Annotated in this window: 46 protein-coding genes (1 of these 46 only partly in view); 26 read left to right on the top strand and 20 right to left on the bottom strand. The window is 35.7% G+C overall.

All coding sequences use genetic code 11. The annotated features are described in order from the left end of the window. Positions 1-81 precede the first annotated feature (81 nt). The 3 genes from IQ237_RS04425 (at position 82) to IQ237_RS04415 (ending at position 2,726) form a co-directional block, all read left to right on the top strand. The gene (locus IQ237_RS04425) at positions 82-558 is read left to right on the top strand and encodes a hypothetical protein (RefSeq protein ID WP_194052758.1); all 477 of its coding nucleotides are present in this window, start codon (positions 82-84) and stop codon (positions 556-558) included. A gap of 243 nt (positions 559-801) precedes the next feature. Beyond that, on the top strand, positions 802-1,638 hold the full coding sequence (locus IQ237_RS04420) for a hypothetical protein (RefSeq protein ID WP_194052757.1): 837 nt from the start codon (positions 802-804) through the stop codon (positions 1,636-1,638). Positions 1,639-1,793: 155 nt separating this feature from the next. After that, on the top strand, positions 1,794-2,726 hold the full coding sequence (locus IQ237_RS04415) for a hypothetical protein (protein WP_194052756.1): 933 nt from the start codon (positions 1,794-1,796) through the stop codon (positions 2,724-2,726). A gap of 16 nt (positions 2,727-2,742) precedes the next feature. On the opposite strand, the gene IQ237_RS04410 is transcribed toward IQ237_RS04415, so the two are convergent. The 3 genes from IQ237_RS04410 to IQ237_RS04400 all read right to left on the bottom strand — a co-directional run bounded on the left by IQ237_RS04410 (position 2,743) and on the right by IQ237_RS04400 (position 6,994). Continuing rightward, a complete protein-coding gene (locus IQ237_RS04410) occupies positions 2,743-3,987 on the bottom strand; it encodes an acetate kinase (protein ID WP_194052755.1) in 1,245 nt (414 codons plus the stop codon). Between the two features lie 306 nt (positions 3,988-4,293). Next, the gene (locus IQ237_RS04405) at positions 4,294-5,643 is read right to left on the bottom strand and encodes a (Fe-S)-binding protein (protein ID WP_194052753.1); all 1,350 of its coding nucleotides are present in this window, start codon (positions 5,641-5,643) and stop codon (positions 4,294-4,296) included. A 64-nt stretch (positions 5,644-5,707) separates the two neighbouring features. Next, positions 5,708-6,994, bottom strand: a complete 1,287-nt coding sequence (locus IQ237_RS04400) for an FAD-binding oxidoreductase (RefSeq protein WP_194052751.1) — start codon at positions 6,992-6,994, stop codon at positions 5,708-5,710. 479 nt (positions 6,995-7,473) lie between these two features. Here IQ237_RS04400 and IQ237_RS04395 point away from each other — a divergent pair, with 479 nt between their 5' ends. Then, positions 7,474-8,631: an acyltransferase family protein gene (locus IQ237_RS04395; protein WP_194052749.1), complete on the top strand. Its 1,158-nt coding sequence runs from the start codon at positions 7,474-7,476 to the stop codon at positions 8,629-8,631. A gap of 237 nt (positions 8,632-8,868) precedes the next feature. On the opposite strand, the gene IQ237_RS04390 is transcribed toward IQ237_RS04395, so the two are convergent. From IQ237_RS04390 to IQ237_RS04370, 5 genes are all read right to left on the bottom strand, one after another. Beyond that, positions 8,869-9,741: a Uma2 family endonuclease gene (locus IQ237_RS04390; protein WP_194052747.1), complete on the bottom strand. Its 873-nt coding sequence runs from the start codon at positions 9,739-9,741 to the stop codon at positions 8,869-8,871. 102 nt (positions 9,742-9,843) lie between these two features. After that, positions 9,844-10,590, bottom strand: a complete 747-nt coding sequence (locus IQ237_RS04385; RefSeq protein ID WP_228019651.1) for a class I SAM-dependent methyltransferase — start codon at positions 10,588-10,590, stop codon at positions 9,844-9,846. A gap of 90 nt (positions 10,591-10,680) precedes the next feature. Then, the gene (locus IQ237_RS04380; RefSeq protein ID WP_194052745.1) at positions 10,681-11,340 is read right to left on the bottom strand and encodes a DUF2834 domain-containing protein; all 660 of its coding nucleotides are present in this window, start codon (positions 11,338-11,340) and stop codon (positions 10,681-10,683) included. A 21-nt stretch (positions 11,341-11,361) separates the two neighbouring features. Continuing rightward, positions 11,362-12,447 carry a heat-inducible transcriptional repressor HrcA gene (gene hrcA / locus IQ237_RS04375; protein WP_194052743.1) on the bottom strand — a complete coding sequence of 362 codons (1,086 nt, stop codon included), beginning with the start codon at positions 12,445-12,447 and terminating at the stop codon, positions 11,362-11,364. A gap of 364 nt (positions 12,448-12,811) precedes the next feature. Next, positions 12,812-13,159 carry a rhodanese-like domain-containing protein gene (locus IQ237_RS04370; protein ID WP_194052741.1) on the bottom strand — a complete coding sequence of 116 codons (348 nt, stop codon included), beginning with the start codon at positions 13,157-13,159 and terminating at the stop codon, positions 12,812-12,814. A gap of 40 nt (positions 13,160-13,199) precedes the next feature. On the opposite strand from IQ237_RS04370, the gene IQ237_RS04365 reads away from it, so the two are divergent. Continuing rightward, entirely contained in the window at positions 13,200-14,918 is a 1,719-nt protein-coding gene (locus IQ237_RS04365) for a DUF3352 domain-containing protein (RefSeq protein WP_194052732.1), read from the top strand. Between the two features lie 174 nt (positions 14,919-15,092). Here IQ237_RS04365 and IQ237_RS04360 read toward each other — a convergent pair whose 3' ends face one another. Beyond that, positions 15,093-16,589 (bottom strand): site-2 protease family protein, encoded by a 1,497-nt coding sequence (locus tag IQ237_RS04360; protein WP_194052730.1) that lies wholly within the window; start codon positions 16,587-16,589, stop codon positions 15,093-15,095. A 91-nt stretch (positions 16,590-16,680) separates the two neighbouring features. Next, positions 16,681-16,926, bottom strand: coding sequence for a hypothetical protein (locus IQ237_RS04355; protein WP_194052728.1), 246 nt, complete (start codon positions 16,924-16,926; stop codon positions 16,681-16,683). Positions 16,927-17,203: 277 nt separating this feature from the next. Between IQ237_RS04355 and IQ237_RS04350 the strand changes: the two genes are divergently transcribed. Together IQ237_RS04350 and IQ237_RS04345 are read left to right on the top strand one after the other, a co-directional pair. Then, positions 17,204-18,517 carry an efflux RND transporter periplasmic adaptor subunit gene (locus IQ237_RS04350; RefSeq protein WP_194052726.1) on the top strand — a complete coding sequence of 438 codons (1,314 nt, stop codon included), beginning with the start codon at positions 17,204-17,206 and terminating at the stop codon, positions 18,515-18,517. Positions 18,518-18,668: 151 nt separating this feature from the next. Further along, complete coding sequence (locus IQ237_RS04345) at positions 18,669-21,848, top strand: efflux RND transporter permease subunit (protein ID WP_194052838.1); 3,180 nt, start codon at positions 18,669-18,671, stop codon at positions 21,846-21,848. Between the two features lie 131 nt (positions 21,849-21,979). Here the strand turns inward: IQ237_RS04345 and IQ237_RS04340 are convergent, their stop codons facing one another. The 3 genes from IQ237_RS04340 to IQ237_RS04330 form a co-directional block, all read right to left on the bottom strand. Next, a complete protein-coding gene (locus IQ237_RS04340) occupies positions 21,980-23,218 on the bottom strand; it encodes a lipid-A-disaccharide synthase (RefSeq protein ID WP_194052724.1) in 1,239 nt (412 codons plus the stop codon). Positions 23,219-23,337: 119 nt separating this feature from the next. Continuing rightward, positions 23,338-24,030: a uracil-DNA glycosylase family protein gene (locus tag IQ237_RS04335; protein ID WP_194052722.1), complete on the bottom strand. Its 693-nt coding sequence runs from the start codon at positions 24,028-24,030 to the stop codon at positions 23,338-23,340. Positions 24,031-24,157: 127 nt separating this feature from the next. Beyond that, positions 24,158-25,282 (bottom strand): RodZ family helix-turn-helix domain-containing protein, encoded by a 1,125-nt coding sequence (locus tag IQ237_RS04330; protein WP_194052837.1) that lies wholly within the window; start codon positions 25,280-25,282, stop codon positions 24,158-24,160. A gap of 189 nt (positions 25,283-25,471) precedes the next feature. On the opposite strand from IQ237_RS04330, the gene IQ237_RS04325 reads away from it, so the two are divergent. Further along, positions 25,472-25,696 carry a DUF4115 domain-containing protein gene (locus tag IQ237_RS04325; RefSeq protein WP_194052836.1) on the top strand — a complete coding sequence of 75 codons (225 nt, stop codon included), beginning with the start codon at positions 25,472-25,474 and terminating at the stop codon, positions 25,694-25,696. Between the two features lie 73 nt (positions 25,697-25,769). Here IQ237_RS04325 and gatA read toward each other — a convergent pair whose 3' ends face one another. Beyond that, positions 25,770-27,224: an Asp-tRNA(Asn)/Glu-tRNA(Gln) amidotransferase subunit GatA gene (gatA, locus tag IQ237_RS04320; protein WP_194052719.1), complete on the bottom strand. Its 1,455-nt coding sequence runs from the start codon at positions 27,222-27,224 to the stop codon at positions 25,770-25,772. Positions 27,225-27,423: 199 nt separating this feature from the next. On the opposite strand from gatA, the gene IQ237_RS04315 reads away from it, so the two are divergent. From IQ237_RS04315 to IQ237_RS04290, 6 genes are all read left to right on the top strand, one after another. Continuing rightward, positions 27,424-27,840 (top strand): XisH family protein, encoded by a 417-nt coding sequence (locus IQ237_RS04315; RefSeq protein WP_194052718.1) that lies wholly within the window; start codon positions 27,424-27,426, stop codon positions 27,838-27,840. Further along, on the top strand, positions 27,828-28,163 hold the full coding sequence (locus IQ237_RS04310; RefSeq protein WP_194052714.1) for a XisI protein: 336 nt from the start codon (positions 27,828-27,830) through the stop codon (positions 28,161-28,163). Before IQ237_RS04315 ends, IQ237_RS04310 begins: the two co-directional genes overlap by 13 nt. Before the next feature lie 183 nt (positions 28,164-28,346). Next, on the top strand, positions 28,347-29,117 hold the full coding sequence (locus IQ237_RS04305; protein WP_194052712.1) for a DUF1887 family protein: 771 nt from the start codon (positions 28,347-28,349) through the stop codon (positions 29,115-29,117). Positions 29,118-29,304: 187 nt separating this feature from the next. Continuing rightward, positions 29,305-29,589 (top strand): hypothetical protein, encoded by a 285-nt coding sequence (locus IQ237_RS04300; protein WP_194052710.1) that lies wholly within the window; start codon positions 29,305-29,307, stop codon positions 29,587-29,589. After that, positions 29,586-29,852, top strand: a complete 267-nt coding sequence (locus IQ237_RS26850; RefSeq protein ID WP_194052708.1) for a hypothetical protein — start codon at positions 29,586-29,588, stop codon at positions 29,850-29,852. The genes IQ237_RS04300 and IQ237_RS26850 overlap by 4 nt, the downstream gene beginning before the upstream one ends. Positions 29,853-30,129: 277 nt before the next feature. Then, entirely contained in the window at positions 30,130-31,809 is a 1,680-nt protein-coding gene (locus IQ237_RS04290; protein ID WP_194052706.1) for an AIPR family protein, read from the top strand. Here IQ237_RS04290 and IQ237_RS04285 read toward each other — a convergent pair. Then, positions 31,806-32,453, bottom strand: coding sequence for a Uma2 family endonuclease (locus IQ237_RS04285; RefSeq protein WP_194052704.1), 648 nt, complete (start codon positions 32,451-32,453; stop codon positions 31,806-31,808). The genes IQ237_RS04290 and IQ237_RS04285 overlap by 4 nt on opposite strands. A gap of 120 nt (positions 32,454-32,573) precedes the next feature. Here IQ237_RS04285 and IQ237_RS04280 point away from each other — a divergent pair, with 120 nt between their 5' ends. The 5 genes from IQ237_RS04280 (at position 32,574) to IQ237_RS04260 (ending at position 36,347) form a co-directional block, all read left to right on the top strand. Next, entirely contained in the window at positions 32,574-33,929 is a 1,356-nt protein-coding gene (locus IQ237_RS04280) for an OB-fold nucleic acid binding domain-containing protein (RefSeq protein WP_194052702.1), read from the top strand. Between the two features lie 131 nt (positions 33,930-34,060). Continuing rightward, positions 34,061-34,405: a DUF6464 family protein gene (locus tag IQ237_RS04275; RefSeq protein WP_194052700.1), complete on the top strand. Its 345-nt coding sequence runs from the start codon at positions 34,061-34,063 to the stop codon at positions 34,403-34,405. A 74-nt stretch (positions 34,406-34,479) separates the two neighbouring features. Beyond that, on the top strand, positions 34,480-34,917 hold the full coding sequence (locus tag IQ237_RS04270) for an NADAR family protein (protein ID WP_194052698.1): 438 nt from the start codon (positions 34,480-34,482) through the stop codon (positions 34,915-34,917). 308 nt (positions 34,918-35,225) lie between these two features. Then, positions 35,226-35,528, top strand: a complete 303-nt coding sequence (locus IQ237_RS04265) for a DUF6881 domain-containing protein (protein ID WP_194052835.1) — start codon at positions 35,226-35,228, stop codon at positions 35,526-35,528. A gap of 42 nt (positions 35,529-35,570) precedes the next feature. Next, positions 35,571-36,347, top strand: coding sequence for a glucosamine-6-phosphate deaminase (locus tag IQ237_RS04260; protein WP_194052696.1), 777 nt, complete (start codon positions 35,571-35,573; stop codon positions 36,345-36,347). Here IQ237_RS04260 and IQ237_RS04255 read toward each other — a convergent pair. The 5 genes from IQ237_RS04255 to IQ237_RS04235 form a co-directional block, all read right to left on the bottom strand. Beyond that, a complete protein-coding gene (locus IQ237_RS04255) occupies positions 36,336-36,572 on the bottom strand; it encodes a hypothetical protein (RefSeq protein ID WP_194052694.1) in 237 nt (78 codons plus the stop codon). The genes IQ237_RS04260 and IQ237_RS04255 overlap by 12 nt on opposite strands. Positions 36,573-36,972: 400 nt before the next feature. Then, positions 36,973-37,662, bottom strand: a complete 690-nt coding sequence (locus IQ237_RS04250; RefSeq protein ID WP_194052691.1) for a DevA family ABC transporter ATP-binding protein — start codon at positions 37,660-37,662, stop codon at positions 36,973-36,975. A 159-nt stretch (positions 37,663-37,821) separates the two neighbouring features. After that, a complete protein-coding gene (gene devC, locus IQ237_RS04245; protein ID WP_194052689.1) occupies positions 37,822-38,994 on the bottom strand; it encodes an ABC transporter permease DevC in 1,173 nt (390 codons plus the stop codon). A gap of 112 nt (positions 38,995-39,106) precedes the next feature. Continuing rightward, positions 39,107-40,306: an ABC exporter membrane fusion protein gene (locus IQ237_RS04240; protein ID WP_194052687.1), complete on the bottom strand. Its 1,200-nt coding sequence runs from the start codon at positions 40,304-40,306 to the stop codon at positions 39,107-39,109. A 415-nt stretch (positions 40,307-40,721) separates the two neighbouring features. Continuing rightward, complete coding sequence (locus tag IQ237_RS04235; RefSeq protein ID WP_096565517.1) at positions 40,722-41,045, bottom strand: hypothetical protein; 324 nt, start codon at positions 41,043-41,045, stop codon at positions 40,722-40,724. Between the two features lie 984 nt (positions 41,046-42,029). Between IQ237_RS04235 and IQ237_RS04230 the strand changes: the two genes are divergently transcribed. From IQ237_RS04230 to IQ237_RS04200, 7 genes are all read left to right on the top strand, one after another. Further along, positions 42,030-49,007 (top strand): type I polyketide synthase, encoded by a 6,978-nt coding sequence (locus IQ237_RS04230; RefSeq protein WP_194052685.1) that lies wholly within the window; start codon positions 42,030-42,032, stop codon positions 49,005-49,007. 130 nt (positions 49,008-49,137) lie between these two features. Next, positions 49,138-51,933: a type I polyketide synthase gene (locus IQ237_RS04225; RefSeq protein ID WP_194052683.1), complete on the top strand. Its 2,796-nt coding sequence runs from the start codon at positions 49,138-49,140 to the stop codon at positions 51,931-51,933. A 168-nt stretch (positions 51,934-52,101) separates the two neighbouring features. Beyond that, complete coding sequence (locus IQ237_RS04220; protein ID WP_194052833.1) at positions 52,102-53,757, top strand: PfaD family polyunsaturated fatty acid/polyketide biosynthesis protein; 1,656 nt, start codon at positions 52,102-52,104, stop codon at positions 53,755-53,757. Next, positions 53,754-55,088: a condensation domain-containing protein gene (locus IQ237_RS04215; protein WP_309225645.1), complete on the top strand. Its 1,335-nt coding sequence runs from the start codon at positions 53,754-53,756 to the stop codon at positions 55,086-55,088. Before IQ237_RS04220 ends, IQ237_RS04215 begins: the two co-directional genes overlap by 4 nt. 4 nt (positions 55,089-55,092) lie before the next feature. Next, a complete protein-coding gene (locus IQ237_RS04210) occupies positions 55,093-55,398 on the top strand; it encodes a phosphopantetheine-binding protein (protein WP_194052681.1) in 306 nt (101 codons plus the stop codon). 251 nt (positions 55,399-55,649) lie between these two features. Next, complete coding sequence (locus IQ237_RS04205) at positions 55,650-57,545, top strand: hypothetical protein (RefSeq protein WP_194052679.1); 1,896 nt, start codon at positions 55,650-55,652, stop codon at positions 57,543-57,545. 74 nt (positions 57,546-57,619) lie between these two features. Next, on the top strand, positions 57,620-57,671 hold the start of the coding sequence (locus IQ237_RS04200) for an NAD(P)-dependent oxidoreductase (RefSeq protein ID WP_194052676.1). It continues 959 nt past the right edge of the window; only the first 52 of its 1,011 coding nucleotides appear in the window; its start codon is at positions 57,620-57,622; its stop codon lies beyond the right edge, outside the window.

Genomic DNA, 57,671 nt, shown 5'->3' with positions numbered 1-57,671 from the left:
ACTAGAAAAAAAAACCAATATAACCAACAATAAGATTTTGATACAACTTTAACCCTGTACATATACATATACATAGCTATTATGGCTGAAACAAAGTTAGCAGAAGACTTGCAAATTCATGCAGAAGGTTCTGAAAAACCAAATAAATTCCAAAAACAGCTAAATAATCTGGATTTCAAAAAAAATGGTGTGAGTTTCAATGATATAGTTGACATCATGAAAACCGCCATAGCAGATGTAGTCGAATTAGAAATTGAAACTTCTGTTTTTGATGCTTATTCATCATTTAGGGATGAGTCACAAACTGCTAAACCAGAAAATAGATTGTTGACGCGCATCAATTTGATTGATGGTGATATCAAAAATGAAGTAGGTAGTAAATTTATTGGTGATGGTCCCTATGCAGAACTGAGGGAATTTCATTTAAGCCAAGTGAAAGAAAGTCGGGAAATAATTCAAAAAAATATAGAAAGTATCCAAAAGTTATATGAAATTTTGATGGCTATGCTTAAACATAGTCAAAACAATCAAAATTCACAACCATCAAAACGTCCTTAATTAGTTGGTTGATAGTGAAAGGGGCAGATTTAAAAAATATTCTCAGTCCGTTTTAAATCTACCTTTTTATATCTAGGAAATTTAGATTTCAGTTTTTATATAACAATGAAAAATCTATGATTGCAAATCTTCTCACTATATCTAAATCTCAATAAAGTCTCAATCAGGAGAAGCATATTTCTTGTATCGCTTCAAGCATCAAATTCATGCTCATGTAGAAAATTTGTTAATAAGGTTGTTATCATGTTTGCTAAAATTCAAAATCAAAAAGCTTTGGAATCTAAATCTCAAGATAATCAAAATATTACCAATCTTGGCACGGTAGACAAAGCCAAAGATTTACTAAATAAATTTGTTGATTCAGTCAATGTCTTGGTGAAAGACATTACAACTTTAGAAGTAAACACGATAGTTGTGAGTAATATTAGCGGTTCTAAGTTTAATCCTTGGCAAGCATATTACAATATTTATGCTATAAGTGATCCAAATTATTTTACAGATAAACAGATTGTTCTAGATTTGCAAGAACGTTACATAAATATATTTTTACAACTTGAAAGAGAATATATTTACATACTTTTAGAGCAAGAGCTAGAATCTAAAGAATCTGGAAAACCAGATGGTGCAGTCATAGATATATATAATAAACGTCTGCGATATATAGATGAAAACAGATTAAATGCAGATGGAACAAAAGAATCAAATTCAATGTTACCTTCTCCTTTTGGAGATCATGAAAATAATGTAGATAATTATCAGAAAATCTCAAAAATTTTGAGTAATGATAAATTTGTGTTGACTTTGCGTAAAGTTTCGGAACTAAAAGCGGCATTAGATGGTGGTGATATCACAAGTGATCAAGTAGATACGATTTATGCTCAAACGATAATGCAATTAGACGGAGATATTATTACCCGCTATCATAAGAAATTATTTGATTTAAAAGAAAACGATCAAGATATAATTATGAAAATTCATAATGATGGTGTAGTGTCTGGTGAAAAACAATGGCGTGAAACCATCGAATTTCTGATTAATTTTGTCAAAAATCTTGCTGGTTTATCTTCTGGTAAAATTTAGATTTTTTCACTAAAATTAATCAGAAAATGCGTCAATAAAACCAGATGTAAATTCCTTATTTGACGCACTATAAAACTATTTTGGCTACTTTAATGATAAATCAAGATAAATTTAATCAAGATATCAAGATATATTTGCAGGGTACTTAGGGTGTTATGAAATTTAAACAAAAAATCAATAAAGCATATAGTAATTATAGTTTTTCATTTTCTTTGCAAGTTCCTCCAGGCAGTAGTTTTGTGGAATTTAAAGTTGATGAAGGAGAGTATAGTTTTTATTTGAATAATTCAATTATAGAGCAAATTGAAAAAGCGCAAATCCAGGGTTTATCTCTTTATATTCCTTCAGGGTTGGTATTACCTTTATGGTACTATACTTTTCTGACTGAGAATGTAATTAAGCCAAATAAAAACCAGGTGAATTATAAAAATCCCAAAGTTTATTGTCTTGTTTATTTGTTTTTAGCTAAAATCTGGCAATTATTGACTAATAAAAATCCACAAACAAAGATTATTTCTCTATCAGGGTTCACCTTTAATTCTTATTATCAATCAACCGCAGATCAAAAAATTAATATTATTTTGCAAACTACTGTGTTATTTGATGGTGATATTATCCACAAGGTTCGTTATGATTTCCTAGAAAATGCAGATTGTTTAAGAATTGTCTCTGCTCATTATTGGCTAACGGAACAAATAATAAAGCGTCTCAGAAGTAATTTAAATTCTGTATATTGGTTTATATATGCAATTCTTCCTGCAAGTTTGATTATTTGGAAAGTAGCTGCCGTCATAGGATGGCAATTTTTTATATTAATATTAGTCTGGATAATCCTATTTTTGCTATTAGCTATACTGAATCTATTCATTGTCAATGAACTGAAAAAATATATAGGGAGAAAAAAAAATCAAGAGCTTATCAATTGGTTAGTCTGGTTGATCACTAATTTATTTGTTAATGTAAGTAGTTTTTCAGATGTTCCAGTTATATTTTTGGGAAATTTAGTTTTAATAGTGTTGATACCACATTTGCTCAAGTGGTTACTACCAAAACTTGGTAAAATTCTCTTGAAGATAATCCTTAATTAAATTAGATTCAAGATTTTTACTGTTTAATTTGACATAACTGCCAATATTGTTGAGCGATGCCTGCGGCGAGCTTCGCTATCGCCCAATCTTCTTGTGTGTGTATAACTAATACTCGCACATTAGAATCAAGTGTAGCAATATCGACATCAACTGGTTGTTGTTGATTTTTCTCAGAGTCTATTTTCAATCCTAAAAATTGCCAAGCTTCACAAGCTGCTTGTCTGATTAATGGCGATTTTTCACCTGCTCCAGCGGTAAAGACTAACGCATCTAAACCACCTAAACTAGCCAACATTGAACCGATACCAGTTCGTAACCGATGTACGTACATATCCCAAGCTAGTTTAGCACGATAGTTACCTTCTTCAATTGCTGCCAGAACTTGAGGTAAATCACTGGAAACACCCGAAATTCCCCGTAAACCAGAAGCTTTATTTAAAACATAATCTAAACTTTCTGCTGAGTAATCAGACTGACGCAATAGATAAATCAAAATTCCTGGATCAATTGAACCGCAACGACTTCCCATCATCAAACCATCTAAAGGTGTAAATCCCATAGTGGTATCAATACTGCGACCATCTTTAATTGCCGCTAAGGAACAACCGTTACCTAAATGGCAAGTGATTAAACGCAGGTCTGTCAAATCTCGACCAAGAATTTGCGCTGCACGGTTCGCACAGTATTGGTGACTGATACCATGAAAGCCGTAGCGACGGATACCTTTCTCTACCCAATCATAAGGACCGGGATAGATAGCTGCTGCATCCGGTAAAGTGCTATGAAACCCTGTATCAAAAACTGCGACTTGTTTAACATCTCCCAAGCTTTGCTCAATGGCTTCTATGCCTTCCAAAGCTGCTGGATTATGGGCAGGGGCAAGGGTTGAAAGATTAGCGATCGCCTTTTTTACATCTTCTGTAATTACTACACTATTACGGTATTCTTGACCACCATGTACTACACGATGTCCCACCACATCAATTTCTGATAAATTACTCAGTACCTTAGTAGCACCACGAGTAAGAGTATACAGCATATATGCTACGTGCGCTTTGCGGGAGTCACCATAAATAGATTCTTGCAGTGTCTCACCAGTGGCGGTTTTTACCTCAATTTCTGCCACACCACGGTCTTGAGTCCAGTTAACTTTCCCTTCCCAAAGAGGTTTTGGTGCTTCTTGGGGAAGAGTTGCATCTGTAATGTCATACAGACAACTTTTTTGGCTACTAGATCCGGCATTTAAGACTAGAATCTTCATAGGATAATGGGAAACATAACCTGGTCTGATGCTGTTATGATTTTACAATTGCTTTTGAAAATCTGCCACCGAGTAGACTAAATTAATGTTTGAAAATAAGCACATTTGAGAAATTTAGGAGTCAGTAGGGGTAGATGATGAAATAGTGATTTTTGGGGAGCATCTTAAATGTGTAAATTTTATATGATTGAACCGCAAAGGGCGCAAAGATCACAAAGATAAGAGAATTTAAGTGATTTTTTAGGTTTTCGGCGGTTATTTTTCCTATCTAGGAATAAGATCCCCAAGATTCGGGGATCTGAAGTTTTACAATTCTAGTTTTTCTCCGCGAATAGAATAATCTAATAATTCCATCGGGTGCATTAAAGAAATTTTCTTACCTTGCAAATATTTACTAATTTGTAAACTACAACCAGGGTTAGGAGAAGCAATTAAATCAGCACCAGTATTGATTAAATTCTGGGCTTTTTGTTCACCTAATTCTTCAGCAACTTCTGGTTGCAGCATATTATAAATACCTGCACTACCACAACACAAAGCTGCATCTATGGGTTCTTTTAAGGTGACTCCGGGAATTTTTCTTAATAACTGACGGGGTTGGACACTAATTTTTTGACCATGTAATAAATGACAAGCATCTTGATAAACTAAAGTTAAAGGTTTATCTGTTAAAGGTGAAAGTTGAGCAGTTAAACCCACATTTGCTAAAAATTCCTGTGCATCTTTTACTTTTGCTGCAAATGCTTTAGCTTTTTGGGCATATTCTGGATCATCAGCTAAAATGTGACCATATTCTTTTAAAGTATGACCACAACCAGCAGCATTAATAATCACAAAATCGACATTTTTATCAGCAAAACTATCAATCATTTGTCTTGCTAAAGCTTTCGCTTGTTCAGTTTGTCCTTGATGTTCAGGAAGTGCAGCACAACAACCTTGAGATTTAGGAATTACAACTTCACAACCATTTGCAGTTAAAACCCTCACTGTTGCTTCATTTACCGGAGAGAAAAACAAACGTTGCACACATCCCAAAATTACACCAACACGATATCTTTTTTCACCCTTTGCAGGAATGATATCGGGTAAATTATTTTGAAAAGACTTAACAGTAATTTCCGGTAAAATAGACTCCATAGCAGCTAACCGGGGAGAGATTTTTTTCATTAACCCAGTAGCGCGTAATAACTGAGAAAACCCCAACTTTTGATAAACAAATAAAGGGAAAAGTAAAATTCTTAAAACATCAGGATTAGGAAACAGAGAAAAAATCAATTGACGGATTAACTTATCAGAGAAACTGCGGTTATAATTTCTTTCCACCTGATGACGAGTTGCGGAAATCAACTTATCATACTGCACACCAGAAGGACAAGTTGACACACAAGCAAGACAACCCAAACAAGAATCAAAATGTTGAACAGTAGCAGTATTTAAAGCAATTTCTCCCTCATTAATAGCATCCATCAAATAGATTCTACCCCTCGGTGAATCCATTTCTTTTCCTATCACCCGATAACTAGGACAAGTAGAAAGACAAAACCCACAATGAACACAACTATCAATCAACTTAGGATCAGGAGGATGACTAGGATCAAAACCCTGTAAATTCTTAACACTAACAGTCTTATTCACCGAACTTTCCGAAACTTGCATGACTCTTTCTTCCCCTCTTAACTTCGCGTACTTTGCGTACTTTGCGGTTCGTTATTCTTAAACCTTAAATCCCACCAACAAACCGACCAGGACTTAAAATATAATTACCATCAAACTGTTCCTTAATGCGCCGCATCATATCCAAACCATTACCATTATAACCCCAGATATCCAATTTTTCTTTTATTTCAAAAGGTGCAGATAAAACACTTAAAAACCCAGAAGTAGATTGACATAAATCACGCAATTTCAAAACCTGATTTTGATTTTCTAACCGCACCAAACCCAAACCGCTATTGAGATGAATCAACCCGAAATTAATTTGATTAATCACCTCCACCGCAGCAGTTGGTAATAATCCTATTTTGGCAGTAATTTCTGAATTATTACCATAATTATGTATTGTTTCTGGTAATTGTTGCCATAAATTAGCCTCATTTTCGGCTGAATAAATTGCCCCGTTTAAACCCAATTTTTGACCAATTGCCAAAAGTCTGTTAGACTGTTCCTGCACACTTTCGCTAATACTTTGAAACCGGACAATTAAACCAATTCCGCTACCTAAACTTAAATCAGAAACTAATTGACTGGATATTAAATCTGCTTGAGTTGGTGTTAACTCAGAACCTTGAATAATTGTAGCAGCTTGGGATATCGCTTCAGCTTTACCAGTTAATATTACCGTTCCCGATGTTTCTGGTAAAGGATAAACTCGAAAAGTGACTTGACTGATAATTCCCAATGTACCGTAAGCACCGGTAAACAATTTCATCAAGTCGTAACCAGCAACATTTTTTACTACCCTTCCCCCTGCTTTGGCAATTTGTCCATCAGCACGGATAAAAGTTATACCTAATAGTTGGTCACGCACACCACCATAACGTTGACGCAGAGAACCTGTATCAGCAGTAGCAACAATACCGCCAATGGTAGCAGCAGCGGAAAACGCAGGATCAAGGGCTAAATTTTGCTGAGATTGGGCTAAAATTTCTTGAATTTCGCCAAATTTAATTCCTGCTTCTACAGTGACAGTTAGATCACCTACCGCATGTTCTATGAGTCTGTTAATACGTTCTGTACTGATGACAATATCAATATTTTTACTTAAACTGCCCCAATGAAGTTTACTTGTACTACCGCAGGGAAGAACAGACCATTTATTGCTGTTTGCAGCGGACATGACTGCGGCCAGTTGTTCCTGAGTGTGGGGATAAACGATACAACTGGGATGGGTTTTGGGGTTTATCGCTGCTTGGATGCGTTGTTTCTGACTGGATGCGAGATTTTCCCAAGGGAAGACAGCGTTTTCTGTGTTGATAATAGATGCTATGGTAGAGGCGATCGCATTCATTGGTTTGTTTTCCTATCCTCCTTATTAATGTACTGGTTAATTTAACAAAAATCATACACCAGAGGAAAATTGGTAAATTAATCTTTAGGAATTTTTGATTTTGTGCAAATACCCAACTGATCAATTGATAATTGAGAATTGACAATTGATAATTGTTTGATTCGGGAGCATCCCAAATGTGTAAGTTTATTTTTTGCTTGAGGTCAAGACGTGAAATGAACGAACCACGTTCACCGAAGGTGTTCCCGAAGGGTAGGTACGAAGGACACGAAGGGAAGAAGGAAGAAGAGAGTTTTTGGTGTTGCTACGGTTATTTGTTAAAATTGGGATGCTTCCTTTGATTCAAGGTTTAAAACCTGTCATTTTCAGGGTTAAAAATATGGATGAAAGGAAAAATTGGTTATTTGATAAGTTACAAAAAATTGTATTATCCTTAATATCTAAGTGATTGTGATGGGAAATTTTTTGTGTCAACAGTAATGAAAGATTCGTTTCCGCGTCTTGTTTCTCTGGATGTATTTCGGGGAATTGCGATCGCCTCTATGATTTTAGTTAATAATCCTGGTAGTTGGAGCTACATTTATCCACCGTTAGAACACGCAAAATGGCACGGTTGCACACCCACTGATTTAATTTTCTCATTCTTTTTATTTATTGTTGGTGTCGCAATGCCTTTTTCTTTTGCTAAATATACACGAGAAAACACACCAGAAAATCGTCCCACTCGTCAAGTTTATTTGCGAATAATTCGTAGAGGTTTGGTGTTATTTGCATTGGGTTTATTTTTAGCATTGTTTACGTTTTTTCTTGATTTTACTTTAAAAGGAATACCCATTGATTTAAGTAAAATTAGAATTATGGGAGTGTTGCAGCGGATCAGTTTGGCTTATGTAATTGCTGCTTTTTTGGTTTTGCAAATTTCCCAACGTAGTTTATGGATATTTTCAGGAATATCACTTTTAGGTTATTGGGGTGCAATGCAATTAATTCCTGTTCCTGGTTTTGGGGCGGGTAATTTATCTGCTGAAGGAAATTTTGCTGGTTATATTGATCGGATGATTTTAGGAAGTCAACATCTTTATCAAGGTGGATCTTTTGATCCTGAAGGTTTATTTAGCACTATTCCCGCAGTGGTAACGGTTTTAATTGGTTATTTTACTGGTTCATGGTTGCAAAAACAGCAGGTTCAAACTAGGACAAGTGTTAATTTAGTAATTTGGGGTTTGGTGTGTTTAATTATTGGTATACTTTGGGGTTTTGTCTTTCCTATTAATAAATCTTTGTGGACAAGTTCCTATGTTGTTTATACTGCTGGTTGGGCTTTATTAGTCTTAGCTTTATGTTATGAATTGGTGGAAGTTCGGGGTTTTAAAAAATGGGGGTTTCCTTGGGAAGTGATGGGTTTAAATGCCATTTTTCTCTTTGTTATTTCTGGGGTTGTAGGTAGAATTTTAGTTAAAACTTCTGTAGGTATTGGTAAAGATACTATTTCTACAAAAACCTGGATTTATGATAATTTGTTTAGTGCTTGGGCGGGAAATTTGAATGGTTCTTTATTATTTGCGATCGCCAATCTTTTATTATGGTGGTTAGTGCTTTATTTTATGTATCGTCGGCGTTGGTTTCTGAAAATTTAGTTGTTGATAAATTTGGCTATTAAACACTAAGGGACTTCCAGATAAAAAATATTCAATTAATTTTTGTGGGGTAGGCATACTTCGACTTTGCTCAGTACAAGTCTTGCCTGCCCTTCAACCCGGACGGGCTAGAAGCCCATCCCACAAGATTGGATAATTTATTGTTTGGAAGTTCCTAAAAACATAAAAAAACCACATTTATAAAATGTGGTAAACAAACATCATCAATTCTGTGATTTAATCTAATTCAGGTTCAACACCAAGCGCACGTAGTTGGGCAATTAATTTTTCTGTTTTCTGTCGTTCTTGTTCAGCTTTCTGTCGCTCTTGTTCAGCTTTTTGTCGCTCTTGTTCAGCTTTTTGTCGTTCTTGTTCAGCTTTTTGTCGTTCTTGTTCAGCTTTCTGTCGCTCTTGTTCAGCTTTTTGTCGTTCCTGTTCAACTTTTTGTCGTTCTTCTTCCACAGGAGTTAACACCCAATTACCATCTTTATCATACCAACGTAACCAAGGCATATTCACATTTTTATAACTGCCTTGCCAAACTCCCAAACCTAATTCTAAATCAGGAATCCAAAAACGTAAATCTGATAAATTTACTTCAACATAATGAGCGCCCTTTAACTCAAACATTTTAAATTCAGATTGATAACGATCAAAAATTGCGTAATAGGGAACTCTTAAAATTTGCTCGTAAACTTCCCATTTAGTTGGGGGTTTTTCCACATCTCGCAAAGTTTGACCTAAATCTTCTTTTTCTGTTCCTGGGGATAATAATTCAACCACAATATAAGGATTTACAAATTCTTGCCAAACTACATAACTTAATCTTAAATCTCTTTCTTCATACAGAGAAGAAATACCAACAACCGCAAACCAATCTGGGCGTTTATGCCACAATGGATGACGACCATCGTAATATAAATTCATATCACTAGCTGTAAAAATTTGGTTGCTAGGATAGTTAGGTGGGCGAAATGTGTCTGCTAATAATTGTGGTTGTAGTAAATGAAATTGATCTGGCAAACCTTTCTCCTCCGGGTCTTCGCTAGGAAGATCATACATTGTTGGTAATGTTTCTTTAGGGGAAAGTGGTGGATCTGTTTGATACATTATTGGTATTCCTAAAGATACAACTTTGATCTCTATTATGTAGCAAGATAATATGGTATTTGAAGATTTCTGGAGATTTTCAGAAGAACAACAATATCGCTTTTATAGGTAAAACCACAATAATTGTGTTGTATCTAACTCATCACGATAAACACATTCAAAATTACTAAAACCGACTTTTTCAGAAATACTTTTTAGATTTGATTGAGTTTCCGGAAAATCCCTAGATGAAATATGACTATCGACCATTTTATACTCTTGAGGAGTTATTAAAGTCCAATCTTTTTTCACATTCCCTAAATAACGTTTAACATAACTATCTCTATCTTCATTTTCTTGACGAACTACATCAATTAAAATGAAAATTCCCCCTGATTTGAGCAGATTTTTGATATTTTTTATTACATCTTCTTTCTCTTCTAATTGCAAATGGTGGAGCGCAAAAGATGTAAAAACAACATCAAATTTATTTGGTTCATTTTGCGCTAACTCATTCGTTAATTGCCAACAATCGCCTATGATAAAATTTCCCTGACAACCAGTAACAGCAATATTTTTTTTCGCATCTTCTATTGCGGGAACAGATACATCTATTCCTGTATATTCAGCAATTTGAGTATTTAATAAAGCTTGAGTGGTGAAACTCCCATCTCCACATCCCAAGTCAAGCAGAGTAAACGGTTTTTGCCAGTGTTTAACTAATAATTCATGGAGTACATGATATATTTCCCGATGTCCCATGTAATTGTTTTTTAACACTTTCTGGTAAATTTTCCATTGCTGGTTAAAAAACTCTGCTGTTAAGAGATTTTCTTCTTGAATCATTTCCAATTTTATCTGCTCTGTCATTGTTTTAAATTCCAGATATTTTTATTTTTAGATTGAAAACATTTTATCAGGTTTGGTGTGATAGTGGAAAGTTACTTATTTCCTGATGCATCAAACCATTTGGTAATCTTGTTTTTGTTCATTTAATGGTGGCCTGACACACAAATAAATCAACGCCCCAAAAAAGGGAACTAAAGCAAATAACCAAAATAATTGATTATCCTTCCAACCCCGTCGCGTCATATCATCCCCTAACAAAGCAGGAAATAATAGACTCAACATACAAAAATCTAAACTCATTACATGAATAAATCTGCTAGTTTGCCATTGTTGGATAAAATCACTCCAATTTCCTTGTAAACCATAAGCAAATAAAACCACCGCACCTAACATTAATAAAATTCCTGTGATGCGAGAATCAAAGATTTTCAGAAACAGATTTTTATTACCTGTAAATTCTTGATTTGGTTCTCTTAAAGCTAGATATGGTAAAAGTGCAAAAGCACCAAGCCCAAAGGAAACTGTAGCAAAAGGCCAAGCTGGTATTTTTTGCCCTCTGCCATCAACAAATAATACTGCACTGTAAATTAATGGCCATATTCCCATAATATTAAATAAGGCAATAATCGCAGGATTAATACCTTCCCAGTTTCCTGTAGAAAGATTGGTAATTAACTCTAAACTTTCTGGGAAATTATCAGGAGGTGCAAATAAAAAGGCGTAGGAAATAAATCCTAGCCATATTAAACCAAAAGATATTTTTCTCAACATGATTTACCGATTTTATACAGTTTACGCAGTTTGACTAAAAGCTTCTGAAAGATATTCTGCTGCTGCTGCTACTACAGCGATCGCATTTTCATAGTCTAACCGAGTTGGTCCCAAAACACCTATACTTCCCACGGGTACAGCACCCCGACGATAACTAGAAGATATCAAAGAACAGGTTCTAATGGGTTCTAAGGGATTTTCCGTACCTATCCGCACCGTCACCTTGGGTTTACCCGTTTCCTCTATTTCCGATTCTTCACATATTAACCGCCATAACTGCTCTTGTTCTTCTTCCAATAAGTGCATAATCGTTTGTACCTGCTGCACTTGGGCAAACTCCGGTTGACGCAATACCTCACCCACACCCCGCACCATGATTTGTGTGGCTGAAGGTGCAACAGCACGACGGAGTAATTCTGTCAATGAACTTTTCAAAAATTCCCCATAACGTTGAAACTCTTGATCTAACTCACTCCAGTCAAGCTGGGCTAATTCCAAGAGTGTAAAACCACGCAGATGACTATTTAAAAAGTTAGAAACTATTTGTAATTCTCGATCAATTGTTTCTGGATCAGGTTTAGTTGCTGACTCTCTTGTAAACAGATCCATTACCTTGGAATGGGTTTCATAACTATCCGTTACCACAATCAGCATAACTTTCCCATCTTCAACTTGTAAAAGTTGTAAATGTCTTAATTGTGCTATATTGGGTTGTGGCATAGTTATCAAGGTAATACAGCCACTTAGTGTTGCCAAGATTTGCGCTGCACCTTGTATTAAAGCTTCTAAACTCCAATTATCCCAATGTAGACGCTGTTGTAAAGTAGATTCAACCTCTTTAGCTAAAGCTGCCGACGGTTTCATCAACCTATCAACATATATACGATAACCCGAATCAGAAGGTACACGCCCCGCAGAAGTGTGTGGTTGGTAAAGTAACCCCGACTTTTCCAAAACACCCATAACATTGCGAATAGTAGCGGAACTGACACCAAGATCAAATTCCTCAATTAAAGCTTTAGAACCAACTGGTTCAGCAGTGGCGATATAATGGCGTACAGTTGCCCAAAGTATATGTTGTTGGCGATTTGTCAGCTGGAATTGCATAGAATATGTTTTACTGAAGGCAAATTTTAAGCAAAGGTTGAAAAATTTTGTTAATGAAACCGTAAAAAAGATTGATTATTAATTAATGCAAAAGCAAAATCGTAAATTATATATTTATACTATATTAGTTAGGTGCAAAGCTTCCCGTGAGAACTTATTTTCTATGTAATTAGAAATACAGCATAGCTCATATCACAAAACAGGCTAAATTCTCATCTATTTATCATATTATCTTATATGATTTCTTAATCAAGCTGTATTGTTAGCTACAAAAGTTAGATTTAGCTTCAGTTGCATTGCTGACTATTGGTGATTGGTGATTGGGAAAAATAAAATTGATTACCCAGTCACCAGTCCCCAGTCCCTAATACCTTGGAATTAAAGGATCAACTAAAATAGAATAGGCATCAATACCACCTATAATATTTTTAACGTTAGTAAATCCTTGAGAAACTAACCACTGACACATCTGAGCAGAACGCATACCGTGATGGCATAATACCAGGGTTTCCGCATGGGCATCAAAACGGGTGGAAATTTCCCCGTTCCATTGCTCATATTCACTCAAAGGAAGATTGACAAAACCATCAATTTTGGCGATCGCTACTTCTTGTGGTTCACGCACATCTATTAACTGTAAACCAGAATCAGCATTTGCTAAACGTTCCGCTAGTTCTTTAACCTTAATTTCAGTAAAAGATTGACCAGTCATGCAGTTTCTCTAAACAATCCTAATATTTGTCATACTATTCATGGTGACAGAAAAGCGAGAAAATAGGTTGAATGTGAATAATCAACGTTTATCTTTTAGGTTTATAGTAGCTGGTGTAGTTGCTGTATTACTTGCTATTACTGGCTTTTACTGGTTTTTATTCAAAAGTCCAGTAAAATTAAATACTCCCATATCTCAACCAGGGGCGGCTATATTTGTATCTAATGTAGCACCTGCAATGGTGTCTTTATTAGTCAATCCTGAAGGTTTGCAGTCAATAGAAAAAAAAGGGGAAATTTCCCAAATCAAAAATAGTTTATTAGCAAAAACTAACATAAATTTCAATGATGATATCAAACCTTGGCTAAGTAATGAAATTACCTTAGCTGTTACCAGTGAAGATATTGATCGTGATCCAGAAAATGGGTTACAACCAGGGTATTTAATGGCACTAGCTACAGATAACCCAGAAAAAAGCCGTGAGTTTGTTGAACTGTTATTTTCTCGACGAACTTTAGCAGGAACAAATTTAGAAGTAGAACAATATAAAGGTGTCAAATTACTGTATGATACACCAGAAATAATAACATCTAAAAAAAGCCAAAATCCCAAATCCCAAATCCAAAATTCCTTAGCTGGTGCGGTTGTTGATGACTTTGTTTTATTTGCTAATGATTTGAAAGTTGTCAAAGAAGCTATTAATAATATTCAAGCACCAAATTTGAATTTAAGTAGTGATCCTGAATATCAAAAAGCTGTAAAAGAATTACCAAAAAATGCTGTAGCTGTAGCTTTCTTCAAATTACCCACATTGGCAAAATGGCAAGGTTTAGAATTAGCAGAATCAACTTATAAGAGTCAAATTCTTTCTTTAGTTTTAAAATCTCCAGGTTTGCTCGCAGAAAGCACATTTTTAAGTCGTTCAAAACTCAATTCTGTATCTACAGCATTATCTAAACCTGTGGATGCCTTAAATTATATTCCAGAATCAGCAGGTTTAGCAATTGCTGGTGCAAATTTGAGTAATTTACCTAATAGTAACTTAGATAAACTTTGGCAACAAATAACAGCAACTATTTATGGTTCTTCTCAAGAAGCTATTGCCAGAGGGATGCAACCTTTAATAGATGTACAAAAAAGCTGGGATATAAACTGGAAAGAGGATATTTTTAGTTGGGTACGTGGAGAATATGCCTTAGCAATTTTACCAAATCAAGAGGTAAATCAAGAGAAAAATATAAATCCTAATTGGGTGTTTGTAGTAGAAAAAACACCGCAGCTAGAACAAGGTATAGCGAAATTAGATAACATTGCCACAAACAACGAATTTAATGTTAGTTCTTTGATTTTAAACAATCAAAAAATTGCCGTTTGGACAGAGTTAAAAGCTATTCCTGAAAATTCATCTGTCAACGTTGAAGCAAAAGTTAAAGGGGCGCATACAAGCATTGATAATTATGAAATTTTTACCTCTGACTTAGCATTGATGGAAAAAATTATTAACCATCAAGAACATACCCTGATGGAAAATTCCAACTTTCAGGATAGTATTGCTAACTTACCTCAACCAAACCAAGGCTATATATATATTGATTGGAAAAAAAGCCAAGAATTTCTAGAAAGTCAACAACCCTTACTTAAATTTGTGGAATTGTTGGGTAAACCACTGTTTGACAATTTGCGATCGCTTACAGTCAGTAGTTACGGACAGGAAGCAGAAACACTCAAAGGTGGAGTCTTCTTCCAATTAGAAAAATAGACAAGCTAGATACCCGACTTCTCAAAGAAGTCGGGTATCTGGGAGAAGAGCGTGATCTCATCACAGTTAATATTAAAAACCTACCCCTGTGAGATTTTTCTCCCCCCTTATTTTCTCAAATTATTGCCACATCTCATCTTCAAACGCCTTGTCACCCGTTAAGCCAATCACCAATCACCCTATTCCCAACTTTCCAGCCAAAGCGGGAGTTAATGGTAAAAGGGTGCTAACCATTAAAAATAAAGCCAAAAGACCTAAAGCGGCTCTTGCGTCATCGGGTTCAGTAATTTCATTCAAACTGGGGCGTTCTGCATCTCGTTGTAAAAAGAAAATCACTATTGCCCAATAAAAAGCCAAAGTATTACCCAGAGATACCAAAGCTAAAACGATTAAAGTGGCAATTGTCGCTCTTCCTGCGGTTTTACGTCCATAAATTGCCTGAACAACACGCCCCCCGTCTAATTGTCCGGCTGGCATCAGGTTTAAAGCTGTAATTACCAACCCTAACCAACCAACTATCACCAAAGGATGAACATTCACCAAAGGCGCTTGTAAAGCTGAACCTAGCACAACTCGCGCCAAACTACCGACTAAAATTGAACCTTGGAAAAATTTATTGGGTAATTGAAATAAACTACCAGGGTGGGAAAGTAACAACCCTGTAACCAACATGATCAAAGACACGATACCGCCAAAAGCTGGACCTGCTAAAGCAATATCAAATAACGCTTTACGGTTGGGTAATAGAGACTGAAAACGGGTAATTGCCCCAAAAGAACCAATTTGTACTGCTGGCAGGAAAAAAGGCCAAGTTAGGCGGACTTGGTGTTTACGTGCTAATAACCAATGTCCAATTTCATGGGCTATCAAAATTGTAAAAATTCCCAACCCTATGGGTAAAGCTTCCGAAACTCTTGATGGGTTGGCAAATAAATCAAAATTCAGCAGTAAACCCGCAGCTTCCAAACTGGTGGCGATAGTTGCTACTAATAAAATTACAGCAAATGCCTTTTGTGGTAACTGCATTGGTTTAGGATCAGTGCGACTCGGTAGCACAATCATCACTGGTTTACCATCTGTATTTTCCACCAAAAACAGACGATATTGATCACCTAAACGCTCTTGCAATCTTTGGGTAAGACGGTTGTGGACTGGTTCTGCATCTCCCCGCAAGTTACCTTTAAAAATCGCTCCCTCTTGATAGGGTATGGTTTCCGTGGCAAAAAATGTATCAATACCGAAAATACCTTTGATGGTATTTAAATCTTCTTCTGGTATGGTGATAGCCTCTGGTTTTACTTCTGCTATGACTACGGGTTGGTTAGCATTTTCTGAAGTGCTTGCTGTTTCTGAAGCTTGGTTAGCTAGTCTTTCCGTTGCTTTAGCTTTGAGAATAGCATCTTGGCCAGCTTGGCGTAATTGTCTACCTAAGAAGATGTATATTCCTGTGGAAAGCACTAGCAATAACAATACACCCACTATATTGATATAAATGCCCGCAGCAAACAAACCAAAGAACACCAGCCAGGGAGCCATCAATACTACAGACTGTAACCAGGCTAAGATACCCAGCTTACCAAAAGGTCTGGCACGATAAAAGCCCCAACCCAAAATGCCGAAAGCGACTAGCACTACAGCCGCTATGATAGGAGTTTCTGATGAAGTTAACATTGCTCAACCTTTGCTAATCTATAACGCAAATAGGAGTCTACCCAAATAATGTAGTGCTGTTATTTGGGAATATTCAACTAAATTGACAAATTTAACATTTTATGATATTATTAATAGCTATTTTTCTATCATTGTTTATGGTATCTTCTGGATGAGAAATCCTGGGTATTAAAGTTTCTCCACTTGATTGAATTTCTGGCAGTGTATAACCAAGTAAGTTGGTAGTTTTTTGATTGGCGTAAACATTGCGTTTTTCTTCTAGATCAAAAAATATCAATATGTTAGCTGAGGGATGAGGTAAAATTTTAGCGATCGCATTTTTGAAAAAGAAACTCAAATGTAACTAAGCTTATTGCATGATTTTTTTCACCTATTTGCCAAAAAAACTCTGATTTGAGAAGATTTTATAAAATTGCATATTCAAAATAATTTTACATAACTAACCTTCCGGTAGATTGTAAAAAATTATAAATATTGTATAGTGAGTTTCATTAACACATAAATTAATTTAGTACCTCATGCTAAATGAGTAATTTCTCCATTCTCTCAGACATAGATCCAAATTGAGTTTTAAGTATTCATTGTTACTAAATTTATATCAATTTAAATCAACTATGACATCCCCAAAACCACAAACTGATTTTGACGACTTTCCTCAATCATCATTTGAACCACCTCCCACATCCCAAGGGTGGCTTCGCTTATTGGTAGCTGCACTGCTGATCATTGGCGGTGGAACGGCTATAACTTGGCGTTTGCTCGCTCCTAACAACCCACCAGCAGCGGCTAATTTTCAACCTCCAGCAGTAAAAGTCAAAGTATCAACAGTACAAAGAGGCATTATTGAGGATAGTACAGAGTATATAGCCACTTTAGAATCTCGGCGTTCTGTGAATCTCCAACCGAGAGTACAAGGTCAAATTTCCCAAATATTTGTGAGATCAGGAGATCCTGTTACTGCTGGTGCGGCAATTATGCAAATAGACGCTAGACAGCAACAAGCCGCTGTTAATAGTTTATCTGCTGCTGCTCAAGTAGCAAAAGCCCAATTAGAAAATGCCCGTGCTACCCTTGAATCTTTGGCAGCAGAAAGATTAGGTAAAGTTGCTGATGTACAGTTGAACGAACAAGAGTTTAAACGCTATTCTGAGTTAGCAGACCAAGGGGCTGTATCTCGTCAAACTAAAGATTTATATGCTAATAGATTGGCTACTGCTAAATCTGAACTCAGTGCTATTAACTCTCGCATTCAAGCTCAAAAAGCTACCATATCCCAAACAGAAAAATCTCTAGAACAAGCTGATGCCAATATTAGACAACAACAAGTACAACTTCAGTATTATAAAATTACTGCTCCCTTTAGTGGCACTGTTGGTAATATTCCCGTCAAAGTAGGCGATGTTGTGAGTATTGCCACACCACTAGCAACTATTACTCAAAATCGACCTTTAGAAGTTAATATCCCAGTACCATTGGAACGAGGACCCCAATTGCGTCAAGGACTGCCAGTAGAATTAATTAACGCCCAAGGTCAAACTTTGACCACTAGCAAAGTATTTTTTATCTCTCCCAACATTAATAATAATTCTCAGTCAATACTTGTTAAAGCATTGTATGATAACTCCGCTGGTCAGTTGCGAGCAGATCAACAAATTCGTGCCAAAATTATTTGGGATCAGCGAAATGGAGTAGTAGTTCCCACCACAGCAGTAAAACCAATAGCAGGTGAAAACTTTGTATTTGTAGCTGAAACAGAAAAAACTCCTGATGGTAATTCTCAATTAGTTGCGAAACAAAAGCGAGTAAATTTAGGGAATATTGAAGGTAATAATTATCAAGTTATTGCAGGTTTAAAAGCAGATGAAAAATTAATTGTTTCCGGTGTACAAAATCTCAGAGATGGAATACCGATAAATGCTGAAAATTAGGTGATTCGTGACTGGGGAAAAAAATTTTAGATTTTAGATTTTAGATTGGAATTGACAAAAACAATCCAAAATCCAAAATCCAAAATCCAAAATCCAAAATCCAAAATTGAATTACCAATTACCAATTACCAATTACCAATTACCCAAATTCATGTTTGTTGATTTTTTTATTAAGCGACCTGTATTTACGAGTGTCTGTGCTATTATCATTTTGCTGGTGGGAGTTATTAGTATTCCGACTTTACCTACAGCACAATATCCTGAAATTAGTCCCACACAAATTATTGTCACTTCTAATTATGTTGGTGCTAGTGCAGAAGTGGTAGAAAGCACTGTCACCTCTATTTTAGAAAGGCAAATTAATGGTATCGAAGGCATTAAATATATGACTTCGAGTAGTAGTAATGATGGAACTAGCACTATTACCGTTACCTTTGATAGTTCCAAAGATAAAGATATTGCGGCTGTAGATGTGCAAAACAAGGTTTCTTTGGCTGAACCGCAGTTACCAGAAGCTGTTAAACAAACGGGAGTTACTGTTAACAAACAGTCTAATAATATCTTATTAGGGATGGGGATATATAGTGAAAATCAAGAGTTCGATAATGTCTTTTTAAGTAACTATGCAGATTTATATATTGCTGATGCCCTCAAACGTCTTCCAGGTGTGAGTGAGGCGCGAATTTTTGGAGAACGTCGTTATGCAATGCGTTTATGGCTTGATCCGAATAAATTAGCTAGTAGGAATTTGACTACTGGTGATGTAGTGGATGCTCTCAATGAACAAAATTTACAGATAGGTGTGGGACAAATTGGACAACAACCAGCCCCAGATGGGCAAATGTATCAAATTGATTTGCGGGCTATTAGTAGACTAACAAAACCAGAAGAATTTGAGAATGTAGTCATTAAAAATGCTGCTGATGGTAGTTTGATTAAATTGAAAGATGTAGGTAGAGCAGAACTTGGCGCTCAAAATTATAGTTCTTTTCTGAGATTTAAAGGTTTAGAAGGTGTAGGTATTGGCATATTTCCCACACCGGACAGTAATGCTTTAAATGTTGCGAGATCCGTGAAAAAGGAAATGGAGCGACTTGCCCAAAGTTTTCCCCCAGGAATGAAGTATCAAGTGGCGTTTGATACGACAACTATTATTGAAGGATCTTTGGTGGAAGTGGTAAAGACTTTATTATTAGCGATCGCCCTTGTTGTCTTAGTAATTTTTATTTTCTTACAAGATTGGCGTACTACTTTAATTCCTGTGATCACTATTCCTCTGGCTTTAATTGGTACTTTCGCTTTTGTGAAAGTTTTTAATTTTTCCATCAATACTTTAACGATGTTTGGTTTAACTCTAGCCACAGGGATGGTTGTGGATGACGCAATTATTGTAGTAGAAAATATCTCTCGTTTAATTCAAGAAGAAAAACTTGCTCCCCACAAAGCTGCTGCTGTAGCTATGCGTGAATTAACTGGGGCGGTAATTGCTACTTCTTTAGTATTAATGGCTGTATTTGTACCCGTGGCTTTTTTCCCTGGTTCTACAGGAAATATCTATAAACAATTTGCCTTAACTATTGCATTTTCTATCACTATTTCCACTTTTTTGGCATTGTCTCTTACACCTTCTTTATCTGCTTTGTTGTTACGTCAAACTCCTCCCCAACGTGGCATTTTTGGGTTGATTTTTGGTATAATAAACGGCTTTTTAGAAGCCATGCGGCGGGAATATCGCAAATTTTTAATTTTATTAACCAGAATTAAAGCCATTGTTTTAGCAGTATTTATAGCCTTAATTGGTTTAACAGGTTGGCTTTATTTGAATGTCCCTACATCATTTCTTCCTGATGAAGATCAAGGTTATTTCATCACCATTATTCAAGCTCCAGAAGGTTCTTCTCTGCAATACACCAGTAAGGTGATGAGTAAGGTAGAAAAAGAAATTCTCAGCTTACCAGAAGTTGTGGGAACATTCGCCGTTGGTGGTTTTAGTTTTAGTGGTAACACTGCTAACAGTGGCGTAATTTTCAGTACCTTAAAATCCTGGGATGAACGCAAAAAACCTAATCAATCTGTACAGGCTATTATTGGTCAATTAAGACAAAAATTTTCTAGCATTACAGAAGCTAGTGTTTTTCCAGTTAACCCCCCAGCAATTCGCGGTTTAGGTAGTTTTAGTGGTTTCCAATTTCAGTTACAAGACATATCTGGAACTAACAGTTTAAATGATATGTTGGCTGCTGTTGGTCAATTTATGATGCGGGGAAATCAAACTCCTGGATTACAAGCTGTATTTAGCACTTTTAAAGCTAATACACCACAAATTATTATTGAGGTAGACCGCAATAAAGCTAAATCTTTACAAGTTTCTATTGACGATATTTTTAGAACTATCCAAACTTATGTAGGTTCTAGATATGTCAATGATTTTAATTTTCTTTCTCGTACTTATCGGGTATATGTTCAAGCTGAATCTCAATTTCGTTCCAATCCCAATGATATCAATTCTTTGTATGTGCGTTCTGAAAATAATCAGATGATTCCTTTGAGTAGTGTGGTAAAATTAACTTCAACTACCGGACCACAAACTATTAATCATTACAACTTATTCCGTTCTATTGAAATTAATGGTTCTGCTGCTCCTGGTTATAGTTCTGGACAAGCAACCGCAGCAATGGAACAATTAGCAAAGGAGATTTTACCCACAAGTATGGGTTATGAATGGTCGGGTATTGTCGCAGAAGAAAAAGAATCTGGTGGACAAGCTCCAATAATTTTTGGTTTGGGTTTAGTTTTCGTCTTTTTGGTGTTAGCTGCTCAATATGAAAATTATGTTGATCCTTTGATTATTATGTTATCTGTTCCTTTAGCAGTGATGGGAGCTTTAGCATCCCAATCTTTACGGGGTTTAAGTAATGATGTATTTTGCCAAGTTGGGTTAGTAATGTTAATTGGTTTAGCTAGTAAAAATGCAATTTTAATTGTAGAATTTGCTAACCAATTAAGAGAACAGGGTTTACCAATTACCAAAGCTGCTGTGGAAGCTGCACAAGGGCGTTTGCGTCCAATTTTGATGACTGCTATTTCTACTCTTTTGGGTATTTTCCCTTTAGTAATTGCTACTGGTGCAGGTGCGGGTAGTCGTCAATCTTTGGGTACTGCGGTGTTTGGTGGGATGTTTGTGGCGACTTTTTTAAGTTTGTTTATTGTGCCAATTCTGTATATTATTATTAGCAAGATTCGCCAGCGTTTGCAACCAGTTCAAAAGTATTTGGGTTGGGACATGAGTGAAGAATATCAGGAAACAGTTAAAAAATCTGATATGTACTGAATCAGATTTTTCAACGCGCCAATATTCTAAGATATTACCATGATCATCTTGCAGCTTTTCCCCAATTAATGTTAACCATTGGGAACGCAGTTCTAAAAATCGCTCCTCAACCCGCCAATGTTTTGATTTTGTCATCTTACAATAACTTCCTTCACCAAACCTGCTAACTTTTGTGCAGCACCACCTTCACCCCTAGCACTGCGTAATTTATCTTTAATTGCTGCTAACTTTTCAGGATTTTCTAACAAATCTAAAACCATTTCTCCCACAGTTTCCGGTTGCAATTTTCCCACTAATTCCGGTACAATTTCACTTTGCGCCCAAATATTAGGCCAAGCTAATAAACCTTTATTTCTCAGAAACCACCAATTAATTAGTTTAGCAAAACCAGAACCTAAACCCGGTAAATTTGCTAATAAACCTGGTAAACCATCCCAAGAACGCATTGCATCTAATTGTTGAGTAGGTAATAATACAATCATTGGTATTCCCAAAGCGCCTAATTCTGCGGTATTTGCTCCTACTGTAGTTAGACAAATTGCACATTGAGATAATAAATGATAAGCGGGGTTTTCTTGTTTTAATTCTACTGTTAAACCTGTAGAAGTTTGCAGAGAATTATCTATTAAAGATGCACCGTTAAAACCGAAAGCTTTGGTAAATTCGTTTTTTTCAGGATTGGCAAAACTGGCTAAAGTCGGTAAATCTAAAGTTGGTGCAACAGGAATAAAAAACTTTGTTTGTGGTCTTTTACTATGAATATATTCCGCAATAGCTAATTCTAATGGTACACCTTGAGTTAATTTTGCTGATTTTGAACCTGGTAACAACCCAATAATTTCATCTCCCCATCTCCCCATTTTCTCATCTTCCCATTTTCCCATCTCTCCCGCAGCTTCTAACATTAAATCACCGACAACGGTAAATTTATGTGCATATTGAGGTGAGACATTTTTAATAACTTGGGGTTTCATCACTGCAAAACAGTCTATAAAATTATGCCAACGTGCTTCCCATTCTGCATAAACTACGGTTTTATATCCTAATTTTTTACCAATGATGACAGGAAAAATTTGATCTCCTCCCAAAAATACAACTACACCTTTTTTTCTCCAGTCCCAATTTTCGGCTGTTTTTCCTGTTAATAAAAACTGCCAAAAATTCTCAGGTGCTTGCACTCTATTTACCTCTGGATAGGAACTAGCTATACTTACTTCTTTACCACTAGCATGAGGACAAGGTGATAAAATCACAGAAATTCGCACTTGAGAAATATCATATCCTAATTGTTCTCTTAATGCTTTAACAACAGGACGCACCCAAGTGGTAACTTCTCCTGGTCCATTGGAAAGAATGAGAATATCGATCATGTTTTTTAAATAGTTATTTAATTTGTTATGGTTGGTAATTGGTAATTGGTAATTCAATTTTGGATTTTGGATTTTGGATTGTTTTTGTCAATTCCAATCTAAAATCTAAAATCTAAAATCTAAAATTTTCTTCCCCAGTCACCAGTCACCTCATCATATTTAGCTTTAACAGCTTGTATATCTTGCCACATTAACCATTTTGGTGAGCCTTTTTCCCTGGAAGGATTACGCAACAAGTAAGAAGGATGGAAAATAGGCATACATAAACGCCCTTCCCAGTCTAGCCACTGTCCGCGAATTTTCGTAATTCCTTGTTTATTACCTGTAATTCCTTTAACAGCAGTAGCACCAGTTAATAAAATAATTTTGGGGTCAACTAAGCGAATTTGTTCTAATAAATAAGGTTTACAAGCGGCCATTTCTTCCGGGGTGGGAACTCGGTTTTCCGGTGGACGGCATTTTACTATATTACAAATGTATATATCATGCTCCGTACTCAAATTGACAGATGCCAAAATTTTATCTAATAATTGCCCAGACTTACCCACAAATGGTAAACCAGTTTCATCTTCATTTTGTCCTGGACCTTCCCCAATAATCATGATTTTAGCTTGGGGGTTTCCCCTTCCCACTACAGCATGAGTGCGATTTTCACCCAACTCACAACGATGGCAATTTTGACAATGTGGTATTAATTCCGTCAAACTTGTATAAGTTCCTGATGGAATCGGAATTTTTGCATCTGTAGGAATCAAATCTTTTTGATTAAAGTTTGATTCGTTAAAAAGGCTAAGTTGGGTATCGCTGTTCATGAAAATGGGGATTTTAGCTGGGCTGTTTTTAAAGTAGACGTTTGTTGAATATTGATATTAGTGAGAATTCCATTGTATCAAGTCCTGGGTGTATTTTCAGAAAATGAATTAATAGCAGACACACAAATCAAAATGCTTCTGGGGGGGAAATATCAGCCCCCAAACAAACACCTCTAGCATGAGATTTGATACCCGGTTTAACGGATTTAACATTTACTTCTGTTTTTTGCGTTGATTCACATAGTGATGAAGATGTGGGAATAATCACTTGAGAATTTTCTACTGTTTGATCGTTTGCTTGTTGAGAAATCAAGGATAATCCTCCCACTGCACCAGCTACAAGGGCTGTATAGCCTAAATATAAGTGTATCGGACCTAGTTCTAAATTTAATTGTCCAGGAGCTTTTTTAGTTTGATACCAAGATGGTAAAACCGATTTTGTTGGATTGGGTGCGGGTAAGGAATTAGCTAAAATTATGCCATTTAATCCTAAAGCATTTCCCATCACGCGGATAAAACCACGAATCAAAATATCCTCTGGTAATTGATCTAAATCAGCATTTTCCACTGCTTGCATTTGATGAACTGATATATGAGTATAAATATTGAGTTTTTGCAGTGTTAGTCCTTGAGATTCCCGCGCTTGTCTAAGTTGTTCTCCAATTTTCCGTAGACTTTCTAACCGCTGTTCTGCTGCTAGTTGGGCTGTTCGTTCACTTTTAGAAAGTTTTTGATTTTGCCACAGCCATTTTATTGGTGTTTTTGTTTTTGGTGGTTCTTCTATAGTTTTATTTGCTACTACATCCGCGCCTGTCTCAGATTTTGATTCAAATATAGATGTTGATGTAGATATTGATGGTAATTTGATTTCCGTAGTATCTACTAATCCTGTTTCTGAGGTGACAGCAATATTTTTTAAGCTGTGTGGTGAATCATGAGATTGTTCCAGATTGACATTTGATAACTCAGTGTCATCTACCGGAAGATTGATATTTGTAACAGATTCTTGTTTGCGGGCAAATTGTTTAAATGCTAAAGTAATCGCTTCTCTACCGACAGCTTTAAATAAATTTGTGGCTTCTTCATCCGATGTACCAAGTAACTTTTGTAGGTTAGCGACTGCTACGCGATAAACTTTACTGCGATGGAGTTCAGATTCGATTTCTCTCAGTAGCGATCGCAATTCATCTTTACTAATTTGAATAGTAGGATTGCCAGGTATGCTGAAAAAATACGCAGATGCCATAGTCATGATCTCAGTCTCTCCGGGTGTTAGAGGGAAAAGTAATTTTACCTGTGTCATTTCTTCTGTGATTAATTGCGACATCCGGACTCTTAGGTATCATTTTCGACTATTAACAGCAAAAACTTATAATTTTTACTAATAGGCTATGGGAAACAGGGAACAAATATAGATTATTAACGTAGTCAGAAAACCTTTATTTCAAATTCAGATGTTGTAGTTTCTTTAGAACTTAAAAGTAATTCATGGTTACAAGTAAAAGCTGATGGGAAAACTGAATTTGAGGGAATTTTAAGCAAGGGAGATCGTAAAACCTGGAAAGCAAAAAAGTCTTTGACTGTCCGTTATGGTAATGCGGGTGTGGTGTTGGTGTTCTGGAATAATCAAGAACCCAAAATATTAGGAATCCTATTTGATTGGTGAACACTGCAAGAGTCAGATCCCCGAATTCTTAGAAAATTTGGGGATCTTGTTGTTCATAAATCATTTAAGATTGCTATATTTTCGCTGTTTGCTGATGCCAATCTGTTGATTGTTCGTAAGCATAAGCTACTTGGAAAAGTTGATCTTCTCTTAATACTTTACCAATTAATTGTAATCCAATTGGCAAACCTTTGCTGTCAAAACCACAAGGTACACTAATTCCAGGTAAACCGGCAAGGTTAACAGGAATTGTCATTAAATCATTGAGATACATACTTAAAGGATCGGTGATTTTTTCCCCGGCTTTAAATGCTGTGGTGGGTGCGGTGGGAGTGACTAAAACATCAACTTTTTCAAAGGCATTTTCAAAGTCTTCTTTGATTAATGTGCGGACTTTTTGCGCTTTCAAGTAATAGGCATCATAATAACCGGCACTGAGGGCATAAGTACCAATCATAATCCGGCGTTTGACTTCTGTACCAAATCCCATTGCACGGGTGCGGGTGTACATTGATAATAAATTATCTGCTTCTTCGGCACGTACACCATATTTCACACCATCATAACGGGCGAGGTTTGCTGATGCTTCCGATGGGGCAATAATGTAATAACTGGGAACACCATAACGGAAACGAGGACAGGAAATTTGATGAACTTCTGCACCTAAACTTTCTAATTGAGCGATCGCCTTATTTACTGCTGCTTCAACTTCTGGATCTAAACCTTCGCCAAAGGTTTCTTTAATCACACCAATTTTTAATTTTTTCCCTTTTAAATCTGGTGTTAAATTAGCAGTGTAATCAGGAATTTCGACTTTTAAACTGGTGGAGTCTTGGGGATCATAACCTGCGATCGCATTTAATAAAATCGCTGCATCTTCCACACTTCTCCCAAAGGGACCAATTTGATCCAAAGATGAAGCATAAGCTACCAACCCATAACGGGAAACTAACCCATAAGTCGGTTTCATCCCCACCACACCACAAAAAGAAGCAGGTTGACGAATAGAACCCCCAGTGTCAGAACCGAGAGAAACTACACATTCTTCCGCCGCAACCGCAGCAGCAGAACCACCAGAAGAACCACCGGGAACTCTGGCAATATCCCAAGGGTTAGCGGTAGTTTGATAAGCGGAGTTTTCTGTGGAACTACCCATAGCAAACTCATCTAAGTTGGTTTTACCAACCATCACGCCCCCAGCATCAGCGAGTTTTTGGGTAACGGTAGACTCATAGGGAGGGATAAAATTTTCCAGAATTTTAGAAGCGCAAGTGGTGCGAATACCCTTGGTACACATATTATCTTTAATACCGATGGGAATCCCTGCCAGGATACCGATTTCTTCCCCAGCAGCGATTTTTGCATCCACAGCGCGAGCTTGTTCTAGTGCCTGTTGTGCAGTGACAGCCAAGAAACTGTGCAGTTTTGGTTCTAGTGCTTCAATGCGGTTTAATGATTCTTGGGTAATTTCAACGGCTGAACGTTCTTTTTTTACTAGCTGTTTGTGCAACTCGTTAATGGATGCCATAAATATTTTTTCTCTTTATCATTCAAGTCCTTGATTTTAGCATTTACAGGACTGGGGATGGTGTTTTGTTGGTTGTTAGGGTTATGGCACGCAAAGACGCAGAGGGGGGTTTGAGGGGTGGGTGATGTTAAATTATACTGATTTTTTTGTAATGTGTGGACATCCTGCCCGATTAAGAAAATAAGGTAACATTTTGAATATGCCCGCAAAAGACATTTATCACAATACTGTTAAAAATGCTTTAATTAAGGAAGGTTGGATAATTACAGATGACCCTCTACATTTAAAATGGGGTCAAAAAGATATGTATGTAGATTTAGGAGCAAAACAACTTTTAGCCGCAGAACAAGGAACTAGAAAAATTGCTGTAGAAATTAAAAGTTTTGTTAGTCCTTCAGAAATGGCAGACTTGAAAGATGCTATTGGTGGATTTGTTTTGTATCGTGCTGTGATGAATCGTCTAGAACCGGATAGAATGTTATATTTAGGAGTGCGAGACGCTGTATTCACAGATTTATTTGAAGAACCAATTGGTAAACTTTTAATAGAAAGTGAAAATGTGAATTTACTTGTTTTCAATGCTGAAGATGAGAGGATAATTCAATGGATACCTTAGATAATTATCGGCGGATTATTAAGGAAGTTTTAATACCTTATACACAAATTCCTTATTCTTATGGTGTGATTGAATGTAAACCAGTTTTTGATGAGGAAAATGATAGTTATTTATTAATAACTTTGGGGTGGCAGGAGCATAAAAGGATTCATGGTTGTTTAGTGCATCTGGATATTATTGATGGGAAAATATGGGTACAAAGAGATGATACAGAAGATGGTGTGACTTATGATTTAGAAGCGGCGGGAGTTCCTAAAGATAAAATTGTGTTAGGTTTTCATCCGCAGAATGTTAGACAGCATACGGGTTATGCGGTAAGGTAAGTTTAAGGGATTATCGCACTAGATTAAAACTGAGTATCTGGGTGGAAATCATCTCAGTCAATATAGCAACAAGCAAACAAGTAAGGTAAAATTTTTAATACAGGTGTAAAAGCAATCTAATTTTATAATTAGATTTGCATAAGCACGAGATAAATAAATCATTATTCAGGAGAAAGAATATCAATGGTAAGAGTGTTAATTTCTTTACTAGGAGGGCGGCCAGTTCCAAATATCTTAACAGCACTGCATATTAAACCAGATTACATTTACATGATTGTATCAAAAGATTCTTTAAGTTCCGGTGGAAGTTATGATAAGGCTATTAGTGCGCTACCTAAAAACTTACAACCATCTGAGCCGCTTGCGGTTAGACCTTATGTACTTCAAGATACTATCGAAAGATGTCAAGAAATTGCCAAAAATCATAGTAACGATGAAATTATTATTAACTCAGCCTCAGAACCAAAAACTATGACTTTTGGGGCTTATGATTTTGCTAAGGCGTTAAACGCAGATGGGAAAAAAGTTGATATATGCTATCTCTCAAGAGAAGGCTTTATCTGGGCTTTTAGAAATACAGATAAAATAGAATCGGCAAAAATTGGTCTACAAGAATATTTTGCAAGTTATGGATGGGATATTAGGTTGAAAACTCTTAGTGATAATTATAAATTTCGTAACTTGGTTTCACTGTTAACTGAAAATATGCCAAATTTGCATTCTAAGGCAGAGCAGTTAGGAAAAGGAATGTGTTCTACTTTACTGGTAAGCAGTGTTTCAAAAAATAAGAGAACTGAAAAAGATTTACAGGAATTTGAGAGATGGGCTAGAGAACGCCAGATAGTTTTAGTTATGGCAGAAGATATACCCAGAATGTCAGATATACTCAAGAAGATAGTGACAGGTGATAAGGAACTAGAACCTAAGAATATTCCTTGCTATGCTCGAATCTAGGTTTTATTTTGAGCATTGAGTAAGAGTTTGGAAATTTCACTCTACTTTTGATAAATGGGTTTAATTTAAAATTTCCAAAATTTGTGGTGAAGTTGACAATATACAAGTATGATCGCTTAACCTAACCTTGATCTAAAATAGAATAAAATCAACTATAACAGCACAAAAATTTATCCTCAAAATACCTATGACACTAACCCTTGATCTATCACCAGAGTTAGAGCAATATCTTTTACTAGAAGCCAATCAGCATGGACTTTCTGTAGAAGCAATGGCATTACAACTTTTAACAAATTCTATTTTATTAAAACAAAAGCAAGCCGAAGCTGTTAACCTTATCCAGTCTTGGATAGATGATGAAGATGAATCAGAACAGCAAGAAACAGGTGAATATTTAATTCATGCTTTGGATAATGATCGGTTATCTGAACGCCAATTGTTTCCCGTTGAAATGAAGGGGATTACTTGGTGAACCGAGTCATTATTTTGGATACAGGTCCCCTTGGTTTAGTTACTAATCCTAAGCTATCGCCTGAGAGTATAGAATGTGCTAAATGGCTTCAAAATCACATTAATTCAGGAAGTCGTGTGATTATTCCAGAAATTGCAGATTATGAGGTTAGACGTGAGTTATTACGAGCAAATAAAATCAAGGGAATTGCACGTTTAGATGATTTAGCCAAGTTCCTTAAGTATCTGCCAATTACAACAACTGCAATGCAAAAAGCCGCATAACTTTGGGCAGAAGCCCGTCAACAAGGGCAACCGACAGCAGGTGATAAAACAATTGATGGTGATATAATTTTGGTGTCTCAGGCAATAACTTTAGGAGTTCCAGATGTGGTGATTGCCACCACTAATATTGGTCATTTATCGCGGTTTATTAAAGCTGATCTGTGGCAAAATATTTCTTAAAGTAGTGCGATCGCTCCTTTTTCCACTTGAGTTAAATAAAGCAGTCTGTGGAGGGAAAGCGATCGCCTGAATTAATTTACTGTAGTCGCTAAAAATTATGAATATCAATGCTTCTATTATTGATCAACGTTTAAACTCATTAACTGATACCATTAAACAACAGGCAGATCAAGAATTAAATATCAATGATCCTGGTAAACTTAAATCTTTGGCATTTGTCTATTTTTGTGTGCAAACTATTCTTGACTTAGATGATTCTAATGCCTTTGATTGTTTGATGGAAGGTGGTGGAGACTTTGGTGTGGATGCCATGCACATTTCCGAAGAACATGATGGAGAGTTTACCGTTAGTTTATTTCAAGCAAAGTACAAAAATGATCTACAAGGAAACGCAAATTTTCCTGAAAATGGTATCAATGCTCTCATCAATGCAATTAGATTTCTGTTTGATCCCAGTGCCAAATTAGAACATATTAATCAACGTTTACTTACCAAAGTAGAAGAAGCTCGGAGCTTAATTAGAGATGGATATATTCCCCAAGTTCGGGCATTAGCTTGTAATAATGGCATAAAATGGAATCAATCTTCTCAAGAAGCTATTGATCGTGCAGGATTTGGTGATCAAGTAACTTGGGAACACGTTAATCATGAACGGTTAATAAAAATTTTACAAGCTTCTCGACCAGTTAAAGACACTTTGCAACTTAGTGGTAAAGCGGTGGTTGAAGATATGAATTTTAGTCGGGTGCTTGTGGGAAGAATTTCCGTAACTGAAATTGCCGCACTCATCGAAAGGCACGGAGAAAGGTTATTAGAACGTAATATTCGCCGTTACTTAGGGCTACAAGGCAACCGAGTTAATGAAGGTATTCGGGATACTTTAAATAGCGATGAGAGGAATAATTTCTATTTTTACAATGGCATCACTTTAATTTGTGACAAATTCTCCTACAATGCACTGCAAAATAGTGATCATCAGGTACAAGTTGAAAACCTACAAATTATTAATGGTGGTCAAACCTGCATGACAATTTTTAAAACTCTTCAAGATTCAGATTTACTACAGCAAAATAACCAAGCATATCTTTTGTTAAGGCTTTATCAATTACCCAGTGATAATGATGATTTAGTCCAAAAAATTACTTATGCTACTAATAGTCAGAACCCTGTTGATCTAAAGGATCTCCGAGCTAATGATCATCTACAGCAAAGGCTGGAAATGGATATCAAACAACTGGGATTTAACTATCGTCGTAAACGTTCTGATACCAGTGCCAGATCCACTACAGAGATTACTTCAGGGGTAGCTGCTGGGGCGGTACTGGCTGTTTGGCGACACAAACCCCATCAAGCCAAGTTTTTTACTCGTGAGCATTTTGGTAAACTGTACGATACAATTTTTACTGAACAGCTTAATGGCGCACAGGTTGTAATTGCTGTACAGTTATATAGAATTGCCGAAAACCGACGTAAACGACCAAACCCAAATGATCCTGCTTGTGTCCGTTATTCTTCATGTTTTATTGCCATGCAAATGGGGAAAAGACTTCTCAAAAAAATGAATCTCCAAATACAGCAAATTAACCACCGCAATTTTCATGATGCTAATTTGTTGATCGAGCAAAAGGGGGAGGATTATTTTAATGATTCAGTACGAGATATTCAACAAGCACTACAAAAACTTTATGGCATTCAAGATATTTCTTTACAACAACTTTCGGCTACATTCCGACGTGGAGATTTAATTGAAAAACTTCAACAAATAGAAATATCTTAACTGAGGTTTGTTTGCGAAATTCCCTCATTTAAAGTTCTCAAAACTTGCTGCATATCTCGCGCTAATAATGCCTCCACATTTAACCATAAACCCGTAAATTCCACACTCCTAATTATTCCCTCTGCATCTGGTTTCATTTCTATATATTTACTATCTTCTAAAACAAACCAATCAATTTGTTGATCAAAAGTTCGCCAAACTATATACTCTTTTACACCATTTCTCTGATAAACTCGTTTCTTATCATGGACATCGTAGGAAACGGTACTGGCAGCAATTTCTACTATCAGTTCTGGCGCACCGGCAATATAACCATCATCATCAATTATGGCATTCCCACCTACTCTAAATAACACTACATCGGGTTGCGGTTCGTTGTCATTATCAAGGCGGACAGTGGGTTCAACACCCATTTCTATGTTAGGTGTAGATGATTGATAGACACCGAGCCATGTAACAATATATCCATGAGGTTTAGCATGGGGTGTAAAGCGTAAAGGAGAAGCCACGTAGACAATACCTTCAATTAACTCAGCTTTTTTAACATTGGGTGTCGCAGTATAACGACGTTCAAACTCTGCACGATCCAGGCGATCGCCATTTTCCAACAGTGGTAAAATCGGGGGAGATTTAGCAATAGTCATGATCTTTAAAAAATCTTCTAACCTACACTATAACAATCCTCAATCATTCATAATCAAAGGTCTGTGTGTAGTTCTAGCTTTATAATGCCATAATAGAAAAAATTATCACAGCTAAGTAATATGGTTAAAATAATTTCCCGTCAATACGTAGGTGAAGCCAATGTTTATGATATTGGTGTTGCACAGGATCATAATTTCGCTATTAAAAACGGTTTAATTGCCTCTAATTGTTTCAACAAATCCCACTCAACAGCTTATGGTTATGTCACCTACCAAACAGCATATTTAAAAGCTAATTATCCCCTAGAATATATGGCAGCACTGTTAACCGCTAACAGTGGTGATACAGATAAAGTGCAGAAATATCTGAACAACTGCACAACTATGGGAATTGAAATTGATCCACCAGATATTAATCGTTCAGGATTGGATTTTACCCCCGCAGATAATAAGATTTTATTTGGATTTTCTGCCGTGCGAAATGTGGGACAAAATGCGATCGCCTGTATTTTAGAAGCGAGAGTAGAAGCAGGAGTATTTAAATCTCTGGCTGATTTTTGCGATCGCATTGATTTACGTGCTGTTAACCGCCGTACTTTAGAATCATTGATTCAATGTGGAGCTTTTGACAAAATAGAACCTAACCGCCATCAATTGATTAAAGATTTAGAATTAGTCTATGAATGGGCGCAATCTCGTGCTAAAGATAGAGCTATTGGACAGGGAAATCTCTTTGATTTGATGGGGGGAGGATTTGGTAATAATGGTACGCAAACAACAACTAATAATGGTTTTGAATCTGCACCTAAAGCTGAAACAGTTTTAGATTATCCACCACAGGAAAAGTTGCGGATGGAAAAAGAATTATTAGGTTTTTATGTATCCGCCCATCCTCTGAAAAATATCAAACAATCATCTTCTTTGCTCTCACCAATTAATTTGGCACAGTTGGGAGAACAAAAAGATAAAACATTGATTTGTGCAGTTGTCATGCTCAATCACGTGAAAAAAGTGATGACTAAAAAAGGTGAGCAAATGGCAATTTTACAAATAGAAGATTTAACCACAGCATCAGAAGCGGTTGTATTTCCTAAAACTTATGAACGAGTTAGTTCATTATTGGAAATAGATACCAGATTAATCATTTGGGGAAAAGTAGACAAACGAGATGAACAAACTCAATTTATTGTTGAAGATGCCGAACAAGTTGAAAAAGTGCAGATGGTAGTAGTGGAATTAAATCCACAGGAAGCTACTGATATTGAAGTCAAGCGTCATTTAAGTTCAATTTTAACAGAACAATCAGGTGACAATAATCAAGCAAAAGTTCCTGTAATTGGTATTATTCAGGCAGGAAATTCTCGTCAACTGGTGCGTTTTGGTAAGAAATATTGGGTACAAGATTCTTTCTTAACTATGCAATCTTTAAGAAATGCTCACTTCTCTGCTCATGTCAAACAATTGACGGATAATTAAGCGTTTTGCTGATAGCTGACGGCTGAATGCTTACAACTTATGTGATTTGTGATAACATTTCCAGTCAGAGACTGGGAAAGAGGTAAATGAGATTTGAGAAAAAATCAATGTCAAAATGAGGTAAACTGAAAATGTTAAAAACAATAATGTTGCTTTTCATTGGTTTTTTGCCGTCTCTATGGTCTTTGTGGGTACTTCGCAAAAACCAACAACGGGCAAGCGCACGCAGGAGACAAGTAACTCTTAACTATTCCCAGATAGAATCATATATAAGACCATTTCAAGACGATTGTGCAGAACCAATCAACGAAGGCGATCGCTATTATTTAGAAGGTGTAGGCTATTTAATAGGTGATATTAGTTGTAAATTTAATGCTCGATCTGGTTACGTCCGTTGTGCTGTCAACCCTAGCGGTCCTTGTCAACACTGCCGTCACTATGAACCTAGAGAATTAACCAGTAGCAAGCAAATTTAACTATACAACCATATAATATAAAATTATTGTATTTTCAATATGAAAACAAGAATCATTTTAGAGGGATAATTTCCATGACAATCTACTTTTATCATACTCGTGAACAATATGGTTGTTTTTCTAACTTTTCACCGCACGGATTTGAATTAGATGATTTATATTGGTTAACCAGTGAACATTACTTTCAAGCACAAAAGTTTATTGGTACACATCATGTAGAACAAATTAGGCTTGTTAAAACACCTAAAGAAGCTGCAAAAATGGGCAGACAAAGGACTCATCCTCTACGTTCAGATTGGGAAGACGTAAAAGATGATATTATGCGAAAAGCAGTGTTATGTAAGTTTTCTACCCATGCAGATATTAGAGAAATTCTCCTATCTACAGGTAATGAGGAAATAGTGGAAAATTCACCGATAGATTATTATTGGGGTTGTGGATCTGATGGTGGTGGAAAAAATATGCTGGGCAAAATTTTAATGGAAGTCCGGGAAATCATCCGACTTAACTAAAACTTAACTAAATACTCAGACTAGAAATATTGCTGAATTTCAATTAAAATTTTAGTAAAATCTTATTATCATCAATTTTTATCCTAGTTAATAGGTAAAATAGGTATTGTAGAGGTTTTCTTTGGGATTCATAAAAATTCAAGTAACTATCTGTAGATGAGGAGTTAAATTACTATGGCATTCCTAAATATTATGTGAATTATGTGAGAAAATCTATTACTTGTTGTCCGTTACCTGCATCAAAAAATAACTATAGCTAGACCATGCAAAATATTACAAATGAAACACAAATGAAAGAGGATTGCGATATGACTATATTACAAAAAACAAAGAAATATTACAAATGGTCTTGGGATGTATCACTTGGGGGTGAATATGATTCTTGGGGTCGTAGCACTTACTTTATGGAACTTGATAGTGATTTATATGCACGTAGACAAATAGAAGTTTATGAAAATGGCAATGTATTATTCTATGATAAAAGCCATTCATCCGATGATTATGGAATGCTCTGCGATAAAAAATTAGATGATAAAGATATTGAGGAATTTGAAATTTCCGAGGCAGAATTTGAACAAATATGGCAAAGTAAAACCCCTATTAATAAATAGGAGTTAGGAGTTAGGAGTTAAGGGAATTACCTGTATTAAAATATGAATACTGCTACAACATCTTTTCATGTCGAGGATCTCCTGGTACAGATTTATAAATCGGAAACAGAAATGGCGCAGGATGTTGCTGAAATTGTACAGAAGTATCTATATAAACTGCTACAAGAACAGGAGACAATTGCTTTATTATTAGCTACAGGAAATTCTCAACTTAAATTTTTGGATGCTTTAATTACTTTAGGTGGGATAGATTGGTCAAAGATAACTTTATTTCACCTTGATGAATATTTAGGAATTAATGCTGATCATCCTGCAAGTTTCCGGTATTATTTGCGGGAGCGTGTAGAAAAAAGGGTATTTCCAAAGCAATTTTACTATATAGAAGGGGATGCTTTAGAACCTGTTGCGGAGTGCGATCGCTATACCAAATTATTAAAAGCTCAACCCATTGATTTGTGTCTTTTGGGTGTAGGAGAAAATGGACATTTAGCTTTTAATGATCCCGCAGTTGCTAATTTTGAAGATGCTGCTAGTGTCAAATTAGTAAAACTAGATCAAGTCAACCGTCAGCAACAAGTGAAAACCGGATATTTTCCCAACTTAGAAAGCGTTCCCCAGTATGCTTTTACTGTAACTATACCTATGATTTGTGCAGCTAAAAAAATTATTTGTTTAGCACCAGCAACACGCAAAGCCAAAATAGTTAAAGAGATATTACATGAGTCAATTCACACAAATTGCCCAGCTTCAATTTTACGAACACAACCACAAGCAGTCTTATGTTTAGATGTAAATTCTGCTAGTTTACTATTTTCTTAAACTGCGATAATTTGTCTTTTGTTTAAGATAGTCTTGATGTAGCTTCCAACTAGATAAACAAGCTTCTAAATAGGGACAATCTTCACATTTGATTTCTTTTCCAGGGTTTTGACATCCGCAGGGAAGATTGACAAAACATTGAGCAAAACTTTTAGGAATCCAGGACTTTCTAAATAGAAAATATAAAGTTGCTTCTTGTAAGCAAATAAGTAAATCTTGCACCATAATACAATTAATTGGGAATCTAAAATGTGAATTTTAAAATGTGAATTTCAAATGTAAATTGACAATTTAAAAGCTAAGTAGGTCACTGGATAGATACCCAAATTCTTGGATAAGTCGGGTATCTGACCATGACATTCCTATACTTTACATAAATGTACATAAATAGGAAAATTATTACCTCATTCTCAAAGTAGATATTTTATCCACCAAAAGACATAATTCAAACTCCCAAATTTTACTAACTCTTATAGATACTGTTTACAGCGATTTTCAGGTAAATGAACCACATTTTTTAATCTCACGCAAAGACGCAAAGGCGCAAAGGAAGAAAGGAAGATAACAAGAAGGATGTGGTACAAATACATGAAAACTGCTGTAAATTCTTTACTCATTGAAAGAGTTATGAAACTTGTTTAATTAACTTACCATCTTCCATGTGAATGATTCGGTCAGCAATATCTAAAATACGGTTATCATGTGTCACCATTAAAATAGCACAATTTTGTTCCCGTGCTAATTCTTGCATCAAATTAACAACATCTCGACCTGTTTTACTATCTAAAGCTGCGGTAGGTTCATCAGCTAAGACTAATTTAGGATGACTAACTAAAGCACGAGCAATAGCAACTCTTTGTTTTTGTCCTCCAGATAGATCGGATGGATAATAATTAATGCGATCGCCTAATTTTACAGCATGAAGCATTGCTTCTGATTGCATTCTACCTTCCCATTCAGAAATGTTTGGTTGTAATTCTAAAGACATTTGTACATTTTGTCTAGCTGTTAAAAAGTCAAGTAAATTATGAGCTTGAAAAATATAACCAATTTGACGACGGACTTGCACTAATTTATTGTTTCCTGCTCCACATAATTCTTCTCCAATAAATTTTAAACTTCCCTTTTGTACAGAACGCAAACCACCAATCAAAGTTAATAAAGTAGTCTTTCCTGAACCAGAAGGACCAGTCATAATGACAATTTCACCAGATTTAATTGATAAATTGATGTCAAATAATATCTGATTTTTTAATTTGCTTGTACCAAAGTATTGATTGAGATTACTAATTTCTAAAATTGCCTTTGATTCCATAAAATCCATAATATTATATGGGTTGATAAAAGTAACTCTTCAGAATCCAGACTAGCGAAAAAGAACATATTTTCCAGTCTAACTAGATAATTATCATAAGCTCTGAAAGCTTTCTTTCTATTCCTGGTTTCACCAGCATTCTGACTCCTGAAATATTAATTAGAAAATTTCTGCTGGATCTAATTTGCGTAATTTATTAGTAGAGAAAAATCCTGAAGTTAAACACATGACAATAGCAGAAATTAACACTATTAATGCTTTGTTCATATCCATAGTCATCGGTAACTGAGTTGCATTTTTGGCAAGATCATAAAGTCCCAAGGATATAGCAAAACCGGGAATATAACCCAAAGCTGCTAAAATTAAAGCCTGTTGAAAAACCACCCGTAAGAGATATTTATTTTTAAAACCCATTGCTTTAAGAGTAGCAAATTCAACGAAATGGGTAGATATATTACTATAAAGAATTTGATAAACAACAATTACTCCAACCACAAAACCCATGATCACCATTAAGTTAAATACAAATCCAATCGGTGTTCTTAAAGTCCAATAACTTTTTTCAAATTCAATAAATTCTTTACGAGTCATAACGATAACATCTTTGGGTAACTTAGCTGATAAATTTGTCAAAACTTTTTTGGAATCAGCACCAGGTTGGAGGTGAATTAAACCTATGTCTATGTCATCCGCATCTCGCCCAGCAAATATTCGCATAAAGGTAGAAGAACCAACAATTAAATTACCATCAACTCCAAAGGAAGGACCGAGACTAAATAAACCACTAACTTTAACTCTGTAACCTACTAAACCTGTATAACTAAATATTTCCATAGTCACAGGTTTATTTTGCTGATGATATTCAGCAATGGGTCCAAATTCTGGACGTGAAGCACGGTCAAAAAATACTTGATCAGGTATTTGCAGTGACTTAAAATCATCTTGTATTTCTGGTAATTTAAAGATTGATTTTACTGGATCAAATCCTAATACATAGATAGGATACTTACGCCCATTAATGGGATTTTTGAACTTAGCAAACTGTACATATAAAGGATCGACTGCTGACACATCTGCAAAACCTAAAGTTTGATATAAACGACTGCGGGGAAAACTTTGATTAGAAGTTAAAGACCTATATTGGGCGCTAATTAAAAATAAGTCTCCTTGCAGATTTTTATGCAATTGTGTAGCACTAGCATACAAAGCGTCTTGAAAACCGATTTGCATAAACATCAAAACAGCAACAAAAGCAATTCCAGCTAAAGCTACAAAAAAGCGAACTCTTTGTTTAGCTAATTGTAGCCAAGCTAGAGGTATATTCAAAATCATATTTAAAACCTCTGAAAGTATCAATTAGAATGATTAAATGTCAGCATTCAGCAATCAGCAGTCAGCTTTTTAATTGTTAAAGATTCTGACTCCTGACTCCTGAATTCTTACCTTATATTTTGATCATTACCTCAACCTGTAAGTTAGTTAAAGCTGCAACTTTTTGGTTGTCTTTTGGGTCATTAATACGAATTTTGACATCAACTATTTTGTTGTCGGTATCAGCACCGGGATTATTATTAAAGATATTTTGTTTACCAACTTGCAAACCAATATCTGTAACTGTGCCTTGAATTTTTCCTGTAAAAGCATCAGCAGTAATTTCCACGGACTGACCTAAACGCACTTTTTTAATATCAGTTTCGTAGACTTCTGCAACTACATACATTTGTTGAGTATTACCTAATTCAGCAATGCCATTACTACCAATTATTTCTCCTGGCCAAGCATTAATTTTTAATACTTGTCCATCTATTGGTGAACGGATAGAACTTAAATCTAGTTCTGCTTGAGCTTGTTTCACTGATGCTTTGGCAATTTCAACATCTGCTTTCGCTGCTTGCACATCGGTAGGACGAACTTCGGCAATACTATCAAGTCGAGCTTGGGCTTCATTTAACTGTTTTTGCAGCGTTTCTACAGTTCGTTTTAAGGAAGCTTGGGCTTCATTTAGTTGTTGTTGTACAGTATCTCTTCGCAAGCGTTTAGTATCAGCATCAGAAGCAGAAATAGCACCATCTTGATATAATTTCTGATAACGCTGATTTTCTGTTTCTGCATTATTTAATTCAGCTTCTAAACGAGCAATTGTCGCTTTTTGAGCAGAAGTTTCACCCCTTAACTCAGCTTCTAAACGAGCTATTGTTGCTTTTTGGGCATGAATATCACCTTTTTTTGCTCCAGCTTCTACTTTTTTAAGATTAGCTTCAGCAACTTGTACCTGTCGTTTAGCTTTTTCTAAAGCTGCTATATTAGGAGCGTAACTATCAAGAATTGCTAATACTTTTCCTTCACGAACTTTATCACCTTTTTTTACCAAAAGTTTGGCTACTCTTACACCCCCCAATTGTGTACCTGGAGCAGACAAACGAATAATTTCTCCTTGAGGTTCTAAACGTCCTAAAGCAGCAACAGCAGTTACTATTGGACTAGGACTGCTGATAGAAATTGGTTCGTTTGATTTAGATTTGGAATTAAAACGTGAAAGACTGTAAAAATATACTACGCCAGTAGCTACAACTGTAGTCATTGCCAAAGTTATTGACAACCAATTTACAGGGTTTGCGAATGACTGCTTTTCTTTGTGTACCATAATTATGCCTTTAATTATGCCTTTAATTATGTTTTTCAATTGGCAATTAGCACGTTTTTTTTTCCCCTCATGGGGTTAATAGAAGCTGCTATCTCGATGAGTAAAATCAATCAAAGAGATAGAGCAGTACACTTGATAGCATTCCCTGATAATGTTGGTGCAACTTAACCTCAGCATTCAGAAGTCAGCTTTTTAACGGTTACGCTAACAATTAATTTTTGATAGTCAACCGATTGATCAAACATTCTGACTCCTGACTCCTAAATCCTAAATTCTTATGTTTTTTGTGGTTATTAATATTTGATAAATTTGGTAAAGATAGAGCTAGGAAGATGGATATATATCCATCAATTCCTTAGCTGTATCGGCTGTGAGCAGAGCTATTTAGTATTTGCTGCACCTGCAAAGTGCATGGTTATTTATTGAGCATCACTTCTTTTTTCTTTTTCATAATCGCTAAGTATTCACTGCGAGTTCCATCCACACGATAATGATCACAAATTTGGCACAATTTGAGAATATCCAAGCGGCTGAATACTTTTTGATGTTCAATTCCGTTGTCATTGCGCCACCGCCAAAAAGTTGTTCTATCAATTCGGCGATCGCTCTCTGGCCATCTACGTCGTGATAGAAATTCTACCAATTCATCTTCATAAAAAGAGTAGCCTTTTGGTAATTTCAGCAGTTCTTCTCTCAACTCATTTAGCGGTATGAGTGGATCTAATTCAGATAGTCTCATGCCAGCAAGCCCTTATAGTTTCTTGTAATTACCATGTTGCAGAAATTTACACACAATCTACACACAATCTGGTTAAATTGCATGAATTTTTACTGCAATACTGGGCGGTTAAGAGTGGATAGATTGATGAATTAATAAAGTGAATTTATATATTCACTCAACCTAAATTCTGGATCTACCCACTACGTTAAACGAACAGCATGGATTTATATTTACATCATTCAATCACACACAATAAACTGATTAATGATCAATTTCAAGTCCTATGCAACAAATTTATTCAATAAAATTTGCACGTAGCTTGACAGATTGAAAATTCATCAATATAGTTGATTTGCATTTGATACTTAAATACCTAATTTAAACGCTTTTTGAGTCAAAATAATGATTATTCTCATACTTTAGATATAGCTGTTAGTGATTAAAATTACAGATATTTTTCTCTTCTTATAAGATATAGCTTCATCAATTATTAAAGATGTTGGTAATTTAAATAAGATAAAAAATCTGCTTTGGGATAGATGCAAAATTCACAAACTTGTAAAAATACTTTCATCAGTGAATAACTGGTTGAATAAATATCCTTGTTTTTACTTGATATTTTTCTGTTATTTCTATTCCCTATTCCCTACCTTCAAAGATATGCAATTTATATGCAACTTTTGTAATCAAATAAAAATCATCAGCTAAATTTGATAGTAATTGGATAAGCAAAAAGCTCACGAATTAATATATCTCAAGCTCAAGCAAACTTAGATTTCATCCAACTTGATTCAGTTGCATCTAAGTTGCATATAACTTGTAAAAGATTTGTCACCAGTCTAATATCAAGATAAGTTAGCGGCAATTTAAAGTTACAGGGAAGAGGATTAAGTTTTTTCTATGAAACTATCCTTGCTTGAGCCGCCGAGCAAAGCATTTTACCAAATTTAAATAACAACTTTCTCAAAAAAAGTCAATCGCACAATAAACAAAGATATTGTCATGGCTGCTGCCAAATTTGAAGCTGCGTTAGCACAATTGCAAGATGAAGTTAGTAATTGTGAAAAGGCTTTGCTCAAGCTTATTAAGGTGAAAAAAAATATGCGCGATTACAAAACCGAACACACCAATTTAGACAGTAAAATTAATAGCCAATTGCAACAAAATAACATAGCAATTATTGGCATGGCTTCGATATTTCCTCAATCTAAAAATTTACAGGAATATTGGGAGAAAATTATTCAAAAAGTAGATTGTATTACTGATGTTCCTCTTTCTCGGTGGAATATAGATGATTACTATGATCCTGACCCAAAAGCACCGGATAAAACTTACTGTAAACGGGGTGGATTTATCCCAGATATTGATTTTAATCCGATGGAATTTGGTTTACCACCAAATATTTTAGAGGTGACAGATATTTCTCAATTATTAGGTTTGGTAGTTGCGAAAGCAGCAATGGAAGATGCTGGTTATAGTGAATCTAGAGAATTTAACCGCGAACGCACTGGGGTAATATTAGGTGTAGCAATTGGTAGACAATTAGCAGTACCTTTAGGTTCAAGATTGCAATATCCAGTATGGGAAAAAGTTTTGAAAAACAGCGGTTTATCGGATGAAGATACCCAAAAAGTAATTGAGAAAATTAAAAGTGCTTATGTGCAATGGGAAGAAAACGCCTTCCCCGGAATGTTAGCTAATGTGATTTCTGGACGTATCGCCAACCGACTAGATTTAGGCGGTATGAATTGTGTAGTTGATGCTGCTTGCGCTAGTTCTTTAGGTGCATTAAAAATGGCAATTAGCGAATTAGTTGAAAATCGTGCCGACATGATGATAACCGGTGGAGTTGATACTGATAATTCGATTTTTGCCTATCTGTGTTTTAGTAAAACTCCTGCGGTTTCTCCGGGAGAAAAAGTTAAACCATTTGATGCAGAATCTGATGGCATGATGTTAGGTGAAGGCGTGGGAATGTTGGTACTTAAACGCCTGGATGATGCAGTGAGAGATGGCGATCGCATCTATGCAGTAATTAAAGGTATTGGCAGTTCCAGCGATGGCAAATATAAAAGCATTTACGCCCCCCATTCCCAAGGACAAGTAAAAGCCCTCCGTCGTGCTTATGAAAATGCCGGTTTTTCACCAGAAACTGTGGGTTTAATTGAAGCACATGGTACAGGAACAATGGTAGGAGATCCCACAGAATTTACATCTATAACCGAAGTTTTTAGTGACAACAATCCTAAAAAACAATATATTGCTTTGGGAACAGTTAAATCCCAAATTGGACATACCAAAGCCGCCGCTGGTGCAGCAAGTTTAATTAAAACAGCGTTAGCATTGCATCATAAAGTATTACCACCCACAATTAACGTTACTCAACCACATCCAAAACTGAATATCGAAAATTCACCATTTTATTTAAACACAGAAACTAGACCTTGGATTAGTAACAAACCCAGACGCGCTGGAGTAAGTGCATTTGGTTTTGGAGGCACAAATTATCATGTTGTTTTAGAGGAATACACCAATGAACATGATCACTCGTATCGTTTACACAATTCTGCAAAATCAATTTTATTATTTGCACCCACAACCGCAGAATTATTATCTCGCTGTGAGAATATCCAACGACAACTACAATCAGAAAATAAAGAACAACATTATCAACAACTAATTACAGAATCTGAAAAATTAGAAATTCCCATCAATTATCCCAGAGTCGGATTTGTAGCAGCATCTTTGACACAAGCAACGGAATTTTTACCAGTCATTATTGACTTACTAAAAAATAAACCGCAATCTGAATCTTGGGAACACCCAAAAGGAATTTATTACCGACAAAAAGGAATAGAAACTACAGGAAAAATAGTAGCTTTATTCTCTGGACAAGGTTCGCAATATTTGGAAATGGGACGGGAATTAGTCATTAACTTTCCTAACTTACGTCAAACCTATAATCAGATAGATAATTTGTTTTGCAAAGATGGGTTAAACTCTTTATCTGAAGTTGTATTTCCACCACCAGTTTTTGATGCAGAACATAAACAAAAGCAACTAGAAACACTGCAAAAAACCGAATATGCACAACCAGCAATTGGCGCTTTTAGTGCAGGGTTGTACAAGATATTACAACAAGCAGGTTTGAAAGCAAATTTTGTTGCCGGTCATAGTTTTGGAGAATTAACAGCTTTGTGGGCGGGGGGTGTTTTAAGTGAAGAAGATTATTTTTTCTTGGTCAAAGCTAGAGGACAAGCAATGGCCACACCCACAGAAATTGATGCCGGGGGAATGTTGGCAGTTAAAGGTAATGTCAGTCAGGTAACGGAATTAATTAAAGACTTTCCTCAAGTTGCTATTGCTAATTGTAATTCTCAAAATCAAGTAGTATTAGCTGGGAAGAAAGCAGAAATTAGCAAAGTGCAAAATGTTTTGCAAGAAAAAGGATTTTCAACATTTTTATTAGGAGTTTCCGCTGCTTTTCATACACCATTAGTAGCCCATGCCCAGAAACCTTTTGCCCAAGCAATTGAAAAGGTAACTTTTAATCAAGCGCAGATTCCAGTTTATACTAATGTCACAGGAGAATTGTACCCAAATGAACCCGCAGCAATGCAAAAAATTCTCCAACAACATTTGTTAAATCAGGTGTTATTTCAACAAGAAATTGAGAATATATATGCCGCTGGTGGTTATTGCTTTATTGAGTTTGGACCAAAAAATGTTCTCACCAACTTAGTGAAAGAAATTTTGGGAGAAAAACCCCATATAGCTGTAGCTTTAAATGGGAATTATCACAAAAATAGCGATTTGCTATTAAGAGAAGCAATAATACAGTTGCGAGTTGCTGGTGTACCTTTGCAAAATCTAGATCCCTACCAAATTGAAACTAAAATACCCGAAGTTAATAAAAAGGATCAAAAGAAAATTTTGAATGTGCGTTTGAATAGTACAAATATTACCGACAAAGCACAAAAAGCATTTGCTAAAGCCTTAGAAAATGGTCATGTTATCAAAGCGGAAACAGCAAAAGTTAATGAACATCACCCACAACCACAACCAGTTGCGGATAACAAAATTACCGTCCCTCAAAATCAGGAAGTGTTAGTAGAAAAAAGCAGTAATGCTCAGACTGTGAATAATGGTAGTAATGGCAAATTAGAAAAAGTTGAAAAAGTAGAAATTCAACTTCCTAATTACGACCGAGTTATTGACAGATTAGAGCAATCATTAGCAGAATTTACTCGCCAACAAAGTGATATTACACACGCCCATGAACAATCTTTGCAAAATCAAACAGAGTACACAAAGACATTTTATGAATTAATGCAACAACAGTATTCGTTGTTGGAAAATAGCGAAGTAAATGAATATCAAGCGCAAACTCAACAACTAGCAATTTCTAGTTACGAACGTAGCATAATGCGGCTGCATGATCATCAAGCTGAAACTATCCGCATACATGAAAAATATTTGAACTATCAGCAAGACTACGCCAATAATTACTTTCAATTACTGCAACAACATTATGATTTTTTGCAGATTACTGATGATATAAATCAACCCCAATCTCCTTCTCAACCTCTTCCTAACCATCTCCTAAAAGTACAAGAAAACGGAAAAACCTTAATTAAAGAAAATGATTTTAATATTTCTCCTCCCCTTGTAGGAGAGGGGTTAGCGGAGAGGTTTATTTCCCCTCCTCAACCAGAGGAGACGTTAGAAGAGAAATCAAATACTATTAACGTCGTTCCCACAACTCCAATTAATATAGATACCTCCACCCTCAGTCAAACTCTACTCAATATCGTCAGTGATAAAACAGGTTATCCTGTAGAAATGTTGGATTTATCAATGGATATTGAGGCAGATTTAGGAATTGATTCCATCAAAAGAGTAGAAATTTTAGGAGGACTTTTAGAACTTTATCCCGACTTACCCAAACCGAATCCAGAAGAATTAGGACAACTGCGGACACTGGGACAAATTGCCGAGTATATAAAAACTCTAGTTCCAACTCTAGTTCCAGAGTTGCTAAATCAAAAAGTAGAACAAAAAGTAGAGAGTTCAGAAACAAAAGAAAACCAAAAATTACCCGCACAAATGTTTGTAGAAGTTCTTCATGAAACTGTTGAACATGAACCGCAATTTTTAGCATCTTCTAACCATCTGAGTGATACACAAACTGATGCTGCAATTGTCAAGGTCTCGCAAGAGGATGTATTAGTTAAATCTGAGGAACAAGAAATAAAAATCCCCACCGATTTGAGTAATATTCTGCTCAACATTGTTAGTGATAAAACAGGTTATCCTGTAGAAATGTTGGATTTATCAATGGATATTGAAGCAGATTTAGGAATTGATTCCATCAAAAGAGTAGAAATTTTAGGAGGACTACTAGAACTTTATCCCGACTTACCCAAACCCAACCCAGAAGAATTAGGAAAATTGCGTACACTGGGAGAAATTGCCGAGTATATGCAACATCAAGCTGAGGGTTTAACCCAGTTGTTGACGCAAGAAAAACAGGATGTCAAAGAACAGGAATTTCATCACAAAATTCTTCGCAGTCCAGCAAAATTAAAACCACTACCCCAACCTGATAGTTTAGATTTCACCATTCCTGAAAATCACATTGTTTTAATCACTGATGATGGTTCACCAACGACCGAAAAATTAGCTAGGATTTTAACAGGTAGAGGTTGTAAAATTGTAGTTTTAAGCTTTCCCACTACGCAATCAGATTTACCTGTAGGAATTAATCAGATAAGATTAAATGATTGGCAGGAAGAGAATTTACAGCAACAGTTAACCGATATTTCTAATAAGTTTGGTCTTGTAGGTTCTTTCATTCATCTACACCCTGTATTCAGTGATAGTTCGGAAACAGAAAAAACCATTCTCCGTCATGTATTTTTAATTGCCAAACATCTCAAAGAATCACTCAATCAAGCAGCAACAAAAGGACGTAGTTGTTTTTTAAGCATTGCGCGGTTAGATGGGGAATTTGGATTAGGAAAAACCAATAATTTTAGTCCTATTAGTGCGGGACTATTTGGACTGACTAAAAGTTTAAATCAAGAATGGGAAACAGTATTTTGTCGTTCCCTGGATTTAAGTCCTGATTTAAATGCAGAAACATCGGTAAAATACATCCTTGCAGAATTGCAAGATCCAAATTTATTAGTTACAGAAGTAGGATATAACAACAAAGGTAGATTTACTTTAGTTGCAGAACCTACCCCATTAACCATTACTAATCATCAATTACCCATTACCAAAGATCAAGTATTTCTAGTTAGTGGTGGCGCAAAAGGAATCACTGCCCAATGTGTGATTAAATTAGCCCAAGAATCTCAATGTAAATTCATTCTTTTAGGTCGTTCCAGTACAGAACCAGAACCAGTTTGGGCTGAGGGTTATGAAAATGAAGCTGAATTAAAACAGCGAATTATGGAGGATTTTCTCGCCAAAGGAGAAAAACCAACCCCCATAATGGTGCAGAAAAAATATCAGGAAATTTCTTCTCAACGAGAAATTCAAAATACATTAAAAGCCATCGAGAAAGCAGGAGGAAAAGCTGAATATTTGAGTGTAGATATCACCGATAGAAATTTATTAGCAGAAAAACTTGCACCTGTAATTGAAAGGTTAGGGGCGATAACTGGAATTATTCACGGTGCTGGTAACTTAGCTGATAAACGGATTGAGAAAAAAACAATTCAGGATTTTGAAAAAGTTTATACTGCTAAAGTTCAAGGTTTAGAAAATCTCCTGCAATGTGTACCACCAAGTCAACTACAATATTTAGTATTGTTTTCTTCAGTGGTCGGTTTTTATGGCAATGTGGGACAAGCAGATTATGCACTTGCTAACGAAATCCTCAACAAATCAGCCCATATTATCAAACAGAATTACCCCCATTGTCATGTAGTTGCTATTAACTGGGGTCCCTGGGAGAGTGGCATGGTATCACCAGAATTAAAGAAAGCATTTGCAGAAAGAGGAATTGAAACTATACCCCTAGAAATCGGCACAAAAATGTTAGTTAATGAACTAACAAATATCAATTCAAATACAGCACAAGTAGTAATTGGTAGTCCCTTAGTTTATATTCCTCCCACATTACCCAGTGACTTAAAAACCTATCACATTAAACGTCAATTAACATTAGCATCCAATCCATTTTTACACGATCATGTTATAGCAGGTCGTCCCGTGCTTCCCGCAACTTGTGGACTTTTATGGATGGCTAACACTTGTGAACAACTATATCCCGGTTTTCAAGCCTTTAGTTGTCCTAACTTCAAAGTCTTAAAAGGAATTGTCTTTGATGAAAATTCAGCAAATGAATACACACTAGAAATTCAAGAACTTGCTAAAATAGAAAACAAAGAAATACAAATAGCTGCTAAAATTAGCAGTATCACCCCCGAAGGAAAAATCAGATATCATTTCAGTAGTAATCTGATTTTAAAACGGGAAATCCCCACACCTCCTAACTATGAATTAGTGAACTTAAACCAAGATGAACAATTCTTATCTACCAATCCATTACTATATCAAAATGGGGGAGGTAGCCTATTTCACGGAACTATCTTTCAAGGCGTAAAATCAGTATTAAATGCCAGTCCTGGTAAACTCACCATCGAATGTAAATTACCAGAACCAACAGCACAGCAACAGGGACAATTTCCAGTGCAGACATTCAACCCCTATATAGCAGATGTGCAGATTCATTCTCTCTGGATTTGGACACAACACTTTCATCAAATAGGTTGTTTACCCTCAGAAATTCTCAACTTTGAACAATTTGCACCCGTTCCCTTTGGGGAAACATTTTATGTAACTTGTGAAGTAAAATCCAAAACAGAATCAAACGTAGTTGCTGATGTTATTACCCACAATCAACAAGGACAAATTTATAATCGCATGATTGGTGCAAAAGGTACAGTTCTAACTAAGCAAATAGGTTAGATACCTCACGCAGAGACGCAGATCAAAAATGTAGATTTTACCCTCTGAATCTCGGCATTAGATAATAATCTTCTTCTCTTTGCGCCTCTGCGTGATCTCTTCTCTTAATTCTGAAAAATGGAGAATCATCATGAAAGAATTTGCACAAAATAAACTTCCAAAAATGGCAATTATTGGCATGGATTGTCTTGTTAGTGGTTCTCAAGGATTAGACGATTTTGAACACAGTATTTACCAAGGAAAACAAGATTTTACACCTATTAATTATAGTCAAATATCATCCTTACCAATTCCATTAGCAGAAATTGAAAAATTATCACCACAACAAAAATTAATGTTAAAAGTAGCTGAGAATACTCTCAAAAATACCAAACTGCGACCAGAAACAAAAATTGCAGTGATCATGGTGAGTAAATGCCAAACTCATCACGACAATAAATTAGCCAGTTATATTTCCCGGCTTTGGGATGCAACAAGTCCAGCTTTTGCTGAAGAAAATTCAGTTTTTTCAGCATTAAATTTAGCACAAAAGCTATTAATAAATAAGCAAGTAGATGCTGTTTTAGTAGCAGCAATGGACTTTGGTAAACAGGAAAATCACTGCACAGATTTACATACCCTCAGTTATGATCAAAAAGCTCATGAAACTGTAACAGGAGAAGGTGTAGCAGCAGTAGTATTGCAACTTCACGATGTAGCCAGAGAAGAGAATAATTGCATATATGCAGTAATTGATGCTTTAAGTGTATTGCAAAATTCTCCATATCAACCAGAAGCTGTCACCCAAGCTTGTCAAACAGCTTTTTCTCTGGCAGAAATTGAAGCCAAAGATATTGGTTATCTGGAAGTTTATGCTAGTGGAATTACCCAACAAGATGAAGCAGAAATTCAAGGTTTAATCACAGCTTATACAACAGGAGAAACAAATTTAAATAGTTATTTCAATTGTGCTTTAGGTAGCGTTAAGACTAACATTGGTGACACTCACACAGCATCAGGAATTATCAGCTTAATTAAAACAGCACTTTGTTTATATTACCGCTACATTCCCGCAGTTCCCCAATGGAGTGGTGTAAAAAAACCAGATGTTTGGCGTGGTAGTCCTTTTTATGTTGCCACAGAATCTAAACCTTGGTTTTTAGAATCAGGTGCGAATAGAAGAATAGCTGCTATTAATAGCATGGAAGCTGATGGCAGTTATGTACATTTAATTTTGTCAGAAGATCCCAGTCAAATAGAACGCAGCAGCAAATATTTAGAACAAATCCCTTATTATTTATTTGCTATAGCTGCCAAAAATCAATCTTCACTCCTAGACAAAATTTTCACACTGCAAAAAAATCTGCAAAATTATCCTACTTTATCCCAACTAGCTAACCAAACATTTAGAGAATTTCAAAAACATCAAAAACATCAAAAACATCAAAATCAAAATTACACCATAGCAATTTTAGCACGTAATCAAGAAGAATTAACAAGAGAAATAGATCGGGCAATTCAAGGTGTTAAAATTGCCTTTGAGACTGGCAAAGATTGGCAAACTCCTCTTGGCAGTTATTTTACAGCCAACCCACAGGGAAAAAAAGGTAAAATTGCTTTCGTTTATCCCGGCTCTTTCACATCTTATCTTGGTATAGGTCGCAACCTCTTCCGACTATTTCCGAAAATTTATGACGATCCAGTAATTAACAACGTTTATGAACGAGTTGCTAAGATTGAAAAAATAATTTATCCCCGCAGCATCAATAAACTGACAAAAAGACAATTAGAAGTCATAGAACAGCAATTAATAGATGACCCAGTAACAATGCTGGAGGCAGAAGTTGGCATTGCTGGGATCATCACAGCAATTCTCAAAAATTATTTTCAAATTCAATCTCAATGCGCTTTTGGCTACAGTCTTGGTGAAACCAGCATGATGTTAGCCCAAGGTATTTGGGCTAGCTTTAAAAATACCAGTGATTACTTGAACTCATCTCCTTTATTTAAAACCCAACTATCAGGAACGAAAAATGCAGTTCGTAAAGCTTGGGGGATACCTTTAAATAGCAATGTTCCAGAATTTTGGAGTAACTACATTGTTATATGTCCAATATCAGAAGTTAAGGAAGCAATCAAACATGAAAACCGTGTGTATATTTCATTAATTAACACACCGGAAGAAGTTGTGATTGCAGGAGAAACACAAGCTTGTAAACGAGTCATTGAAAACCTTAAATGTGATGCTTTTCCTACATCAATAAATCATGTAATTCATTGTCAACCAATGGAATCAGAGTACAATGAACTGGCGAAAATTAACACATTGCCGATTCAAAATATACCAGAATCTACTTTTTATTCTGCTGCAAATTACGAACCAATTACAATTGATAGTCAAACTATAGGACATAACATTGCTAAAAGTCTCTGCCAACAACTTGATTTTCCCCGTTTAATTAACCGCGTCTACAATGACAACATCAGAATATTTATTGAAGTAGGAGTTGGTAGCAATTGTACTCGCTGGATAAATTCAACCCTCAAAGAAAAAGAACACCTCGCTGTATCTATGAATAGAAGGGGAGTAGATGATCATACTTCAATTATTAGAGGATTAGCCAAACTCGTCAGCCATCAAGTTGAATTAGATTTATCACCCTTGTATTCTCTTTCTGGGGTAAATAGTCAAACTCAAATTCAATTAAAACCCAACAGTAATTTCCAAAATCCACCTTTAATTTCTCTGGAAGATTTAAAATCTATCCCCCATCATACCTCTAATCTGCACTATCAAAAATTGAGTGATAACAATGCACTCATAAATAAAGCTCACAGTTTTTTATTAAAATCACGCCAAGCATCATTACAGCAAATCAATTGTTTAATTCAACAAAAAATAGGCATTTACAAAAAGATAGTTGAACAACGAGCAAAAATTAAATAACCTGTATTTGTGGTGTATGTGTGGGGTGGGCATCTTGCCCGCCCAAATAAGGTAATTTACTAATAGATAAAGGAATCAGGTGCAGGAAGTTTAGATAATATCAATTAATTGAATAATTTATTTTTCGGAGTTCCCAAAACCACATTAGATGTTAAGAGGTTGGCTCAAATGTACAATACAGAAAATAGATCGAATCAAGAAAATAATCTCCATTTTTCTAACTTATTTATCAACCATCATCAAAATTGGCAAGGTAATTTTAAAAATGTTTCCTTTGATGCAAAACAAATTAAATTAAAACTGAGGAATTTAGAAAAACCATGTTATATAGTTAGAAATGAAGGGATAATTGGCATCACAAACGAAGGTAATTTATCTCATGTCAATAATGGTAAAACAGCCCAGATGGAAATGTTAATGGCTGTTCCACCCTTAGCAATTCAACAACTAGGTGATACAAGGTTTCTCGATTTTTATGGTGTAAAATATGCCTATATGACTGGGGCAATGGCTCAAGGAATAGCATCAGAAGAAATGGTAATTGCACTAGGTAAACAAAGAATTTTAAGTGTCTTTGGTGCAGGAGGTTTATCCCCTTCCCGTGTCGAGACTGCTATTAACAAAATTCAGCAAGCCTTAAATCAAAAACCTTACGCTTTTAACTTACTCCATAGTCCCAGTGAACCAGCAATTGAACGTCTTAGCATTAATTTATATCTCAAACATCAAGTCAGAATTGTTGAAGCATCTGCATTTTTAGATTTAACTGACAACATTGTTTATTATCGAGCCGCAGGATTAAGTTTAAATTCAGCCAATCAAATCCAAATCAAAAATAAAGTCATCGCCAAAGTTTCTCGCCGCGAAGTTGCCACTAAATTTTTGCAACCTGCACCTACAAAAATCCTTAAACAATTAGTTGAACAAGGTTTAATTAGTGAATTACAAGCCAATCTTGCCAGCAAAATTCCTATGGCTGATGATATTACAGTAGAAGCAGATTCTGGAGGTCATACAGATAATCGTCCCCTGATATGTTTATTACCTTCCATCTTAGAATTACGAGATGAAATTCAAAATAAATACAGATATGAAAACCCCGTCAGAATTGGCGTAGCTGGCGGAATTTCTACACCAAAATCAGCCTTAGCTGCCTTTATTATGGGTGCTGCTTATGTTGTTACAGGTTCTATAAATCAATCTTGCATTGAAGCCGGAACTTCTGAATACACCAAAGAATTATTAGCTCAAGCCGAAATGGCTGATGTGATGATGGCTCCCGCCGCAGATATGTTTGAAATGGGTGTAAAATTGCAAGTTCTCAAACGTGGTACACTCTTTCCTCTCCGCGCTCAAAAATTATATGAATTATACAAAAATTACAATTCAATTGAAGAAATTCCCCTAGCGGAAATAGAGAAACTAGAAAAGCAAATTTTGAAAAAGCCTGTGCAAGAAGTTTGGCAAGAAACAGTTAATTATTTATCCCAACGCAACCCAGATAAATTAACCAAAGCTGCAAGTAATCCTAAACTGAAAATGGCTCTAATTTTCCGTTGGTATTTAGGATTGTCTTCTCGGTGGTCTAACAGTGGAGAAAAAGGTCGAGAAATTGACTATCAAATTTGGTGTGGACCGGCAATGGGTAGCTTTAATGATTGGGTGAGAGGTTCATACTTAGCTGAACCAAAAAATCGCCAAGTAGTAGAAGTTGCTGAACACATTATGACAGGAGCAACATTTTTATACCGCATCCAAAACTTAAAAATCCAAGGACTACAAATTCCAGATGAATACAGTCAATATTTTCCAGAAAAATTATGACTATGCCAGATAACAGAGAATTAAGCAGTCTGGAAGCAACAATGGAAATCCTCAATAGCCGTGCTAAAACCTGGAATTTAGTTACTATTAGTCGCATTAACGGCAACCTCCAAAAAGCAGTTATCAGACAGGCTTTAGATATTATTCAATATCGCCATCCTAGTCTAAATTCTCGCATTATCCATTCTCAAAATCGTTTTTATTTTCAACCCATAGGTACAGAAAAAATCCCTTTGCAAACAGTTATAAATTTAGATAAGGAACAATGGCAAGAAGTTGTTAATCAAGAAATGAATGAGGCAATTGATAGTAGCAAATGTCTAATGAGAGTTGTCATAGTTACTATCAAGGATGAGCCAAAAATTAATTATCTAATTTCCACCTTGCACCATGCAATTTCTGATGGTTTATCCAGTATTCAACTGCATTCAGAAATTTTCACTTATTACCAAAGACTTACATCTGGTGACACCATTAAACAAGTTACCACCTTAGAACAACTACCACCCATTGAAAAACTACTACCCAAATATACACAAGGTTGGAGAGGGAATACAAGCAGATTTTTATTATTGTTAAAAATTGGATTGCAAAAGTTTTGGAAACAACCAAAAACATTAGATGTTGAAAAGTATGTACCCATTTATCAACGGAATTGTGCAATTATCCATAAACAAATTTTTGCAGATGCAACTGAAAATTTTATTGCTCAATGTCAGCTAGAAAATACCACAGTCAACAGTGCTTTATGTGCCTTACTCATGTTGACAGTAGCTAGAAAAATTATCAAACCAAATCAAAAAAGTGTCTGCATGAATTGTCTATCTTATCTTGATTTACGCAGACGTTTGCAACCTGCAATTAATAAGGAAAACTTAGCTGTTTTAGCTACATCTCTGATGGGATTTCACACCATAAACCAAAATACATCTGTTTGGGAATTAGCAAGGGAAGTCAAACAAAATTTAGAATCGGGAATTAAGCATGGTGATATTTTTAATATGGTATTACTTGCCAAGTATCTAACCAAGTTTTGTTTTCTCTTTCCTCAACAAGTAGCAGCTACAGTTTCAGTATCTAATATTGGCAAGGTAAACATTCCCAAATCGTATGGTGAATTAGAACTAGAAGAGATCAGTTTTGCAGGTTCTCATTCTTTATATGCAGGTATGTTTGTGATTCATGTGGCAACTTTTCAAGGCAAAATGCTGTTAAACTTCGTTTTTTCTCAACCTTCAATTAGTCGGGAGACAATGGAAGATATGGTAAATCAAGTTGTCTGTTACATCCTTAATTTATCATCCAATACTGCAAAAATTAGAGGTGCATAAATAAATGAGCGAAAATCTTTATCAACACCCTGTAAAAACAGCCGTTAATACCGCAGATATTCAAGCTTGGCTAATAGATAATATTTCTCATATATTGGGAGTTAACCCAGAGGAAATAGATATTCGAGAACCGTTAGATAGCTACGGTTTAGATTCATCTCAAGCCATAATACTTGCGAGTAAAGCTGAGAAATTTCTGGGATTTAAATTATCTCTAATCCATTTGTGGTATTATCCCACCATTGAAGAATTGGCACAGAGATTAGCTGAAGAATTAGAAAATTCAGACTCAGAAATTTTGCAGATTTAAACAATACATAAACATTTTTGTAAGAATTTAGCTTGTAATTTCCAGCATTTCCGCAAATTAACACGACACGAATAAATTGGCAATTCTTTGGTGTTAGCTGATTGCTGATGGCTAATAACTGAATGCTTACAAATTTTCAATTTTTTCCTCCTCTAAGACTGACACTTCGCACGAATGGAGGAAACATCATTCAGCGGAGTGTCTTCTTTTCCTTATGCTTTTTAGTTCGTTAAAAACTGGGAGATTTAGTCATGAACGCATCCGAACTTTTAGCGAAACTCACTCAACAAGGTGTGGAATTTTGGGTTGAAAATAGCAAATTAAATATTCGTTCTCCTAAAGGGATAATTACACCAGAAATCCAAGCGGAAATAGCCACATATAAAGGAGATATTTTGGCATTATTACAAGAAATGAATATTGCTACAAAATCAGCTTCTGAACCTCTGATTCAAGGAATTAGTTTACAAACTATTGGCAGGTTAATAGGTGGTTTTGCAGGTGAATCACCTATAGGATATCAGCCCCCAATTATTAACCCAAACATGATGGCTCAAAATCTCAGTGTGACATTTAGACCTTTACCTCATGGTTATCATCATCAAACAATTATTAAATTCCGCCAAGAATTAGCAATTAAGTTAAAAAACTTGGGCGTTACTGTGATCCCTTGGCAGGAAGCAACAACAGAAATTTTCTATGATATCAAAATTCCTCTATTTAATTGGAATCATTCTTTAAAAATCAAGGGTGTGCGAGCAGAAGTTGATGCAGTCATAGATGTAGAAAGACCTAATTCATGGTTGAGAAAATTAGGAATATTTATAGCTGAAAATTTTTATCTTTTATCTTATCCCTGGCTAGTAAATCAGCAAAAAATGTCTGTTGTTCAAATCGCTAAATTAAGTAGTTGGGCGGAAGATCATGCCGCAAAATATGTCGAAGATCCAACAAATACTCAAGTCATCATTATTGGTGAAATAGATGAAGAGTTTGTAAATCCCTTAACCAAGTATCAAGACAAAATTAGCATTGGCATCAATACACTCATTAAAACATTTTCCGAAATTGTCATTGGCGTATCTAATGATAAAATTTCCATTCTCAATATGAATCTATCAGATTCTATTTTTGAAAGAACAGAAATAGATAATTTTATTTCCAAATCTCTGATTCCTAAAGTTTTTGTTCCCATCGCTCCCCTGTTAATGAATAGATTTGAAATCGGAGAATATAATCCTTATATATCTAGTTATGCTCATAAATTGGTGAAACTAGGTCAAGAACTAGCATCAACTGGTTTATTTCCACCAGGTTTTAAACTAGCGGAAGTTATTAAAAGAAAGTCCCACAGAGATATTGTTAATGTCATCGTCAATGGTAGAACGGGAGTTTCTTATGGTTTTGTCGCTTATGCAGAACCACCTTATTATGTAGGAAAACCAGAAATAACTGCTGCTGAATGGGAAAACTTATTACCTGTTGCGGGATTTAGTAGTAATGAAATTCGTACAAATGAAACAGGTAGACGTTATATTAAAATCCTCATCGCTGGAGAATATGTATTTAAACAAATCCCTGATATTTGGTTACTTAGTTCTCGTTCAGGTTCTAATAAAACAGATTTAAATATTGAGCAAGATATCCTTCGCATTGGGTTAAAAAATAATTTACATCTGCAATTACCACTAGGCAATCAGTCAACTAAATCAGATATCAAACCTTCCTATGATATCTATGTTATGCTGGCAATTACTCTAGGTGCTGCCTTATATACACCAGAATTAATTGCTCATGGTGCGCCAATTGTTCACTTTCATGGCTATCCTGCTTATGATTGGTTTCAAGAAAATGAATATTGCTTTGGTGTTGATAATCCTTCTGTACCCTGTGGAACTTATGAATCAGGAGTGTTTAATTTTTTAGGTTTTTCTAACTTAGCTAATCAACAAACAAAAAATATCAAATTAGTTAGTTTGATCGAACCAGATCATGGCACAAATTTTATTGCTCATGATATGGACTATCTAGTTGATAGATTAAAAAATGGATGTGTAGCAGAACAAATTGAATTAGGTGGACAACATTTTGCTTCTATCAAAGCAAATCTAAGTAGTAAAAATCAATTGATAATTCATAGGAAATAGGGAACAGGGAATAGGTAATAGGTAATTGGGTTATTAATCTTCCTAGTTAAAAAATTGAGTAATTTGTGAGAATTATGAACATCAATTCAAAAACATTACTGATTACGGGAATAGATAACTTTATTG

Origin of the sequence: Sphaerospermopsis sp. LEGE 08334 (assembly GCF_015207205.1) — a bacterium.
Taxonomy (GTDB): Bacteria; Cyanobacteriota; Cyanobacteriia; order Cyanobacteriales; family Nostocaceae; genus Sphaerospermopsis.
Note: the sequence above shows the minus strand (reverse complement) of the source record. Positions and strands in the feature narration are given on the sequence as shown.

Bases quoted from the DNA above. Each gene is read 5' to 3' on its own strand.
- IQ237_RS04410 (WP_194052755.1), bottom strand. From the start codon at position 3,987: ATGAAGATTCTAGTCTTAAATGCCGGATCTAGTAGCCAAAAAAGTTGT.
- IQ237_RS04275 (WP_194052700.1), top strand. From the start codon at position 34,061: ATGTTAAAAACAATAATGTTGCTTTTCATTGGTTTTTTGCCGTCTCTA.
- IQ237_RS04215 (WP_309225645.1), top strand. From the start codon at position 53,754: ATGACTATGCCAGATAACAGAGAATTAAGCAGTCTGGAAGCAACAATG.
- IQ237_RS04205 (WP_194052679.1), top strand. From the start codon at position 55,650: ATGAACGCATCCGAACTTTTAGCGAAACTCACTCAACAAGGTGTGGAA.
- IQ237_RS04415 (WP_194052756.1), top strand. From the start codon at position 1,794: ATGAAATTTAAACAAAAAATCAATAAAGCATATAGTAATTATAGTTTT.
- IQ237_RS04395 (WP_194052749.1), top strand. From the start codon at position 7,474: ATGAAAGATTCGTTTCCGCGTCTTGTTTCTCTGGATGTATTTCGGGGA.
- IQ237_RS04350 (WP_194052726.1), top strand. From the start codon at position 17,204: ATGACATCCCCAAAACCACAAACTGATTTTGACGACTTTCCTCAATCA.
- IQ237_RS04210 (WP_194052681.1), top strand. From the start codon at position 55,093: ATGAGCGAAAATCTTTATCAACACCCTGTAAAAACAGCCGTTAATACC.
- IQ237_RS04255 (WP_194052694.1), bottom strand. From the start codon at position 36,572: ATGGTGCAAGATTTACTTATTTGCTTACAAGAAGCAACTTTATATTTT.
- IQ237_RS04370 (WP_194052741.1), bottom strand. From the start codon at position 13,159: ATGACTGGTCAATCTTTTACTGAAATTAAGGTTAAAGAACTAGCGGAA.
- devC (WP_194052689.1), bottom strand. From the start codon at position 38,994: ATGATTTTGAATATACCTCTAGCTTGGCTACAATTAGCTAAACAAAGA.
- IQ237_RS04225 (WP_194052683.1), top strand. From the start codon at position 49,138: ATGAAAGAATTTGCACAAAATAAACTTCCAAAAATGGCAATTATTGGC.
- IQ237_RS04385 (WP_228019651.1), bottom strand. From the start codon at position 10,590: ATGACAGAGCAGATAAAATTGGAAATGATTCAAGAAGAAAATCTCTTA.
- IQ237_RS04290 (WP_194052706.1), top strand. From the start codon at position 30,130: ATGAATATCAATGCTTCTATTATTGATCAACGTTTAAACTCATTAACT.
- IQ237_RS04340 (WP_194052724.1), bottom strand. From the start codon at position 23,218: ATGATCGATATTCTCATTCTTTCCAATGGACCAGGAGAAGTTACCACT.
- IQ237_RS04235 (WP_096565517.1), bottom strand. From the start codon at position 41,045: ATGAGACTATCTGAATTAGATCCACTCATACCGCTAAATGAGTTGAGA.
- IQ237_RS04425 (WP_194052758.1), top strand. From the start codon at position 82: ATGGCTGAAACAAAGTTAGCAGAAGACTTGCAAATTCATGCAGAAGGT.
- IQ237_RS04270 (WP_194052698.1), top strand. From the start codon at position 34,480: ATGACAATCTACTTTTATCATACTCGTGAACAATATGGTTGTTTTTCT.
- IQ237_RS04360 (WP_194052730.1), bottom strand. From the start codon at position 16,589: ATGTTAACTTCATCAGAAACTCCTATCATAGCGGCTGTAGTGCTAGTC.
- IQ237_RS04420 (WP_194052757.1), top strand. From the start codon at position 802: ATGTTTGCTAAAATTCAAAATCAAAAAGCTTTGGAATCTAAATCTCAA.
- IQ237_RS04345 (WP_194052838.1), top strand. From the start codon at position 18,669: ATGTTTGTTGATTTTTTTATTAAGCGACCTGTATTTACGAGTGTCTGT.
- IQ237_RS04220 (WP_194052833.1), top strand. From the start codon at position 52,102: ATGTACAATACAGAAAATAGATCGAATCAAGAAAATAATCTCCATTTT.
- IQ237_RS04310 (WP_194052714.1), top strand. From the start codon at position 27,828: ATGGATACCTTAGATAATTATCGGCGGATTATTAAGGAAGTTTTAATA.
- IQ237_RS04300 (WP_194052710.1), top strand. From the start codon at position 29,305: ATGACACTAACCCTTGATCTATCACCAGAGTTAGAGCAATATCTTTTA.
- IQ237_RS04230 (WP_194052685.1), top strand. From the start codon at position 42,030: ATGGCTGCTGCCAAATTTGAAGCTGCGTTAGCACAATTGCAAGATGAA.
- IQ237_RS04390 (WP_194052747.1), bottom strand. From the start codon at position 9,741: ATGTATCAAACAGATCCACCACTTTCCCCTAAAGAAACATTACCAACA.
- IQ237_RS04400 (WP_194052751.1), bottom strand. From the start codon at position 6,994: ATGAATGCGATCGCCTCTACCATAGCATCTATTATCAACACAGAAAAC.
- IQ237_RS04335 (WP_194052722.1), bottom strand. From the start codon at position 24,030: ATGAACAGCGATACCCAACTTAGCCTTTTTAACGAATCAAACTTTAAT.
- IQ237_RS04380 (WP_194052745.1), bottom strand. From the start codon at position 11,340: ATGTTGAGAAAAATATCTTTTGGTTTAATATGGCTAGGATTTATTTCC.
- IQ237_RS04405 (WP_194052753.1), bottom strand. From the start codon at position 5,643: ATGCAAGTTTCGGAAAGTTCGGTGAATAAGACTGTTAGTGTTAAGAAT.
- IQ237_RS04265 (WP_194052835.1), top strand. From the start codon at position 35,226: ATGACTATATTACAAAAAACAAAGAAATATTACAAATGGTCTTGGGAT.
- IQ237_RS04280 (WP_194052702.1), top strand. From the start codon at position 32,574: ATGGTTAAAATAATTTCCCGTCAATACGTAGGTGAAGCCAATGTTTAT.
- IQ237_RS04305 (WP_194052712.1), top strand. From the start codon at position 28,347: ATGGTAAGAGTGTTAATTTCTTTACTAGGAGGGCGGCCAGTTCCAAAT.
- IQ237_RS04260 (WP_194052696.1), top strand. From the start codon at position 35,571: ATGAATACTGCTACAACATCTTTTCATGTCGAGGATCTCCTGGTACAG.
- IQ237_RS04240 (WP_194052687.1), bottom strand. From the start codon at position 40,306: ATGGTACACAAAGAAAAGCAGTCATTCGCAAACCCTGTAAATTGGTTG.
- IQ237_RS04330 (WP_194052837.1), bottom strand. From the start codon at position 25,282: ATGACTATGGCATCTGCGTATTTTTTCAGCATACCTGGCAATCCTACT.
- gatA (WP_194052719.1), bottom strand. From the start codon at position 27,224: ATGGCATCCATTAACGAGTTGCACAAACAGCTAGTAAAAAAAGAACGT.
- IQ237_RS04285 (WP_194052704.1), bottom strand. From the start codon at position 32,453: ATGACTATTGCTAAATCTCCCCCGATTTTACCACTGTTGGAAAATGGC.
- IQ237_RS04315 (WP_194052718.1), top strand. From the start codon at position 27,424: ATGCCCGCAAAAGACATTTATCACAATACTGTTAAAAATGCTTTAATT.
- hrcA (WP_194052743.1), bottom strand. From the start codon at position 12,447: ATGCAATTCCAGCTGACAAATCGCCAACAACATATACTTTGGGCAACT.
- IQ237_RS04365 (WP_194052732.1), top strand. From the start codon at position 13,200: ATGGTGACAGAAAAGCGAGAAAATAGGTTGAATGTGAATAATCAACGT.
- IQ237_RS04250 (WP_194052691.1), bottom strand. From the start codon at position 37,662: ATGGAATCAAAGGCAATTTTAGAAATTAGTAATCTCAATCAATACTTT.